This is a genomic window from Flavobacterium sp. (assembly GCF_046153165.1).
Lineage (GTDB): Bacteria > Bacteroidota > Bacteroidia > Flavobacteriales > Flavobacteriaceae > Flavobacterium.
In genome coordinates this window covers 1-46,827 of record NZ_JBJXEN010000104.1, presented here as the reverse complement: position 1 = coordinate 46,827, position 46,827 = coordinate 1, and the positions used below count along the sequence as shown (strand labels likewise).

Here is a 46,827-nt window from a genome sequence, read left to right as displayed (position 1 = left end):
ATTATTCTATTTCTACTAAAACGGGACAATGGTCAGAATGTTTTGCGTCGGGCAAAATAATTGCTCGTTTCATTCTTTCTTTTAGTGATTCGCTAACTAAATTGTAATCTATACGCCAACCTTTGTTATTGCCGCGAGCTCCTGCTCTGTAACTCCACCATGAATAATGGTGTGGTTCTTTGTTAAAATGACGAAAGCTATCTACAAAACCAGACTTCATAAAACCGTCCAGCCAAGCACGTTCTTCTGGTAAGAATCCAGAGATTTTAGCATTGCGAATAGGATCATGAATATCTATTGCTTCATGACAAATATTATAATCACCACAAATAACAAGATTCGGAATTTCTATTTTTAGTTTGTTAATATAATTCTGAAAATCATCCATAAACATAAATTTATGGTCTAATCTTTCGATATTTGTTCCAGATGGCAAATACAAACTCATTATCGAAATATCATCAAAATCGACACGAACATTTCTTCCCTCAAAATCCATGTGTTCTACTCCTGTTCCGAAAACAATATTTTTGGGTTCTATTTTTGATAAAATTGCTACACCACTATATCCTTTTTTTTGTGCAGAAAAATAATATTGGTACGGATAACCAGCTAATGCTATTTCCATAACAGGAATTTGATCTTCGGTGGCTTTTATTTCCTGAAGGCAAATAACATCAGGATTTGCAGCTTGCAACCATTCGAGAAAACCTTTAGTAATGGCAGCTCGAATTCCGTTTACATTGTATGAAATAATCTTCATTTTTAGACGATTCGTTTTTTCAAAAGTATAGAAAAAATAGTCAATTTAGAAAAGAAATTTAATTTACTTTTAAAGTCTTTATAATCAATGTTTTTTAGATAGTGATTTAAGAAACAATATAGATTAAGGCGAAAGTTTTTCTGAAAATTAAACAACTTTTGTTATCTTTGTTTTTCGCCAAAAATTCAGAGCTAAATGGGTTTAGTTACCGCTAAAGAAGTTGCAAAAGCAATAAATACCGACAAATATGGAGTTTTGGGAACTTTCTCAGGATGGTTGCTCATGAAAGCACTCCAAATATCGACACTTAATAAAATTTATGACAGAAATAAACATTTGTCTGAATTAGAATTCTTGAATGCTATATTAGATGAGTTTCAAATTAAGTTCGAAATTCCAGAAGAAGATCTAAAACGTTTGCCTAAAGATGGTGCTTACATTACAGTTTCTAATCATCCGCTTGGAGGAATTGATGGTATTTTACTCTTGAAACTGATGCTTGAAAGAGAGCCTAATTTTAAGATTATTGCTAATTTTTTGCTTCATAGGATAGAACCTATGAAACCTTATATCATGCCTGTAAATCCTTTTGAGGATCACAAAGATGCAAAATCGAGTGTGATAGGGATTAAGGAAACACTTCGTCATTTAAGAGACGGAAAACCTTTAGGGATGTTTCCTGCAGGAGAAGTTTCTACTTATAAAGATGGTAAAATAATGGTTGATAAACCATGGGAAGAAGGCGCTATAAAAGTAATTAGAAAAGCCCAAGTTCCTGTAGTTCCTATTTATTTTCATGCAAAAAACAGTCGATTCTTTTACTTTTTATCTAAAATAAGTGATACGCTTCGTACGGCAAAATTACCCTCAGAATTACTTACTCAGAAAGACCGAGTGATTAAGGTTCGTATTGGAAAACCTATTTCTGTAGCCGAACAAAACGAACATGAAACTATCGAGGCCTATTCGGAATTTTTACGTAAAAAAACTTATATGTTGGCTAATGCTTTCGAGAAAGAAAGCAAATTACTTACTGTACCAAGTTTAAAATTGCCTAAAAATCCGAAAGAAATTGTTACTGGTGCCAATCGAGAAAAAATGATTGTCGAAATTGACACTCTTCGTGAAAAAGGGGACCGATTATTAGAAAGTAAAAACTACGAGGTATTTTTTGCAGAAGCAAAAGATATTCCTAATGTTTTACATGAGATAGGTCGTTTGCGTGAAATTACTTTTAGAGAAGTGGGTGAAGGCACAAACGAATCGATAGATATAGATAAATTTGACAAACACTACCACCACTTGTTCTTGTGGGACTCTGAAGCTAAAGTAATTGCTGGAGCTTATAGAATGGGATTGGGATCGGAGATCTTTGCAAAATATGGAATAGACGGTTTTTATCTTCAAGATTTATTTCGTTTTGAGCCAGAACTGTATGATATGATGAGCAAATCTATCGAGATGGGTAGGGCTTTTATTATTAAAGATTATCAGCAAAAACCAATGCCTTTATTCTTACTTTGGAAAGGAATTGTGCATACTACTCTACGCAACCCTGAACACACTTTCTTGATAGGTGGTGTGAGTATAAGCAATCAGTTTTCAGATTTTTCGAAGTCGCTCATGATTGAGTTTATGAAATCTAATTATTATGATCCTTATGTTGCACAATATATTCATCCTAAAAAAGAGTATAAAGTAAAACTAAAAGACGCCGATAAGGATTTTATTTTTAATGAAGCCGAAGCCGATTTAGTTAAGTTTGATAAATTAATTGACGAACTAGAACCAGGTAGTTTGCGTTTGCCAGTTTTAATAAAAAAATACATTAAACAGAATGCAAAAGTTGTAGCGTTTAACGTAGATCCTTTGTTTAATAACGCTGTTGATGGATTAATGTATATAAGAATTTCTGACATTCCAGAAAGCACTATGAAACCTGTTATGGAAGAGTTTCAGGCGGAGTTAGAAAGAAAATTAGCTGAGAAGGGTGAATGCTAAGATTAAAATAAAAAAGGCGAGAAAATAATTTCTCGCCTTTTTTTATTCTTAGAACCATCCCTTTTTTCCTACTTGGTAGGTTTGGTAAAATTCCTCATCACTTTTAGTTAGATAGATTATTCCTTCTATAAAACCGACGATGCTAAATATCCCACATGTAACGATAGAAACTACAATTTGTATAATTCCTTCTTGAGTGTATCCTAAAACAAATTTATGAATACCCAAACCGCCAAACAAGATACCCATTATTCCGGCTAAAACTTTTTTGTTTTCTTGTCTTGTTTGTGGTGCATTGTTCCAGTCTTCTGTTGGTTTTGTTGTTTCCATAAAAGGCTTTATTTTTAATTATTTATTCGTGACCTATTTGGTCTAATTCGTTATTTCCTTTAGGGTCTTCACCATATTGGTTTGCTGCTTTATCTCCTTCGGTGCAAAATAACACTAATAACCAAATGGCTCCAATTAATGGAATTAATACAATTAAATAAAACCAACCACTTTTATTAACGTCATGCAATCTCCTAACAGAAACTGCTAATCCGGGAACAAAAACCGCTAAAGCATAGGCAAAATAAATGTATCCATAAGGTAGTGGATCGAAATTTATTCCTAATAAATTATCTAAAACCGCAGCAACAATTAATACTATAATGTTTACTAAAGCAAAATACCAATACTCGCTTCTTCTTGCTCTTCCGTTAAAATTTGCGTAATTTTCTAGAACTACTTTTTTGTACCAATTAATCATGTTTAGTTTGTTTTTTAGTTAATTTATTTTTCTTGAATTTTCTTAAACTTTTAAAAAAATTCATTGCTAATATATAAAAATTTTAGAAAACTTTAACATTAGGTATTTAAAGTTGGTTTTTTTTAGCTCTTTTAGTTAAAACTTTCTGAGTCTCTCCCTATTTCGTCTATTTCGTCAAATACTCTTTTGGGGTCTTTTCCGTATCTATTAACTCCTTTTTCACCTTCTGTACATAATAGTATTAGCAACCATATTGGTCCTACTATTGGTATAAATCTTACGAAATAATATGTTCCGCTTTTCCCTATATCGTGTAGTCTCCTAACAATTACTGCTAGACTAGGAATAATAATTGCTAAAAAACAAATAACTAGTAAGCCTATAAAAATGTCTTCTAAGTCATTTGAAATAGATGAAGATACCCCAAATAAAACCATTAAGGCTATAAAGATTATAATATTCATTAAGATGTAATACCAGTATTCGCTTCGTCTTGCTCTTCCGCTAAAATTTGCATAATTATATATTAGGACTTTTTTATACCAATCTATCATGTTTTTTGTTTTTGGATTTTTTATGTACCCGAATGTATGCTTTTCTTATTTAGGTTCCCAAAGTTCGATTTTGTTTCCTTCTGGGTCTAGAATCCAGCCAAACTTGCCATAATCATGAGACTCCATTTCGCCTACTATTGTTACCCCTTCGTCTTTTAGGGTTTTTAATAATACTTCTAGATTGTCTACTCTAAAGTTAATCATGAATTGTTTTTCGCTGGGCTCGAAATATTTTGTGTCTTTTGCAAATGGCGACCATTGTGTTGCACAATCGTTGCCATCGCTGTCTTTCCCGCGAAATGTACAACCATAGTCATTTACAGGAAGACCTAAATGATTCTTGTACCATTCTTTAGTCGCATTTGGGTTTTCGCTTTTGAAGAAGATTCCTCCTATTCCTGTTACTCTTTTAAAATCTTTATTGCTCATTTGTGTGTGTGTTATTAATTACAAATTTGTTTTTCTTAATGTGTGTGTGAACCAAAAATAGTATTTTTTTAAGCTCCTTTTTGAAATTTGATGGTTTTATAATACCCATATAGATGATCATATATGATATCCTTGTAATTTCTTTGGCTAGAAGTATATTCTTGTATTAATCCTTGCTCTCTAATGACCCTTTCTCAATAAATTATTCATTAGAATTAAAAATAAACTTTTTTAAACAGTAACTAATAAATTCGTTTAATCTTATCGACGATTACCTGTGCTAGTTTCTTTTTGCTTTCTATAGTCCAACCTGCAATGTGGGGTGATAGCAAAACGTTTTCTGCTTGTAGCAAATACTCGAAAGAGGCTGGTTTTTGCTCTTCAAATAAGTTTTCGAATGAGAGTTTCTCGTATTCTAAAACATCAAGTCCTGCTCCCATTATTTTTTTAGATTGTAAGGCAATAACCAAATCGTTTGTTACTACATTCTTGCCACGAGAGGTATTTATAAGCCAGAAAGGTTTTGCAAATGCATTAATAAAATGAGTGTTTACCATTTTATCGGTTTCAGGAGTCCAAGGAATATGCAGGCTTAAAACATCTACTTTTTGTTGTAGTTCTTGTAGCGAGACTTGTTTTGCATTATTATCACCTACATTTTCGAGTATGTCATAACATAAAACTTGTACATCGAAACCACGTAGTTTTTTGGCAAATGATTTTCCCATATTTCCGTAACCTATAATACCAACTGTTTTTCCGTCGAGTTCGTGACCGCGATTTGCTTCGCGATTCCAGTGTCCGGAACGAATTTCTTTATCGGCTTTGTTGAGGTTATTCATTAGCGAAAGTAACATACCTAATGCGTGTTCTCCCACCGCATTGCTATTGCCTTCGGGCGCTGCAATGAGATGAACTCCTTTGCTGGTGGCATAATCGCAATCGATACTTTCCAGTCCTGCTCCTACACGTGCTATAAATTGTAAACTGGTAGCTTTGTCTAGAAATGTTTTATCGATTTTGAATCGGCTGCGAATCACGATACCTTGATATTCATGAATTTTTGCTTCGACTTCTTGTTTTGAAGAGGTGAAATCTTCGTGGTTTATAAATCCTGCTTCTTGCAATTGCGCCATAAGTAATGGATGATTGCTATCGATATGAAGGATTTTTATGTTTTGTGGGTTCATCTTTATATAAAAAAATAAAGGTAATTATTTTTGGTACATAAACGAAGTAGATTTTGGAATGTAATGTTGATTTTTTAGCCCTGATAGTAGTGAAAATCCTTTTCCTTTTTAAAGGAAAAAGGAAAAGATTGTAACGTATAGCAGGAATAGCTTCAAATAAAATTACTCTTTTATTTTCTGCAATGAGGTTTTTATTCCTTTTATTAATGACGAACTAAAGCCTTGGTGTTCCATTTCGTTAAGTCCTACAATGGTGCAACCTTGTGGTGTGGTTACTCTGTCTATGAGTTGTTCTGGATGCACTTTTTCTTCCAGAAGCATTTTTGCAGCGCCTTTTGCCGTTTGAGCTGCTATGGCGAGTGCCGTTTGGGCATCGAAACCTATTTCTATTCCTGCTTGCATCGAAGCACGAATGTAACGTAAAGCATAAGCGGTGCCGCAAGCGCCAAGCACTGTAGCGGCATCCATTAGTTTTTCTTCTATTACTGGTGCTGTTCCTAGTTGTTGAAATAGTGAAATTACTTTTTGGGCTTCGATTTTGTCTTTTTCTTCAAACGAAATGCAGGTAGCAGATTCGCCAAACTGTATTGCAATATTTGGCATAATTCGTATTACAGCATGGTTATTTCCAACTATATTCTGAATAGTACTTATTGATACACCACTTACTGCCGAAATGATGGTTTTGTTCTGAATTTTATCAGAAATTTCGTTTAAAACAGTCTCTATCTGATATGGTTTTACGGTTAAAACAATAATGTCAGATTGTTGAATATTGTGTGCATTATTGTTAGAAATCTCGATTCCTTTTTCTTGTAAATAAGAAATGGTTTCTATGTTTCTTTTGGTAACTGTAACTTGATTGTCTGTAGTATATTTTGTTATTCCTAAAGCGATCGCTACACCTAAGTTTCCACCACCTATAATATTTATTTTCATAATGTTAAGTCTAAAAACCTAGTATTAGTTTTGCAATGGAAAAATAAAGGATAATCCCAAAAACATCGTTAGTTGTGGTAACGAAAGGTCCTGTAGCTATTGCTGGATCTATTTTGTTTTTGTGCAAGAAAAAAGGTACTAATGTTCCGAGTGTTGCTGCAAAAAGGATAACTACAATTATGGATATTGATATAGCAAAACCAACTAAATATTGTTGATACATTATCGAATGATATGCTAATAAAAGCATAGAAATTATAGTTCCTGAAATAAGCGCTACAGTAAGTTCTTTTGAGAAATAATTTCTAGAAAATTGCTTAAGTGTTCCGTTTGCTAATCCTTGTACTACTATTGCCGATGCTTGTACACCAACGTTTCCTGCTGTTGCAGATAGTAATGGAACAAAAATCATTAATGTAAAATAGGTTCGCATGGTCATCTCGTTACTTTTTAGGACATACGATGCAACTATTTCTATGCACATTCCGATAAGTAACCAAGGTAATCTTGCTTTTGTTAGTTCACGAACACTATCGTTTGCCTCGACATCTTGTGTGATACCTGCTGCTAATTGGTAATCTTTATCGGCTTCTTCTTTTATTACATCAAGAATATCATCGATAGTTATTCGACCTACTAATCGACCTAATTCGTCGGTAACAGGAATTGCTTCTAAGTCATATTTTTGCATGATTCGAGCTACTTCAATATCCTCTGTATCGACCATCACCGAGTTTAGTTTTTTGATATAAACTTCACTAATTGGTGTTTTTGAAGATGTTGTAAGTAAATCCTTAAGCGATAATCTCCCTAATAATTTATCTTGTTCATCTACAACATATATTGAGTGTACTCGAGAGATATTCTCAGCCTGAATACGCATTTCTTTTATACAAGTAAGTACGTTCCAGTTTTCGTAAACTTTTACGAGTTCTTTGTGCATGATTCCACCTGCTGTGTCTTCTTTGTAACGTAATAAATCGACAATATCCTTGGCGTGTTCTACGTCTTGAAGTTCTGATATTACTTCTTCTTTCTTGCTTTTAGAAAGTTCGGCGATAATATCGGCAGCATCATTTGTTTCTAATTCATCAAGTTCTTCGGCGATTTCTTTTGGGGATAAACGTCCCAATATATTTTCACGTAAGTCGTCCTCGAGTTCTAATAGAATCTCGGCTGTTTTTTCGGAATCTAAAACTTTAAAAATATAAGTTGCTTCGTCAAAATCTAGTTCATCTAGAATTTCGGCAATATCAGCATGGTGCAAGTCATTCAATAAAACTTCCAATTGCTGGTCGTCTTTATTCTGAATGAGTTGTTCTAATTCTTTTATTAGATCTTTGCTGATTTTAAATTCCATCGGCTTCTATTTTTTTTGTCAATTCTATAAATTGTTGAACATCTAATTGTTCTGGTCGAAGATTAAAAACTTCGTCTTCTCTTAAATTATCTGACAAATTTAGTGTTTTTAAACTGTTTCGCAATGTTTTTCTTCGTTGTTGAAAGGCTGTTTTTACCACAGTAAAAAACAATTTTTCTCCACACGGCAAACTATAATCTTTTTTTCTTCGCAAACGCAGTACACCCGATTTCACTTTTGGTGGCGGAATAAATACAGTTTCATCGACTGTAAATAAATATTCGGCATCATAAAACGCTTGTACTAAAACTGATAGAATTCCGTAGGCTTTTGTTCCTTTTTTTTCGCAAATTCTTTGAGCTACTTCTTTTTGAAACATACCTGCAAATTCTGGAATTTGGTTGCGATATTCTAAAGCGCGAAACACAATTTGAGTCGAAATATTGTATGGGAAATTTCCAATAATAGCAAATTGTTTCTCATCGAAAATTTCATTAATATTATATTTTAAAAAATCCTTAGAAATGATTTTATCTTTTAGTTTCGGATAATTTTCATCTAAATATGTCACCGATTCTGTATCGATTTCAATCACATAAGTAGTTACTTCTTTTTCTAATAAATACTTTGTAAGAACTCCCATTCCTGGTCCTATTTCTAGTACATTGTTATAACCTTCTAGGTTTAAAGTGTCGGCAATTGCTTTTGCAATACTTTCATCTTTTAGAAAATGTTGTCCGAGGTGTTTTTTTGCTTTTACTGCTTCCATAATTCTAATAGATTATTTTATTGTGGATTTTTAAGTTGATTAGATTTAGGTAATCTAATTCTTTAATAATCTATTTAATGCTCACTAATTACTTCCAATTCTGTTCTAAAAGCCAACATTTTATCACCAAAAAGACGTAAACCTTCTTCACGCATTTTCGGTGCATCTTCTTGGTAATATTTATCTAATGTTTCTTTACTATCTGTTGTAAATTGAATGGAATAAGTAACTCCACCCATTTCTTCTTCTATTAAAACTTTGACCATTCTAGCTGAAGTAAATTTACCTGTTGCTAAAACATCGGTAATATGTTTTTCTTGCATCCAAGAAAACCATTGATCGTGCACACTTTCGTGAATATTTACTGTTACGTTGTATATTATCATCTTTTAGATTGTTAGACTTTTAGATTACTAGACTTTTCGAAAAATCTAATTGTCTGTTTATAAATTGGTATCACCTCTCAATTTCCTGTAATTATTTCTAGCTTCGACAAAATAAATACTGTCTTCATGACCAAATAATATTTTCTCGTAATACGTTTTTGCTTTTGCAATATCGGGCAATTGTTTTCTGTAAATTTCGGCAGAAAAAAACAAAGCTTCATCGATATAAATTCCGTCAGCATGTTTGTCTATTATTTGTTGGTAATAGTTAAGTGCTTGTTGAAAATTATTTTGTTTCTCATACAATTTTCCAATTCTGAGCAAAGTTACATCTTCTATCTTTTCTCCTTTATGTTGAAGTAAAATAGTTTCAAATGCTTGTAATGCTTCTGCATTTTTGTTTTGATAAGCTAAAAAATCGGCTTTCGAGAATTTTTTTAAAGCCACTTGCGTCGAATCTTCGACAGTGTTGTCGCTAATGAGTAAGAATAATTCCATCGAATCATTAGCAATAAGTTGTGATGTCGACGATTTTAAAACTGTAAATTGTTTTTGTGCCCAATCGAAATCTCCTTTATAATAGCTGGCTTTTGCCATTTTTAAGCTGGCTTCATGAGCTATTTGATCGCTTTCTAAATCGTCTTCTATTTGAGCATAATAAATGATGGCTTGATTGAATTTTTCATCAAGTAATAAAACATCGGCCAATTCCATTTTTACATCCGCTTTTTGGTAATTATTTATAGGTAAATCTAAAGCTTTGGTCAAAACTGTTTTAGCTGATTCAAATTGTTTCAAATAAAAAGCATCAAAATGTGCATTCAAAATTTGTAATCTTATAGAATAAGGAGAAATTCCATATTTCTTTAATAACAAATCTAGTTTTTCTTTTATAATTGGATATTCCTTTGTCGTTGCTTTATCAATATCAATCGATATTAATCGATAATGAGCTTCCATTTGTAATTCTAAATCTTGTGTATTTAGCAAAATAAAATTTAGGATTTCGGTTGCGGTTTCAATTTCATTATCATCGATAGTTAACTTTGCCAAGTTAATAATGTTGCCTAAATTATCTGGACTTCTTTTGAAAATAGCTTTTTCTTGAATAAATGCTTTTGCATATTCTTTTTGTTGTACAAAAAACCAGCTCATGTATTGATTCCAGAAAATATCTTGTGTTTTTTGAGTGCGAATGAGCAATGCTTTTTTTAAACTATCAGAAAAAGTTTTTTGAGAATCCTCAGACATAAATCGAGTTAATTGGTTCTGAACCAATGGTAAATTTATTGGAAATTTAAATGAATAATCAAGTAAAGTATCAATCATTAAATCTATTTTTCCCAACTGACCTTGTAATAATGATACTTGATAATCGAAATTTGCGTCAGGATTTCCTAAAGTTCCTAAACGATAAGCTTCGATAGCTTGTTCGACCAATACTTTTTGCTCGAAATCTCTTGCAACAGTATATACATTATTTGGGTTTTCCTTTATTTTTTCGAGGGCAATTTTATAATTTTTATCGGCTTTATCGGTGTTTTTTTGCAACTGATAATTATACCCTAATTCGATATATAGATTGGGTTGTTTGGTTTTCTCTATTCTATTTTTGATAATCGTTTCGGCTTTATCAAACTGATTTAGTTGCTGGTAACAAGCAACTTGTTTCTGAAAATAATTGTAATTATTGGGCTGACCTTTTACTAAATTTTCATATATAAGTATTGCTTTATCGAACTCACCTCTGTCAAAATAATTTTGCGCCAATTGTTCATTTTGCGAGAAAACAAACATTGGAAATAACAAAACGATATATAGAAATAAATTTTTCATTAATTATCTAAAAAAACAATGTACTAATGTAACAATTTTTATGCTTCATTAGTACATCTAAAAAATTCTGTAGTTTTTAATTAATTATATCAAAACCTGTATATTTTCTAAGTACTTCTGGAATTACAATTCCTTCTGGTGTTTGATAATTTTCTAAAATTCCTGCTAAAACCCTTGGCAAAGCCAATGAACTTCCGTTTAAGGTGTGTGTCAATTGGTTTTTACCATCTTTATCTTTGAAACGTAATTTTAATCTATTAGACTGAAACGTTTCAAAATTAGATACTGATGAAATCTCTAACCAACGATCTTGCGCTGTACTAAAAACTTCAAAATCATAGGTTAATGCCGATGCAAAACCCATGTCTCCACCACAAAGACGAAGAATTCGATATGGTAATTTTAGTTCTTGCAAAATGCTTTTCACATGTTCTACCATTCCTTCTAGGGCTTCATAAGATTTATCCGGATGCTCTATACGAACAATCTCTACTTTGTCAAATTGGTGCAAACGATTTAGTCCACGAACGTGAGCACCCCAAGAACCTGCTTCACGACGGAAACATGGCGTATAACCTGTGCATAAAATGGGTAATTCATTTTCGTTAAGAATAACATCTCTAAAAATGTTTGTTACTGGAACTTCTGCTGTTGGAATAAGATATAAATTGTCTTTTGCATCGTGATACATTTGTCCTTCTTTGTCTGGTAACTGTCCCGTTCCGTATGCAGAAGCTTCGTTTACCATGTGTGGTACTTGGTATTCTTGGTATCCCGCATCGGTGTTTTTGTCTAGAAAATAAGAAATAAGCGCACGTTGCAATTTGGCTCCTTTTCCTTTATAAACAGGAAAACCTGGTGCTGTAATTTTTGTTCCTAATTCGAAATCGACAATATCATATTTTTTTATCAATTCCCAGTGAGGTTGCGCACCTTCATGCAAAACTGGAATATCACCTTCTTGAAAAATATTTAGATTTTCTTCTGGTGTTTTTCCTTCAGGAACGATGTCAGCCGGAAGATTAGGCAATGTATATAGTTTATCTAATAACTCTTTTGCTAAAGCTTCAGTTGTTTCAGACAGTTCTTTGGTTTTTTCTTTATTGGTAGCAATTTTTTCTTTTAGAGTAGCAGCTTTTTCTTTTTCGCCACTTTTCATCAAATCGCCAATTTCTTTGGATATATTATTAGATTCGGATAAAATATTGTCTAATTCTACTTGTGTAGCACGACGTTTTTCGTCTAATTGCACCACTTCTTGAACAATAGCAGTAGCATCAATACTTCTTTTTGCCAAAGCTTTGATTACTTTTTCCTGATTTTCTCTAATAAATGCGATTTGTAACATAACTTGATTTTTATTAAGAATGCAAATTTAGTAATATTTCTCGAAGGAATTTCAAATTGTTTTGTAATCCTTTTTATGTTTTAAATCGAAATGAATAACCGAGCGAAACAAAATATTTAGGGGAAGTGTTAGATAGACCGAATCCACTAGAAACATCAAGCTGATGGTTTGAATTTATTAAATAAGTTACTCCAGCATCAAATCGATGATCGGGCTTTTCTATTTGCGGAACAAAACCATATAATTCGAAGTAGATGCCTATTTTTTCAGTCAAAGAATAACCTGTAGTTAAAGTGTAAACAAATGTTGGCTCGGCGGTTTCTCCATTCCATTCGGCACCAAGATTATAAGACAAAGATTGTTTTTCGCTAATAGTGTGTTGCATGCTAAATCGAAAATCTGGAGCAAAATAAGTTGCTTTATAGTTTGGAGAAGCCAATTTTGGAATGCCAATGTGTCCAATAAATGAAGTTAACGGAATGACACCTTTTTCTTCAAAAAGTCTTGTTTTGAAACCAATTAAAACTGGATTAACACCTGAAATTTTTTCTGAATAATTTTTATTGATAATATATTCCGTTACTAATCGTATTTCAAAATGATCATTAATCCCGAAACGAGTTAAAATCGTTGGCATCACAATTTCATTTATATTGTCGTTCTTTTTTTCAAAAGAAAAACCATTTTCAAATTGAAAATAATTTATTGGAGTTATAAACGGACATTCGGTTTGATCAGGCCTATCTGTTTGAATAGATGGTAATTCCTGTGCATTACATAAATTAAACACCATCAAAAAGATGATAATTGTAGATAGCTTACATTTCATTTAGTTTTGTATTTAATTTATTTTTAGACAAAACTAAAAAAATAATTTTAGTAACAAAATTTTATTTATATTTGTTGCAAATAATTTAAATAAATTATGGAAAAATCTCTTGAGGAAGTAAACCAATCGGTTTCAACACAAAATAAAACTACTGTTTTTAGAAAAATATTAGCCTTTTTTGGCCCAGCCTATCTTGTTAGTGTAGGTTATATGGATCCTGGAAATTGGGCGACAGACATTGCCGGCGGTAGCCAATTTGGTTATACCTTACTTTGGGTTTTACTTATGAGTAACATGATGGCGTTGCTTTTGCAGAGTTTGAGCGCACGATTAGGAATTGTAACGCAACGCGATTTAGCACAAGCATCACGTGAAACATATTCTCCATTTATAAATTACATTCTTTATTTTCTTGCTGAAATTGCTATTGCAGCCTGTGACTTGGCAGAGGTTTTGGGAATGGCAATAGGTATTAATTTATTGTTTGGTATTCCACTTATTCAAGGTGTAATGATTACCGTTTTAGATACTTTTTTATTGCTTTTTTTGATTAACAAAGGAATTAAAAAAATGGAAGCCTTTATAATTGCATTAGTCATGATCATAGGTGTTTCGTTTGTCTTTGAAATGATTTTTGCTCAACCAGAAGTAGGAAGTGTTCTAAAAGGACTAATTCCATCTATCCCAAATGAAAACGCGCTTTATATTGCTATCGGAATTATTGGAGCAACGGTCATGCCGCATAACTTATACTTGCATTCGTCATTGGTACAAACCCGAAAATTCGATAGAAGTGCTGCGGGAATTAAGCAAGCATTAAAATATAATTTTATCGATTCGACGATAGCTTTAAACCTAGCATTTTTTGTAAATGCAGCCATTTTAATTTTGGCAGCAGCCACATTTTACAAAAACGGAATGTTCGAAGTTGCCGAAATTCAAGATGCACATCAACTTTTAGCTCCTATGTTAGGTACTAGTTGGGCGCCTATATTATTTGCCATAGCACTTATTGCGGCTGGACAAAGTTCGACTATTACAGGAACATTGGCTGGACAAATTATTATGGAAGGTTATTTGAATTTACGTATTCAGCCATGGGTTCGTCGTATCATCACTAGATTAATTGCCATTGTACCAGCAGTCATTGTGATTTCGGTTTTTGGCGAAAGCGTAACGGGAAAAATGCTTATTTTAAGTCAAGTAATTTTAAGTTTACAATTGGGATTTGCGATTATTCCACTTATACATTTTGTTTCAGATAAGGAGAGAATGAAAGGTTTTGCTATTTCTAAAACCACTCAAATTGCTTCTTGGATTGTCGCTCTTATTATTGTTTCTCTGAATGCTAAATTGGTTTTCAACGAGATTCAAGATTGGTTAGAAACGTCCGAAAACCCGATTATATTATGGTTTACAGTTGTTCCATTGGCTATTGGTTTTTTAATTTTGTTATTATATATTGTTTTCAAACCATTTATAACAAAATCTAAATTAGAGATTCAAAACCATTTGCCACACAATATGGTGCTTAAATTTTCGCCATCAGAAACGTACAGTAAAAAGAATATTGCTGTTTCGGTCGATTTTTCTTCAGCAGATGAAATGGCAATAAATGCAGCATTTGAGTTGGGTGGAATTGAAGCAAAATATACCTTAATTCATGTAGTAGAAACCATAGGCGCAATGCTTTTTGGCGAAAATGCTGATGATCACGAAACATCGATAGACGAAAAATTATTGAAAGAATATGAAGATATGCTTACGCAAAAGGGATTTAAAGTCTCGACTAAATTAGGTTTTGGTAAGCCAAACAAAGCCATTCCAAAAATTATAAACGAGGGCGATTATGATGTTTTAGTTATGGGAACGCATGGCCATACTGGATTTAAAGATTTGATTTTCGGTACAACCGTCAATAAATTACGTCACGAAATTTCTATTCCATTATTTATAGTAAAAAATTAAAAAAATGACTTTTTCAGAAGAAAATTATCTAAAAACGATTTACCATCTTACAACAATTTCAGATTCGGAAGTAAGTACTAATGCCATTGCCGAAAAAATGGAAACAAAAGCATCATCAGTTACCGATATGCTTAAGAAATTAGCGGAGAAAGACCTCATCAATTACAAAAAATACCAAGGCGTTTCACTTACAGAAAAAGGTTCGCTTTCGGCAAAAATGATTGTGAGAAAACACCGTTTGTGGGAAGTATTTCTGGTCGAAAAACTAGATTTTTCTTGGGACGAAGTACATGATATTGCGGAACAATTAGAACATATAAAGTCCGAAAAGTTAATAAACAAATTAGATGATTTTCTTGATAATCCAACCGAAGATCCTCATGGCGATCCTATCCCGAATGCCAATGGACAAATTATTTCGGTTGAAAAACAATTGTTATCAGAGCTAAACGAAAATCAAACGGGAATCTGTGTTGGCGTAAAAGATACTTCATCGGAATTTTTGAAATATTTGAACAAACAAGAAATAGCTTTGGGTTCTAAAATCGAAATCCTGTCTAAAGAAACATTTGATATGTCATTAAAAATAAAAGTTGAAGCTAGAGAGTTAACGATTTCGAATAAAATTGCGAGTAATTTATTTGTGAAAATAGTGTGAGAAAAAGGCATTATATTTGATTGAACTTTAAGAAAACTCAAATGAAAAATATTTTCTTCTTCTTTTTACTAATTTTTAGTATTTCTGTTTTTGCACAAGAATCGAAACAAAAACCTATAAAAATTACTCAGAAAAATTGTCTTGCTAAAAAAGGATATTCTTTCCGATTGAAAGAAGTAACCTCAGATTCTCGCTGCCCACAAGGTGTGCAATGTATTTGGGCTGGCGAAGTACAAATAGTTATTTTAGTTTATAAAGACAAAAAAATAGTCGAAGAAACGAAACTTACAGTTTCACCAAATAATAATGAAGAAGCAATTAACTTTTTTGCAAAATACTATACTAAAAATAAAATAAAATCGATTTATGTTTTCCCGTTTCCTGTAAAAGATAAAGTTTTAGACAAAAAAACGTATCATTTGGAGATTAGTTTTGAGTAGATAAATCATTTACAACCACAATCTCCACCGCAATTCTTATCATTTTTCTTTTTGCCAAAAAATTTCTTGTACAGAAAATATACTGCAACAACTAATAAAGAAAATGCAATTATTTCTTGTATCATTATTTCAAGATTTGATAAGCAATTAACGCCACAGTATAAGCAAATCCGCTCATGAAAACCAACTGAATTGCTGGCCATTTCCAAGAATTTGTTTCTTTTTTAGTTACTGCAAGTGTACTCATGCATTGCATAGCAAAAGCATAAAAAAGCAGTAACGAAACTCCTGAAGCAAAATTAAATAATTTCTTCCCTGTTTTTGGATTTATTTCGGTAGACAATTTGTTTTTTATGGTTGCTTCTTGATTTCCATTGTCTTCAATACTGTATATTGTAGCCAGTGTTCCTACAAAAACTTCTCGTGCCGCAAAAGAGGAAACAATTGCAATCCCTATTTTCCAATCATAACCTAAGGGAGCAATGGCTGGTTCTATCGATTTTCCTATAATCCCTATATAAGAATTTTCTAATTTGTAAGAAGCAATATTGTTTTCTAAATTTTCTGTTGAAATAGATTGTTTTGAAACTATTTCTCTAGCATTTCTGAAATTTTCACCTGGTCCGTAGGAAGCTAAAAACCACAATATCACCGAAAGCGCTAAAATCATTTTTCCTGCACCAGAAACGAAAGATTTTGTTTTTTCAATAACATTTATTGCTACGTTTTTAAACATAGGCAGTTTGTAATTGGGCATCTCGACAACAAAATAAGATTTTGATTGAATTTTTAAAATTTTATTTAATATCCAAGCAGAAAAGAATGCCATACTAAAACCTAATAAATACAATAGCATTAGTGTAAGCCCTTGTAAATTAAACAAACCGAAAAGTCTTGTGTTTGGAATAACTAATGAGATTATAATCGAATAAACAGGTAGTCTTGCAGAACAAGTAGTAAACGGTGTGACCAAAATTGTGATAAGTCGTTCTTTCCAGTTTTCGATATTTCTAGTAGCCATGATAGCAGGAATTGCACAGGCAGTTCCTGAAATTAGAGGCACCACACTTTTCCCAGATAAACCAAATTTTCGCATCGATTTATCCATCAAGAAAACAACACGGCTCATATAACCACTTTCTTCAAGAATAGAAATAAATAAAAATAAAAAAGCTATTTGTGGAATAAAAATAGCTATTCCGCCCAAACCTGGAATAATTCCTTGTACGATTAGATTAGTTAAAACTCCTGCTGGCAATTTAGATTGTGTCCATGAACTTAAAGAAGTAAACGAACTGTCTATAAAATCCATTGGCAAACTAGACCAATCGAAAATTGACTGAAAAATGATCATCAGAATCAAGAAAAAAATCACATACCCAAATACTTTGTGCATTAGTATTCTGTCAAGTTTGCTTCGTAAATCTTTGGCGGAAGCCAAGTCTATTTTTTGACCAACTTTCAAAACATCATTAATAAACTGATATCGCTTTATAGTTTCTTTTTGTTGCAGTCTTTTTAGCTCTTCTTTCGATTTTGCAAACGAAGGATTTGGTAATTCATTCCTATTTAAATTAGCAAAATTTACGTCTTGAGTAATAACCAACCACAGTTTATATAAGGATTGATTAGGGAAGGCGCGACGCAAATTTTCAAAATAAGTCACATCAATATTTGAAGCATTTAAACACGGTTCGGTTGTGATGCTTCTGTAATTGATGATTAAGTTTTTCAAATCATCAATACCTTCACCTTTACGAGAACTTACAAGTGCAATTTTAGTTTTTAATTGATTTTCTAAATATGGAATATCTAACGAAATTCCTTTATATGACATTCTATCAGACATATTAATGACAAGAATAGTCGGAATCTCTAAATCTTTTATTTGGGTAAAAAGTAATAAGTTTCGTTTTAAATTTTCGACTTCGGTAACTACAATAGCCACATCTGGATAATCTTTGTCGTTTTTATTTAAAAGCAATTCGATAACAACATTTTCGTCGAGCGAACTAGCATTTAAGCTATAAGTTCCTGGTAAATCGAGAATAGTTGCTTTAAGATTTGAAGATAATTTGCAAACACCTTGTTTTTTTTCGACAGTAATTCCTGGATAGTTTCCTACTTGCTGATTCAAGCCAGTAAGCTGGTTAAATACTGAGGTTTTACCCGTATTTGGATTACCTATTAAAGCAATGTTAATGTTACCGACTTTCATTATAGTTGGTTTTCTTTAGAGATTTCTACCTCTATAATAGAAGCGGTTTCTAATCTAATAGCAAGATGGCAATCATTTATAGTCAAATACAAAGGGTCTCCAAAAGGAGCTGTTTGAAGTAGTTGTACTTCATTACCAGGCAAACAACCCATTTCTAATAACTTTAATGGAATTAAATCGATGTTAAAATCTTGGATTATACCTTTTTGGCCTCGTTGTAATTGAGCTAAACTTACTTTCACTTATTTAGATTGAATTAAGATTACAAAAATAACAATAATAATTCTACTAAATATGATAAAAATCATCTTTATAGCATTTTGGATAAAATCTACTGTTTTTGATCTTCGATAAGCCAATTAATATCTACCAAAAGTTTCTTGACTTCTTCTCTTTTTGTACCATCATAAAAACCTCGAACCCTTCTTTTATCATCAACTAAAACAAAATTTTCGGTATGTACCATATCATATAATTCAGAAGGCTTTCCTGTTTTTACGGCCAAATAAGATTTTCTGGCGATATAATAAATGTCTTTTTTATTTCCTGTGACAAGATTCCATTTTGCATCAATAACCCCTTTTCTTTTGGCATAATCTTTTAGCACAGAAACACTATCTATATCTGGCGTTACCGAATGAGAAAGAAGCATAACTTTAGGATTGTCTTTTATCTGATCTTGTAACCAAACCATATTATCGGTCATCATTGGGCAAATTGTTCCACAAGTGGTAAAAAAGAAATCTGCTACATAAATTTTACCCGCATAATCTTTTTGGGTAATTGTTTTCCCGTTTTGATTGGTAAAAGCAAAATCAGCAATGGTGTGTTTATTAGCAACATATTGAATTGTCGAATCGACCAACTCAGGATTTACCATCGATGGTGTAAAAACAGGAAGTGTTTTACGATTTAATACATTATAAAATAACCAGATTATAATTACTGATAAAATCGACAGAACAATAAATAAGGTTTTAAATTTTCGCAAAAAATTAAGCATACAATAATTTTTTCTTGCAAAAATACAAAATATCATGTCTATCAAAGTCAAAAACAATTTTAAAATCAATGTTAAAAAAGCAGAAAAATGAAAAAAACTTGCTATTTTTGACAAAACACATAACAAAATGAAAAAAATATACTTACTTGTTGCATTATCTTTTTTTATTGATGTAAATGCGCAGTTTAGTCCAAGCTTTCCTTGGATGCAAGAAAAGACTTTACAAGACGGACAAGAAATTACTTTTGATGCTATTGTTAATTCATTTAATGAGTATTGGAAAGATAAAGATCATTCAGAAAAAGGGTGTGGTTATAAACCATTTAAGCGGTGGGAAAATTATTGGAAAAACCTTGTGAAAGAGGACGGAAAAATAATTTCTCCCGAGGAATTTATGGCCGTTTGGCAACAAAAAAAAGGATTAAAAAACAATAAATTAGCTGTAAGTTTACCTGTAAGTAACTGGATCCCAATTGGACCACTTACACACACAAACACTGGTTCCTGGTCATCTGGACAAGGACGAGTTCAAGCTATTTGTGTTGACCCATCAAATGCAAATACAATATATGTTGGCTCGCCAGCGGGAGGAATTTGGAAATCGACAAATCTCGGTATTTCGTGGATACCACTTACAGATAATTTGCCACAAATAGGCATTTCGGGAATTGCAATAGATTATTCTAACTCAAACACTATATACATTGCAACTGGCGATAAAGATGGTGGGGATACTGCTTTTGTTGGCATTTACAAATCTACAGACGGAGGAGTAACTTGGACTGTTACAGGTGCAATGACCGGAGCAACTATAGCAGGGGATATTCTAATACACCCAACGAATAATCAAATTTTGTGGTGTGCTACAAATTCTGGAATTTGGAAGACAATTAATGGTGGTACTACTTGGACAAATGTTCAAGTAGGAAATTTTTCTAAAGGATCGATAAGGCTTAAGCCAAGTGATCCAACTAATATGTATGCGGTAAGTGATTTTGAATTTTATAAATCTACCAATACAGGATCTAGTTTTACAAACATAGCCACTGGTTTACCCGCTAGTTCTAATAGATTATTATTAGATGTTACACCCGCAAATGCAAATTATATTTACATTTTAAGCGCAGACTCTCCTAATACAGCAGCAACTCCTCCATATTATGGATTTCAAGGGGTATATTTATCAACGAATGGAGGAACTAGTTTTAATAGAAAATCTGTTGGCACCCCTGCTTCAGATGTCTTTGAATCCCAACAATCAGGATATGATTTGGCATTGGCAGCATCTGCTACAAATGCTGATGAAATTTATACTGGTTGTTTAAATATTTGGAAATCTGTCGATGGCGGAACAACAATGACTAAAGTAAATAACTGGAGCTCTCCTTCGTCTTCAACTTATACTCACGCTGATATTCATTTTTTAGGTTGTTTTGGAACTAAATTATATGTAGGATCAGATGGAGGTGTTTATATGTCTTCTAATAATGCTACTTCTTTTAGTAGTTTAACAGCTGGTTTACAAATTAGTCAATTTTATAAAATAGCAGTATCTAAGCAATCTGCAGGAAAAATGGTAGGTGGACTTCAAGATAATGGAGGACATGCTTACAGTAGTAATACTTGGAAAAATTATTATGGTGCTGATGGAATGGATACTGGTGTAGACCCTACAAACAGTAATAAATTTTATGGTTTTATCCAATTTGGAAGTAGCATGTACATAAGTGCTGATGCGGGTAACTCAAATGCCGCAGGTGTTGGGGCACCAGCTGCAGAAACAGGTACTAATGACGATGGTGGAAATTGGGTAACTCCAATGGCTATAAATGCCGCAGGAGAAGTGTTTGCAGGATATTCTCGCTTATATAAATTAAACGGATCTGTCTGGGCGCAACAATCTACAGGAACAATTGGAACTGGAGATGTCGAATTAATTGCTATTGACCCAAGTAACGATAATAATATGTTTGTATCGAATGGAACTCGTTTATACAAAAGTACCGACAAAGGGATAACATTTACAAACACTTATACTGCATCTTCAAGTATTACTTCAATTTGTGTTAACAGTTCTAATAGCAGCATTATTTATCTTACTACTTCAGGAACAGGAGGACTTGCTTTAAAATCAACTAATGGAGGAACAGCTTTTACTTCTTTCTCAACAAATCTACCTGCAATAGCTAAAAATGTAATTAGACATCAAGGAAGACATACACTTAACCCACTTTACATTGGGACATCATTAGGGGTTTATTACAGAGATGATTCTATGACGCAATGGGAACCATTTGAAGCTAACTTACCAAATGTTTCTGTTTCAGATTTAGAAATCAATTTAGAAGATAATATTATCACTGCTGCAACATATGGAAGAGGTATTTGGCAATCTCCAATACCTGTTGAAGTTCCTACAAATGATGTTAAGTTAGTATCAGTTAATGCGCCGACCCTAAATATAAACTGTGGCACTTCAGTTTCTCCGGAAATAACGGTAAAAAACAACGGAACAAATTCTATATCATCAGTAAATATAACTTATGGTTATAATGCATCTCCACAAAATTATATTTGGACTGGGACAATTATCTCTGGGGCTTCACAAAATATTATTTTACCTAGTTTAACTGTTAGTGCTAAAGGTGTATATAATTTAACCGTAACATCTACTATAACAAGTGATGCCTATTCAGATAATAATACAGGTGTTACTCCTTTTTATGTAAATGACTCAGGGACAATAGGTGTTTTAAATACTTTTGAAACAGCTGGCAACAATTTACTTACATTTAATGATGGTTCAGCAACAAGCCAATGGCAACGAGGTATAAACACAAACGGTGTCCTTGCCACTCCTGGAAACAATGTTTATACTACAAATTTTACAGGGAATTATCCAGATGTAACTAAATCGTATTTATATTCTCAATGTTACGATCTTACAAGTGCTGTTAATCCTTTTATAAAATTTAAATTAGCTTTCGATTTAGAAAATAATTGGGATGTTGTTTATGTACAATATTCTACAAATCTAGGTCAGACATGGAGTTTATTGGGTACACAAGGGCCAACTTGGTATAATAGTAATAGAACCCCAGCAACTTCAGGAACAGATTGTAATAACTGTCCTGGAGGGCAATGGACAGGAACAGATACCACTTTAAAATTATATTCATACCCACTAACCAGTTTAGTAGGCCAATCGAATGTTATTTTTAGAATAGTTTTTCATTCAGATGATTCTGCCAACCAACTAGGTGTCGTGGTAGATGATTTTATTATTGAAGGAACTCTTGCATCACAAAATTTTGAATTAAAAAATATTGCCATTTATCCAAATCCATCAACAGGATTATTTACAGTCTCTACAGGAAACAGAGCTATTGATAAAGTAGAAGTTTATGATGTTATGGGAAAAATTATATTATCACTCAATAATTTTTCAAATGCAAATTCACAATCTATTTTAGATATGAAAAATGTCTCAAGTGGGATTTATTTTGTAAAAATATCATCAGAAAATCAGAACATAGTAAAAAGAATAATAAAAAATTAATCATGAAAAAAACTTTTATAACCGCTGGTTCATTAGCGGTTTTTTCACTAATTAGCTTGACTAGTAAAGCACAAGAAAGCAAGCCCAAAAATCCGGGAATCAATCTAGATTTGATGGATAAAAATGTAAAACCAGGAAATGATTTTTTCCGTTTTGTAAATGGGACTTGGTATGACAAAACAGAAATCCCAGCTGACAAAACACGTTGGGGAAGTTTTGATGAATTGCGTCAGAATACCGACAAAGATGCTTTAGCGATTTTGAAAGAAGCTGCAGCTGACAAAAAACTAAATCCAAAATCAGATCAAGCAAAATCAGTAAGTGTTTATCAAACTTACATGGATACTATTTCAAGAAATAAACTTGGAATAAAACCAATAAAACCTTATTTAGCAAAGATTGATGCAATAAAAACAGTTCAAGATGTAAATAATTTACTTATCGAAATGGAGCCTGTTGGCGGAATTGGATTTTACGGAATTGGTGTTGGAGCTGATGCGAAAGATAGTAATAAAAATGTGGTATACCTTGGACTTGGTAGCTTAGGTTTGCCAGACAGAGAATATTATGTTTCTGACGACAAAGATTCTAAAGAAAAACGTGAAAAATATGTTCAGCACGTTACAAGAATGCTACAATTCTTAGGTACTAATCCAGCTCAAGCTAAATTAGATGCAGATAAAATATTAGCCTTAGAGATAGCTATGTCAAAACCAAGATTTGATAGAGTTGAACTTCGTGATGATAGAAAAACTTACAACCCAATGACTGTTGTAGAATTACAAAAACTAACACCTTCTATAAATTGGAAAAAATATTTAGATGGAGTTGGTTTAACTAATTTAGAATCGATTGTTGTATCTCAACCAAAATACATTACTGCATTAGAAACTATTTTTAAAGATTCCAATATAGAAGATCTAAAAGCTTATATGCGTTGGACTTTATTAAGAAAATCGACAGGACTTTTATCTGATGAAATAGAAAAAGCAAATTGGGAATTTTATAGCAAAACATTGCAAGGTGCAAAAAAACAACGCCCTAGAAACGAAAGAGCGTTACAAGTTGTAAACGGGACTGTTGGTGAAGCATTAGGTAAATTATATGTAGAGAAAAAATTTCCAGCAGAAGCTAAAGCTAAGGCTAAAGCAATGATTGACAATGTTATTTTAGCTTACGAAAATAGAATAAACAATTTGACTTGGATGTCTGCCGAAACCAAAATTAAAGCTGTCGAAAAACTCCACAAAGTAACCATCAAAATTGGTTATCCAGACAAATGGAAGGATTATTCTAAATTAAATGTAAAACCAATATCAGAAGGCGGAACTTATTATGAAAATATAAAAAATGTTTCTCGTTGGAATTTTGATGAAAACATTGCAGACTTAAAAAAACCTGTTGATAAAACAACATGGGGAATGTCGCCACAAACAGTAAATGCATATTACAATCCTGCCTATAATGAGATTGTTTTCCCAGCAGCTATTTTACAACCACCTTTTTATGATTATAAAGCTGATGAAGCTGTAAATTATGGTGGAATAGGAGCTGTAATAGGACACGAGATCTCTCACGGATTTGATGATTCTGGTGCAAGATATAATGCAGACGGAAACTTAGTTGACTGGTGGACAGAAGACGATTTAAAACAATTTACAGGACTTGGTGGTGCATTAGCAGACGAATATAGCGCCTTAGAACCTTTACCAGGAACACATGTAGATGGTAAATTTACACTTGGTGAAAATATTGGAGATTTAGGCGGAATAAATGCGGCTTATGATGGTCTTCAATTGTATCTAAAACAAAATGGAAATCCAGGGCTTATAGATGGTTATACCCCAGAACAAAGATTGTTCATCTCTTGGGCAACCATTTGGAGATCGAAAATGAGAGATGAGGCAATTAAAAATCAAGTGAAAACCGATCCACATTCTCCAGGAATGTACAGAGCTTATGTACCACTTACAAATCTTGATACTTTTTATAAAGCATTCGATATTAAAGAAGGAGATAAACTATATGTTAAACCAGAGAATCGTGTGAAGATCTGGTAATAGTAATTCCAAAATAAAAAATCCCATCTCGACTGAGATGGGATTTTTTATTATTACAAATTACCAATGATTTTATCTTTAGGATATTTAACTAAATAACTAATCCTTATCTTCTTGGTTTCATTCGGTTTTAACTCTAAATCCCAAGTTAAAATTCCAGTTTCAAGATTGGTTTTGGCGCCATCTTTTTGAAGTAATTCGATTTCTATTTCTTTGTCAGAACTTAACGGGTATTGGTCTTTTAGCAACATCACGATAGCTTCTTTTTTGTTGTTTCTTACTGTGATATCGTAAGTAAAAGTTTGTTCTTTTTTAGAAGACAAAAATTTAGTTCCAGATTTATCGACTACTTTTTCACGTTTGATAGCTACTTTTTTATCTCGTCCCATACTCAAATTTAAAGTATCGGAAGTTTGACTCGGATTTATCATTGTTTTCCCCACATACATCCCTTCAAAAATAATATTGGCTTCTCCAGGCAATAAATTATATTTCGAATAATCGGCAATTTCAGCTAGTAAAAAAGCTTCTTTTTCTACTCTTGGTGCTGCATAATATTTATATGAAGCAGGAAGTTTTATTTCTTTTAGTGCCACACTATGTGCTTTTCCGTTAGATAAAATATCGTAAGGAATGTCTATATCAAAAGAAACGTTCAATTGATTTTCGTTGATGGTTGTATAATCTGAAATTGATGAAGCATTATCTTTTTTTCTTTTAATTCCAGCTGAGCCAGTTATCACAACTTCTTGTAATTCGTTACTTTTATAATCATTCATTGCAGCAACTGGATATGGTTGATTGTACTGTAAAAACCATGAACTTAAAATTGGCGCTTGATTGTTCTGGTTTGGATTTCCGGAAGACAATGTTAGTTTTACTTTTTTCCAATCGATTCCTGTGTTTTGAACCACTTGAGCTTTGTACATCATATTTATTGGAGAAGTAACATTGTCAGCTCTCAAATCATAAAATGGCGACCACGAAGCATTATTTGTTACATACGAAATTTCTAAAGGAACATTTCCAGCAGTCGTATTCATAACCTGTAAGACTAATTTTCCCGATGAGTTTTTTTCTTCTTTAGTCGTATCGATTTCGAGTTTGTTATTCAGTTTTGTGATTAACTCGTTTAGCTTTTTTTCTTTTTCTTCAAGCGTGTTTATAGTATTGCTAATTTCAGTTCGTTTCGATTTGTAATAATCGACCATTTTAGTCAATTCAATTACGCTCAACCCAGAATTTTGACCAAAAACTTGTTGGTTTTTATCTAATAACTCTATCGTTTTACTTTCGGAATTGCGGGAATTGATAACCCGATTTAGTTCTTTTTGAACCAAAACAATACTGTCTTTTACTTTCTTAATCGCTGGTGAATTTTCATCAATATCGTATTCTGATATATAATCGTTTGTAAATTGTACCGAAAGCACGGTTAACGATGATGGCGCACCAATTTGAACTGAGTTTTCATTCAAATAATTAGCAACATTTTTTACCACAATTTCGCTCGTTCCAGAAGGTAACAGGACGTTTGCGCTTTGTGAAATTTCGGCCGCATTAAAATATACGGTTGCCGACTTTACTTTGGCAGAAGTAAAAATAGGTTTCTGCGCAAATGATATTGCCGAAACCAAAAGAGTAAAAATTAGAATTATTTTTTTACTCATGTCGATTTTAATTGTTTTTTTTCGGAATTCGTGAATCTTTGATTTCATAACAGAATATATTTATACTTGTATAGAGTTCTTTTTTATACAAAAGGTTGGGAAGGCAATGAAATTAATTAAAATCAAAATCGGTAAAAAGAGAATCTACTGCAATAGAATCTTGCACTTTAAACTTCATGTGCATTCTTGCACGACCCGAAATAGAAATAGGAATTTGTTGTCCAATGGTGTCTTCTGCCGTTAATAATCCTCGACGCAACATGAGTTTGCTCATAAATTCTTCGTGTTTGTCTGCAAAGGATTTTAGTTTTCCTTCATCATCAAACTGGTACATAAATTTTTTAGGTTTAGGCACAATCGATGCTAGAAACAAACATTCTTTTAAATTTAAATCTATTGGTTTTTTCTGAAAATAAAAAGCGGATGCTTCTCCAATTCCATATACATTTGGTCCCCATTCTATCACGTTAAAATAAACTTCGAGCATGCGTTCTTTGCTTGCAATTCGATTATTTTCTAATAAGTAAACTAATAAAATTTCTTCCAATTTTCGGGATAATGTTTTCTCACGAGTCAAAAAAACATTTTTCACCAATTGCATACTAATAGTGCTGGCACCACGAGAGAATTTTTTTGTTCTAATATTTTTAGTTATCGATTGTTTGAAAGCCTCATTAATAAATCCGTGATGAGAAAAAAATGAAGGATCTTCAGACGTGAGTACACATTTTTGAAGGTAAGGCGAAATTTGTTCTAAAGACGTAAAATTAGGATTAGAATCACCAACTAAAATAGGGCGTTGAAGCACATTATTTTCGATAGCGCGATATACAAATTCTCCGTTTAGTTTGTTTAAATTGGCTTCGCCATATTTTACAATTTTAAGATTTTCTTTGTTTAGTTTACTCTCAAAAACTAAGGCGTTTGGTTTGTTTTTATTGTATTTGAAATTGAGTTTATAATCAAAATTTCCTTCTGTTTCCATTCCTGTAAAATGGGTAAATAATCCATCAGGAAGTGAAGAAATAAAATCTTGAGCTTTCATTTTTGGAATCAAAACTTTAAGTTTATAAATGGTGTCTTCCTCAGTGTTATATTCCGCAAAAGGCTGTAATTTGATGTTGTTTATTTGTGCCGACGAAGTGCTATCTATTGATACAAAATTGCTTCCTAGTAAAAAATGATAATCGAAACTAGCTGTTTTTAAGAGTACATCTTTTTTCGAAATTTTAGGATGATTAATAGTAAAATCTTCTACCGAAACCAATCCGTCAAGATGAAGCTCGTTGCTTTCTAAATCGAATTTGTCCAATTTTAGATTAACGTTTTTGAAACTAGATTTAAACCCAAAACGTTTATAAATATAGGGCAATTCTATTTTTGAGGTATCATTATTATAAATTCTTACATCCGCTTTTTTGGCTCTAGGATCTACAAATCCAGAAATATTCCATGTTTGAGAAAATTCGTTTTCTGTAACATTAATATTGGTTTGTAATTGGTGGTTTTTTAATTGTAATTTAGGTAATTGTATGTTTACTTTAATTCCCAAATCATTCATTCGTAATGATACATTTTCGAGTTGCATTTCGGTTGGAACTAAGTTTAGCGCTTTGGATAATAATCGATAAGCTAATTTTGCATAGTTCTTTTTTTCATTAACATCGTTATTTTTTTCTTTTTTAAGAAAAGCATCGAAATTGCGACCTTTTTCGTTTTTTACCAGTTGAATAAACCCATTTTTTACTTCAAGATTTTGCAACTGAATATCACCAGTAATGAGTTGAAATAAGTTGATTTTTGTTTTTACTTTTTCAATAGAAAAAAGTGTGTCTGCTTCTTTAGGTACTAAAATAATATTGTTAAGTTCAATACTCGAAATACCATCGAAGCGGGCTTTTTGTACAAAAAAATTACAATTATAATTGGTTTCAAATTTCGAAGTCGCTTTTGCAATTACTTTTTGTAACAAAACATCACGAAAAAAGTAAATTCCAGCTATAGAAAATAGTAAGAATATAATTAGAATTTTAAGGAACAGAAAAAACTTTTGTTTTTTACTTCTCATAAATGTTATACAAAAAAATTATTACGATAATGAAGTTACAAAGGTATCTACTTCTTTTTTTTGTACAGCATATTTTACTTGTAAATCAGAGTTTTCTCCCATTTTCGCGTAATAACTTAATGCTTTGCCCGCAAAAAATAATTGTTGGTGTTTGGGAACATCTGGAATTTGTGGATATTTTTTATGAAAAAGCATTTCGTAATAAGCTTGCCATTCTCTTTCGTTTCTATCATCAACAAAACTTCCAGGTACTTTCTGGCCCACATGAACCATTTCGTGAGCAATGAGGTTAAGCATTAGTATAAATTCAAATTCAAATGTATTTTCTGGAATTCTAATAATTTGTGGTAAGCCAAAAGTACCTTCGGTAGTCATTAGAATATAATCGGCTTTTGCTTTTTCTCGCAATTCAAAACCTTCAAAGTTTGGATGTTTTATTCCATATTCTTCCACTACAAAATTAGCCGCTTGGATTGTTTCACCAAGTTCGTGGTAAGAATTTACAAGTTGTAATATTTCTGAATAAGGTTTCATATTTTAAAAAAATGTAATATATATCTTTATATTGAAAGATAAACAAAAGTAATTTATTGATTATAAATTCTTAAAGGATTAATTATCTTTTTGTGTAATTTTACTAAACTAATTTTAAGATACATTGCAAACTAAAGAACTCACATCAATTCAGGAAATGCTTTCTCAATTTGAGACCATGCAATTTTTGTATCCAAAACTTACTATCGAGAAATATGAATCGTATCTTCAGGAAATGATTCCTCATAATTATACTCAAATTGCCGTTTTTGATAATGAAAAGTGTATTGGTATAACAGGCTGTTGGTTTGGTATAAAACTTTGGTCTGGAAAATATTTAGAAATCGATAATTTTATTGTTCATCCAGATTATCGCTCAAAAGGAATTGGAAAAATGCTTACAGATTATGTAAACCAAAAAGCTTTAGATTTAGGTTGTACAAATATTGTTCTCGATGCATATACGCACAATTTTACAGCACATCGCTTCTTTTATAACCAAGGTTATGGACCAAAAGGTTTTCATTTTGTAAAAATTCTAGATGAAGAAGGATTAACCTAAAACAACTTTCGGTATATTTTTTGTTATACCTTTATCTAAGTATCTTCAAATTCTATTAAAATGAAAAAAAATGTAATCATACTACTATTCTTTTTAAGCGGCATCACATCATGTTTCTCACAAATAGTAATTTCAAAATATTTTGACACTAAAATACAGAAAGCATATTATCAAAATTGGGTGGCTGGAGTACAAGGTGGAGGCGGTGGAACAAATTTTACTATCGAATTTACAGAAAAATTATCTAAAGACTTTGTTTTAAACCAATTGTATTTTAGAAATAATAAAGGGAAAATAACTAAATTAACTGATAATGTTTTTTTTGCAAATCTGACCAGAAATATAAACCGAAGAATACAAAATGAGATTACTGATGATGCAAATATTTCTCAAAAAGAAGAAATAATAAAAACACCATTTCCAATTTCTGAAAATGAAGCGATTTTAGAATACACCTATAAAAACAAAAAAAGGTATTATAAAATTTCGAAAATTGAAGAAAAAGAAATGCTCATGTATCCATCGGCAAGACCAAGAAATTAGTTATTTTTGTTCCTTAAATTAACTATTTACTTTGAGTTTATATAAAAATCTTTTTAAGCAAACTGCCATTTACGGTCTAGCCATGGTGCTTCCGAGAATGTTAAGTTTTTTTTTAGTACGACTTTACACTAATCCAAGTGTAATGTCAAACCCAGCAGAATATGGTGTTTTAACCATCGTAATGGCCTATATGGTTTTCCTAAACGTAATTCTTTCTTACGGTTTTGAAACTGCTTTTTTTAGATTTTATAATTCAGAAACCGATAAGAAAAAAGTAATTGCAACTTCTACAATTTCTATTTTTTGGAGTTCGATAGCCTTTCTTTTCTTAGCTTTATTATTTAGAGATTCTATTGCGTATTTTACAAAAGTAGATGTGCAATATATTACTTACTCGGTTTGGATTTTAGTTTTGGATGCGCTAGTTGTAATTCCTTTTTCAAAACTTAGGGCCAACCAAAGACCTATTAAATATGCCATAATAAAAATTGGAAACGTAGTAGTAAACCTAGCATTAAACTTTTTCTTTTTACTGTATTTACCAAAAATGGCTCAATCTAATCCGGATGGATTTTTTGCGACTATTTACAGAGAAAATTTCCAAATAGGATATGTTTTTATAGCAAACATCATAGCAAGTTTACTCACATTTATAATTCTCTCCCAAGATTACATTAATATAAATTGGAAAATAGATAAGGCGCTTTGGAAACGAATGATGAACTATGGCCTACCCATTCTCATCGCCGGAATTGCTTTTGCTATCAATGAACATTTAGATAAAATATTACTAGGAAAACTGCTGCCATCTAACATTGCCGAATCAGAAGTTGGTACTTATGCCGCATGTTACAAACTCGGATTATTTATGGTTTTATTCCGAACGGCATACACTATGGGAATCGAGCCGTTTTTCTTTAGTCATGCAAGCAATGAGAATGCGCCCCAAACCTATGCCACGATAACTAAATATTTTGTGATTTTTGGCTCTTTTATCTCATTAGTAGTAATCGTTTTTGCAGATTTATTAAAAATATTTCTTATCCCAAACCCAAATTATTGGCAAGCAATGAGTGTTGTTCCCCTAATTGTTTTTGCCAACTTTTTTCTAGGCATTTACACTAATTTATCAGTTTGGTACAAATTAATCGATAAGACAAAAATCGGCGCTTACATTTCGGTAGTTGGTGCAGGAGTAACATTATTACTAAACTTCTTGCTTATCCCAACAATGAGTTATTACGGCTCCGCAATTGCAACCATTGCAGCTTACGGAAGTATGATGCTTATTTCCTATTCACTGGGGAAAAACCAATATCCAATCCCGTATGATATGAAACGAATCTTCGGATATTTAATCTTAAGTGTTGTATTTTCTGCAATTTCTTTTTATATTCCATATATTCGAGAGAATTATTTTATAAAAATAGGAATCATATTAATATTCTTGTATTTTATTTATTTTAGCGAAAAAGAAACCTTAATAAGAATATTAAAAAGAAAATAAAAATTAGAAGCTATTCCCGCTATCCGTTACAATCTTTTTGTTTTCTAAAGAAAAAAATGAAAAGGATTTTCACTACTATCGGGGCTAGGGCATTTTAGTATTAACAAAAACCTCAGTACCTTAGAGCCTCAAAACCTTAGAAATTTTAGACAAATGCAAATAAAAATAATCAACAAATCCCAACACGAATTACCTAATTATGAAACCATCGCTTCGGCAGGAATGGATTTACGTGCCAACATTCAAGAACCTATAACCTTACAGCCACTCGAAAGAACACTTGTAAAAACAGGCCTTTTTATCGAGTTACCTATAGGTTTCGAAGCACAAGTACGACCACGCAGCGGATTGGCATTCAAAAAAGGAATTACAGTTCTCAATTCACCCGGAACAGTCGATGCAGATTATCGTGGTGAAATTGGAGTAATTTTAGTAAATTTATCCAATGAAGCCTTTGTAATCGAAAACGGTGAACGAATCGCGCAACTCATTATCGCCAAACACGAACGTGCAGAGTGGATCGAAGTTCAAGATTTATCAGAAACATCTCGCGGAGAAGGTGGTTTCGGTAGTACAGGAGTAAAATAAAATTTAATAATTCAAAGATTAAAAAATTTAAAGATTATAATTATTAATTTTTAAATCTTTCAATCCTTAAATCTTTCAATATAAACATGAAAATAATAGTACCAATGGCTGGTCGTGGTTCACGCCTTCGCCCACATACACTTACAATCCCAAAACCATTAATCCCTATTGCAGGAAAACCAATCGTACATCGTTTGGTCGAAGATATTGCAGGTGTTATCAATCAAAAAATAGATGAAATAGCATTTATTATTCACGAAGATTTTGGCAAACAAGTAGAACAAGATTTAATAGCAATTGCCGAAAAATTAGGATCAAAAGGTACCATCTATTACCAAAATGAAGCTTTAGGGACTGCTCATGCTATTATGTGTGCTAAGGATTCTATGACTGGACCTATCGTTGTGGCTTATGCCGATACTCTTTTTAGAGCAGATTTTACCCTAGACACTTCTGCAGATTCTGTAATTTGGGTAAAACAAGTGGAAGATCCGAGTGCTTTTGGCGTAGTACAACTTAATGAAAACAATCAGATTGTCGATTTTGTTGAAAAACCAAAAGAATTTATTTCCGATCTGGCGATTATCGGAATTTATTATTTTAAATCTGGTGAAGCATTGCGTTCGGAATTACAATATTTACTGGATAATAACGTTGTAAAAGGTGGTGAATACCAACTAACAGACGGATTAGAGAACATGAAACAAAAAGGCATGAAATTTGTACCTGGTAAAGTGGACGAATGGATGGATTGTGGAAATAAAAACGTAACGGTAGAAACCAACTCTAGAATGCTTCATTTTTTAGATATTGATGGTGAAAATCTTATTGCTCCAGATATTCGTATAGAAAATTCAACAATTATTCCACCATGTTTTATAGGAGATGATGTGGTCTTAATAGATTCTATTGTTGGACCATATGTATCTATAGGAAAAGGAACTCATTTACATAACACAAAAATTAAAAACAGTTTAGTACAAACTCATGTACATATAAAAAATGCCAAATTAGACAATGCCATGATAGGAAATCATGCTACTTTTGATGGTAATTTTACAAGTATAAGTATTGGAGATTATTCGATTTTAGAATAAAAATATGAATAAAAAAGTGTCAAATATAAAATGGTTTATTTTCGGAATGTGTATCATTTCTGCAAACGTATTGGCACAAACCCAACCAGAAGACGTAGCATTAGAAAAAGATGATTTTCAAGAATCTTATTACGAGTCACTTATTCAAAAAGGGATAGAAAATTATGATAAAGCAATTGTTTCTCTCGAAAAATGTATTAAAATTCAACCAGATAATGCCGTAATTTATCATGAATTAGGTAAAAATTATTTTTTTCAGAAAGACTATCAAAATGCCGAGCAAGCTTTTGCAAAAGCAACACAACTCGACACAAAAAATAAATGGTATTTGATCGATTTGTATGAAATATATTATCAAACTAAAAATTATAATCAAGCATTAAGTATTGTACAAAAAATAATTCCGTTAGACAAAAAATATAAAGAAGACCTAGTATCTCTTTATATGTACACGCAACAGTTTGATAAAGCTTTAGTACTAATTAATGAGTTAGACGAAAACGTAGGCAACACGGAACTTAGAGATAGATATCGTTTACAAATCACTTCCCAAACTAAAATAAATTCGTCGGATAAAAACACATTAGAGAAAGCTATAGAGCAATCACCTGATAATGAAGAAAATTACCTTTCTCTAATTTATATGTATACTGATAATAATCAGGAAGAAAAAGCGTTTCAAGTTGCTCAAAAATTAGAAAAAAATATTCCAAATTCGACTTGGGCACAGGTTTTTTTATACAAATATCACATTAATAATAATGACGGGAATAGCGCTGTAAAATCTTTAGAAATGGTTTTAAATAGCTCTAAAATAGATAAAAAAGTTAAATACAGAATGTATAATGAGTTTCTCATTTTTGCATTAAAAAATCCAACTTTCGAGACTGAACTAAACAAGGCAACAGCCTATTTTGAAAATGATTCAGAATTTAATGTTTATAAAGAAATTGGCAAGTTTTATTATAAAAAGAGAAATTGGGATTTGGCTATAAAAAACCTAGAAAAAGCATCAAATACCGATTTAGAAACAAATTTATTCTTGTTAGCTTCATATGAAGAAAACAGTAAATTTGAAATTTTAGAAACCAAAGCTTCAGAACTAATAGACACTTTTCCCAACCAGCCAGAATATTATTTTTTTGCTGGGAAAGTATCAAATCAATTAAAAAAGTATAAAAAAGCAAATGCTTTTCTAGAATCTGGACTTGATTATATAATAGATAATGTAGATCTGGAAATTGATTTTCTTAATCAATTGGCCGAAGCTTCAAAAGGGCTTGGAAATAACCAAAAAAGTGATCAATATTTGGCTAGAGCCAGCAATCTAAAAACAAAACAAAAATAATGCGTAGAATAATCCCTTTTTTATTAGTTTTAGCTTTATTGTCTTGCAAGTCGAAGCAAAAAATAATTGCGCCACAGCCTGTAACATCAGGAACTACGGCGACAGTTTCGAATATTATAAAAAACCATTATGCTATAAAACGTGATTTTAAAACAGCATATATCAAGGCAAATATCGATTATGCAGATGAAAAACAATCATTAAGTTTTTCTGCAGATATAAGAATAAAAAAGGACGAAATTATTCTTGTTAGTATAAAAATGATAGGGATTACCATGGCAAAAGCCATAATTACACCTACTCAAGTTCGCTATTACGAAAAAATAGGTGGTAAATTTTTTGAAGGAGATTATAATACATTAAGCAACTTGTTAGGAACAGATTTAGATTTTCAGAAAGCTCAAAATATGTTACTAGGTCAAGCTATCGACGATTTATCTAAAGGAAATTATTCGCTTTCTATGGAAGAAGGATCTCCTAAATTAGAAGAAACATCAGAAGAAAATTTCAATAAAGGTTACGTTTTTGATATAAATTCTTTTTGGTTAAAGCGTCAAGAGATTATTCAAAAAACACCGGAAAGAAAAATGATGGTTAATTATTCTAATTATAATTTGTATCCAGAATGTGTTTTACCAGGAGAACTTCTTATTTTTGCAAATCAAGATAATAAAACCACTAATATTACTATCGAATATAAAAACGCTACATTCAACGAAGATTTAACATTTCCGTATAGCGTTCCAGGTGGCTACGATCAAATCAAATTATAATAATTAGATACAATTTTAGGATGTTAAAATATATTATTTGTTTTCTGCTAATCCTCTCAACTTCTCTCTCTTGGGGACAGGAAGAAGAAAGACAACGAAAACTCGAAGAGCAGAAAGAACGATTGCAAGAAGAAATTAGAGCACAGGAAAGGTTGTTGCAAAGTCAGAAAACGAAAGAAAAATCGGTGGTAAAAGTTGTGGTGCAACAAACTGCAAAAATTAATTTGCAACAAAAACTGATTAACACAACAGCAAAACAAGCCAAGGTTTTAGGAAATAGTATGTACATTAATCAAATTAATGTAAATAAGCTAAATAAAGATTTAAAAATTCTAAAAGAAGATTATGCAAAAATGATTGTCAAGTCATACAAAAGCAGATCTGAGCAAAGCAAAGCGATGTTTTTACTTTCATCCGAAAATTTCTTACAAGCCTACAAAAGAGCACAATACATGAAGCAGTATTCTAGTTTTAGAAAATTGCAAGGTGAAGAAATAAAAGCAAAAACCATCGAATTAGAACGCTATAACAACAAACTTTCTACTCAAAAACAAGAAAAAGTAAAATTAATTGTTGAAGGTGAGAAAGAAAAACAACAACTAGAAAAAGATAAGCAAGAACAAGAGCGACTTTTAAATTCTATTAAGAAAGATAAAAGTAAAATTATTGCAGAAATCAGGAAAAAACAAAAGGAATCTAAAGCAATAGAAAAACAAATTGATAGATTAATTAGAGAATCTATTGCTGCAGCCAATAAAAAAGCAGGTAACACAACAAATACAACAACGTTTGTATTAACTCCTGAAGCTAAAGAATTAGCAAACGATTTTAAGAGCAATCGTGGACGCTTGCCATGGCCAGTAGAAAAAGGATTACTGACTAAGAAATTTGGAAGACAACCAAGCCTCTTAGAACCATCGATCATGATAGAAAGTAGTGGTATTGAAATTTCTTCAGAACGAGGTGCAAAAGCACGTTCTGTGTTTGCAGGAGAAGTTAGTAATGTGCAAATGGCTCCAAACGGAAGTGCCACTATTGTAGTGCGTCACGGAGATTATATCACAACTTATTCTAACATAGGAAAAGTATATGTTCACATAGGTGATAAAGTTTCGACAAAACAAGTTTTGGGTGAAGTATTTTTTAATGCATTTACTAACAAAGCAATTTTAAAATTCTTGATTTTCCAGAATACTACAAAACTAAATCCGCAAAGTTGGATTATGAATATGTAGATTAGATCAAAAAAAATAGGGTTTAAAACCCTATTTTTTTTATATATTTTGATAATCTAGTAAACTTCAAATCCTAATTTCAATCTAACTCTATTCAAAACCCCAGTAGCAACAACAGTCGCTTTTTCGGATCCAGATTTCAAAATATTTTCAAGCTCAGATAAATTATTCATATAATAATTATACTTTTCTCTTTCTGTCGAAAATTTTTCGATAATCAATTCGTAGAAAGCCTGTTTAGCGTGACCATAACCAAAATCACGATTAACATTTTTATAATTTTCCTGCATTTGAACAATTTGCGCTTCGTTTGCTAATAATTTATACAAAGCAAAAATCTTACATGTTTCTGTGTTTTTAGGTTCTTCAAGTGGTGTGCTATCGGTTTCAATACTCATAACTTGTTTGCGAAGGGCTTTGTCATCAAGGAAAATATTGATAATATTATTTCTTGATTTACTCATTTTCTGACCATCTGTCCCAGGAATAAGCATCGTATCTTCTTGAACTTTTCCTTCAGGTAAAACAAATATTTCTCCCATCTGATGGTTAAAACGTGAAGCTACATCACGTGTGATTTCAATATGCTGTAATTGATCTTTTCCTACAGGAACAATATTTGCATCATAAAGTAAAATATCTGCCGCCATAAGCATTGGATAGGTAAATAATCCTGCATTTACATCTTCTAATCTATCAGCTTTATCCTTAAATGAGTGCGCTAATGTTAGCCTTTGAAATGGAAAAAAACAACTCAAATACCAAGACAACTCAGCTGTTTGCGGTACATCACTCTGACGATAAAAAATAACTTTATTAATATCTAAACCGCAAGCAAGCCAAGCTGAAGCTGTACTGTAAGTATTTTCTCTTAATGTTTTTCCGTCTTTTATTTGCGTAATCGAATGCAAATCGGCAATAAAAAGAAATGATTCGTTTTCTGGTTTAGCAGACAATTGTATCGCTGGAATAATTGCGCCTAATAAGTTACCTAAATGTGGTGTTCCTGTGCTTTGTATACCTGTAAGTATTCTTGCCATTTTTTTTATTTTTTACCATAGTGATAAAAAGACTTTTCAGAAATTTTGAATAAATCCCATTTATACTGTGGCTAATTTTTAATTTTCATACAAAGTTAATTCTTTTATCAAATTTATAAAGCAATTCCTTATTTTTGATGCTATGAGATTATTTAAAATTATTTTTTGGGTTTTGTGGCGTGTTTGGTTTTATATTGTAATGGGGGTTCCTATTATAATAATGTTTCCATTACTTTTTATTTCGATACTAAAAGAAACTTGGTATCCTTACTTTTTTAAATTAGCAAGAATTTGGGCAAAAATCATTTTGTTTGGCATGGGATTTTATTACAAAATCGAGAAAGAACAAGATATTGAATCTGGGAAAAGCTATATGTTTATTGCTAATCACACATCGATGACAGACATTATGTTGATGCTTGTTGTAGTAAAAAATCCGTTTGTATTTGTTGGGAAAAAAGAATTAGTAAAAATACCTTTGTTCGGGTTTTTTTATAAACGTACTTGCATTTTAGTTGATAGAGACAATCCTAAAAGCAGAACCGAAGTTTTTGCTCGTGCCCAAAAACGAATTAATCAAGGCTTAAGTATTTGTATTTTCCCTGAAGGAAAAGTTCCAGACGATGAGTCGATTGTATTAGATGAGTTTAAAGATGGTGCTTTTAGATTGGCTATAGAGCATCATTTGCCTATTGTTCCTTTAGTTTTTCCTGATAACAAAAAAAGATATTCTTACACTTTTTTTAGTGGAAGTCCTGGTAAAATGAGAGCTAAAATGTTACATTTTATAGAAACAGCAAACAAGACTTTAGATGATAGAAAAACAATAAAAACTGAGGCTAGAAATGTTATTTACGATGAGCTTATAAATTTTGAAGCTGTAAAATAAAAAAGTGCCTTGGCAAGGCACTTTTCCACTTGTTACTACAAAGTATAGTAACGACAACTTAACTAAAATGTAAGCTAAAGCAACATAGCTTAAAACTTGAAACTTATTCCAGAATACAATCCCAATAAATAAGGTTTAAATCCACCAGAATTAGCATTGTATGTATTGAGTTGGTATTTGAACGTTGGTTCAAAATTAGCTTCAAATGATTTCCAAAAACTGTATTTGAAACCTAATCCTATATTAGTACTAAAATGTACTTTATTCAAGTTATTTGCTTCTCCAACAATTGTTGTAAGTCCAGATGAAATTACAGAAACTTCATTTTTATTTAATAAAAGAGAACTAAATCCTGTGATAACTTGAATTCCAAATTTCTTGTCTAATAATTTATAAGAAACCTCAACAGGGATTTCTAAATAACCCGTTTTTTGGTTTAGCAATCCTTCATCTTTTGCTTGAAATGCAATTTCTTTAGATTTTGAGATGTTTTTATCTTCAATAATCATATTTTTTGCATCGGATGCCACATTTATTGTTTTTAAATTACTCACGGAATTAGCATTTTTTGAAGCAAAATCAGCATAATAAACAATATCATTAGTGTTGTAACTGTAATCAAATTTATTTATTCCTGTTCTGATGGAAAGCTTTTTAGAAACCGCATAATCGACTCCTAAACCTACACTCAAAGTATTCTCATAACTTTTAGCATTGTCTGCAAATTGGTTGTCTATTGGAGATCCTTGTGTCGCACTCATAAACAATGGCGCAACATTGGGTTTTACTTTCCATTTTTGAGTGTTTTCAGCAATTTTTTTCTCTTCTTTTTCTTTAGTTTCTTTTTCCTTCAGAATTTTTTCTAGAGGATTTTCTTCAACAACAGCAACAATAATCGAATCTTTTGTAATTATTTCTGGAAGAGTTGTGCTTGCATTTGTTGTATTTGCAATCGAAGAATTAGAGTTTACATCGAGAGAATTTATATTTTCTTCTTTAGTGTTTTCCTCTAAATTAGTTCGAAAATTGGTGTTTTTAGTATTATTATTTTGAACTAAAGATTCAGAAGGTTGATTAAGAATAAAAGATTTATTTTTATTTGAAACTGATTGTTTTGAATGTTTATTTTTTGTGCTTCTGTTTTCAGAATTATTGGCAATTTCTATTTCACTAGAGCTGTCAAGAATATTTATATTATTTTTCTGATTTGATTTTCTCTTTTTAATAACGTAAGGAGATTTGTTTGAAGCTTCTTTATTATTGGTGTTAGATTCAGAAGAAACTAAAATTGTATTTGATGGTTTTTTTGTGCCAAAATTTGTATTCCTATTCGAGGAAGAAACTTTATTGTTGTTATTTTGATTGGCAATAATAAAATTATTTTGATGCGAATCATTTTTAATATCTTGATTACTACTTATAGAAATATCTTTGTTTTGGGCTTTGGTTGCAACCGAATTATGATTGTTTGAATTATCAACTATTGAATTATTTTTATCTGCCGAAATATTCTTGTTTTTAATTACAACTAAATTATTTCTGCTTGAAATTATATTTTTTTCTATATCTTTATTTGTCGTCGAATTTTCATTTTTTGGGCTTTCAACAATCTCATTGTTAATCTTTACATTTTGATTGTTTTGTAAAGTTTCTGTCTTATTTTTTTCTGTTAAAACTAGATTTTCTGTGTTTTTACTTTTGTTAAACTTAAATGTATTTGTGTAATTATTCGCCGTAAAAAATCCCACTACAAGCGCAGCAGCAATTCCTGCGGCTTTTAAATTAAACCAAAACGGAATTACTCTTTTTTTGTTTTCCTTTTTTTCAAGTTGAGTTGATATGTTCTCCCAAACCTGCGAAGAAGGCGTGGCTTCAAAATCCTTGAACTTTTCTTGGAACAAACGTTCTATATTTTTTCTTTCACTCATTTTGCTGATGGAAATGTTTTTTCTTGTGATTGATCTATCTTTTCTTTTAATGACATTTTGGCTCTTGCCAAATTAGATTTACTCGTTCCTATCGTGATTCCGAGCATTTCGGATATTTCTTTGTGTGAATAATCGTCCATGACATATAAATTAAACACTAATCTGTATCTGTCTGGTAATTCTTGAATGATTTTAAGCAAAAAGTCAAGACTCACATTGTTATCATCTATCTCTATCGGTGTATCATCTATAACATCGTTTACAAGTTCTAGAAACGGAGTCTTTCGGTATTGTTGCAAAACGTTATTTATCATTACTCGTTTTGCCCAACCATCAAACGAACCTACAAATTTATATTGCCCTATTTTATCAAAAATAATTAAAAAACCATCTTGTAAATTATCTTCAGCCTCAGCATAATTTCTCGAATACTTCAAGCATACAGAAAATAGTTTACCCGCGTATAGCTGATATAATTGTTCTTGTGACTTGGTATTTTTTTCTAGACATCCTTGTATGAGTGCTGATAAGCTCAAATTTAATTATTTATTATGGTACAACTGGAATTGTGATTTCTTGAAAAATATCAGCTCCATTTGCATCTGTTCCCTTCCAAAGCTTAAAAACATAACTTGTTTCTGTTGTTGGTTTAAATTTCAAAATTTCAGTGATTGGATTTACCGTTGCTGCCGTACAATTGCTTTGTTCTATAACGCTTGTTTGTATTGCAATTGTTCTAACATTTAAATTTTTTTCATAGTAAAACCCTTCAAAAATATGACACGTACTAGGTCGAATATAATTAAATGGCAACTCGTAAAGGCTATCCTTTTTAAATTCCACAGGTAGAACTGCGCTATCTATAGGCAATAATTCTAAATGAAATTTATCTCCTTGAACATCTGTATTACAACTAATAATACTAAAGATAACTATAATTAATAATCCTAATTTTTTCATAACAATTAAATTTATACTCGTAAGATACAAAAACGCAAAATAGGTTGCGTATGAAAATAAAAAAACCCAAAATTTCTTTTGGGTTTTTTTACTACTTATTAGATTCTTTGATAAAATCTTTTATTTTTATTTCAAGTTCATCTGCTAATTCAGGATTGTCTTTTATTAATCCTTTTACTGCATCACGCCCTTGTCCTAATTTTGTGTCTCCATAACTGAACCAAGAACCTGCTTTTTTAATAATTTCAAACTCTACTGCAAGGTCAAGAATTTCTCCTGTTTTAGAAACACCTTCCCCGTACATAATATCGAATTCGGCAGTTTTAAAAGGTGGTGCTACTTTGTTTTTTACCACTTTTACTTTCGTTCTATTTCCTAGTACATTTTCACCATCTTTTATTTGTGTCGAACGGCGAATATCTAAACGAACTGATGCATAAAATTTTAATGCATTTCCTCCCGTTGTTGTTTCTGGATTTCCAAACATAACACCAATTTTTTCACGCAACTGATTGATGAAAAATACTGTACAATTTGTTTTGCTTATTGTTCCTGTTAATTTTCTTAAAGCTTGTGACATAAGTCGTGCATGAAGACCCATTTTAGAATCTCCCATTTCTCCTTCAATTTCACTTTTTGGAGTAAGAGCTGCAACCGAGTCGATAACAACAATATCTATTGCGCCAGAACGAATTAGGTTCTCTGCAATTTCTAATGCTTGTTCTCCGTTATCTGGTTGAGAGATAATTAAATTTTCAATATCAACACCTAATTTTTCAGCATAATTTCTATCAAAAGCATGTTCTGCATCTATAAATGCAGCAATTCCTCCTGCTTTTTGAGCTTCAGCTATTGCGTGTAAAGTTAAGGTTGTTTTTCCAGAAGATTCTGGTCCGTAAATTTCAATTACACGTCCACGTGGATAACCACCAACTCCTAATGCTAAATCTAGTCCCAATGAACCTGAAGAAATAGTTTCTACTTCTTCAACGGCTTTGTCACCCATTTTCATTACAGTTCCCTTACCGTAAGTTTTATCTAATTTATCTAATGTAAGCTGTAATGCTTTTAATTTAGCTTCTTTTTCTGCACTCATTTTATATGTAATTATTTTTAGTAAAAATAGTTGTTTTCTTTGAGATGATAAATATAAGTTTTCAACAAAAACTGTAATCATAGATTCTCTATGAAAAACAAAAAAGCTGCCCTAATTAGACAGCTTTTTTGAAAACCTTGTTGTTATTGTGACTAAAAGTTTTAGAAAATTATTTTCTTAATTACAGTTTGATCATTTGTTAAAGTGACTTTTACAATTAATGCTTGGTTGCTTTTTTGAATAGAACTTACCACAGATTGATTTGTGTTTACATTATTTCTTTCTGACAGTGTTTGTCCTAAAACATTATAAACTGTATAATTTTTGATGTTTTCTGAACTAGAATTTATTTTGATTTCATTATTTGATGCAAAAACAGTAACTTCATTTTCACTTAAATTGAAATCAGTATTGCTTAATGTTTCATTAGTATAGCGCAATACAAAACGATCATTTGTTATTCCTTGTGTTGCTGAAAATTGATATGTAGAAGCAGTTAAATCATGAACTGTATTTAATAATTTATCTTCGATATAAATTTTTTGTCCGTTCCCTGTAAACAATCCATCAACTGCAGCAATCGCAATAGTATAAATTCCGTTTGTAGGAATTTGAATCCCCATAGTTACTATATCATTTACATTAAATGGCAGAGCTCTACCTTGTATAACCATTGGTTTGTTTTCAATCAAGGAATAAAAATTTTGACTAGCTTTATTATCTGTAAAAGCATCATATAAACGATCTTCATCCTGTGTTGCTCCAGCTACATAGCCCACAACAGTTCTGTTTACTGATCCTGTTGGAGTTACTAAATCTAACCAAATTCTATGTTGTTCCTGCGTAACTGCTGTTGATTTAATAACATTACTATTTCTGTAAAATTGATTGTTAGCAAATGTAGCACTTCGCATCTCATTGTTGAAAGTTACTGTGCTAGAACCTGCTAATCCTGGATTCATCAAAACCATAAATCCTTGTCCAGCACCTATATTGTAATCTCCAGGACCAATTGTGGCAGCGGTCAAATTTACAGATATATAATCATTGGGATAATAATTTGAAGTATAACTTTGATAAAAAGGACTTACTGAATTAAAAGGCAATTGACCATGAGTCCAGATTTTTACAAACCCTTGAATATTACTATTGGCTGGTAATGTTAAAAAACTACTTACCGCAATAGAGGATGGATAAGGATTTCCTATAAGATTCCAGTTGTCATCAGTAGCAGTTTTCAAAATTCCTTGAGCGCCAATTCCTGAGTAATCATTTCCTCTAAAAATAGTTGGGCTATACACTCCGTTATTGGGTATTCCAACAAAGTTAACATTCAGGACACTTGTTGTAGCATTAGTAAATCCGTTAGGAGCACGAAGAATATATCCTTTTGCAGGAACCATATTTTCGGTAGTGTTTACCCAAGTTCCTTCCCCTCCATTTGCGTTAGCGGCAGTTGTTCCCCATTTGAAAATGTATCCTGAAGGAGTAAGCGGAGATATACTTTGTACTGGGAATGTTCCCACGGCTGCATTTCCTACTGGTGCTGACCAATATGAGTAATCTTGCAGTCTAAGTTTAGCATCTCTTTTTATAGAAATTGCTCCTGTATTTATGCCTGTATTACTAATTTGAACTATAGATCCGTCATTTTCAACGATAACATTGGCTCCTGAATTTACAGTTAAACCATTTTGAATATTAACGTATTTATTACTATCTACTTTTAAAACAAACGGACTCTTAACCTGAACACTACAAGCATCAAAACTTGGCAAAGTAGTCATGTCATAATTGCCCTCAATTACTACAAACTTTGTTAAATCTGGCGTTCCACTTGACCATGCAGATCCATTCCAAGTTGTTCCTGTTGAAATTGTAACTGTATTTGAACTCAAACTAACTCCACAAGGGCTAACAGCTCTAATTCTAAGATATAACGGACTTATTACTGGCAATCCTGTTACTGAAAAACTGGTAATATTGCCCACATTTAAGCTATTATATCCTGGCAAAAATGTAGCAAAACTACTTTCTGTAGAAACATCTAACTCATAACTAGTTGCATTGGTTTGTGTTACCCAATTAGCAGTAAAAGAGGTACAAGAAACAGCCGAAGCAGTTGGATTTGCCGGTTTATTAACATTTAATGTGCCGTACGTAATCGTGTTCGAAAACTTCCCTACACCACAGGCAAGAATTGGTCTAATCCTATAATAATATGCCACATTAGCAGTTAATCCTGTAACTAAATAATTTGTAACATTACCTACGTTTAAAGCGTTATAACCTGGCAGAACTGTTAAAAAATTTGAAACAGTAGAGACATCTAACACGTAACTACTTGCTCCCGAAACTGCATTCCAATTGGCATAAAATTGTGAACAAGTTGCATTTGTTCCAGCAATTGCAACTGGTGTGATTGTTGTTCCAACAGCATTAGTTATAATTGCGATGGCGTTACTTGGAAAATGACAACTAGCTGCATTTGCAGAAGCTGAAACCACTCTTCGGTAATACAATGTCCCTGCGGTCGTTGTCGCTGGTGGCGAATAATCTTCTGCTGTAGCTCCAGCAATGTCTGAAAAAGTAATATTGTTGGTTGAAACTTGCCATTGGAAACCAATAGTTGGATTTATTGACCCTCCATTATACACATAAGTCGAACCATCAAATAATCCTGGTGCTACATTATTGCAAACGGGATTACTTCCTATCAATGAAATTGTATTAGACGCTGAATCAAAAGGTGCTAAGCTAAATTGTACTTCATTTTGTCCTCCATTTTCATAAAAATCATAAATTAAGTCTGCATCTCCATCAAGATAAATAAAAACATTGAAATAATTAGTTGGAGACTGTTCAACCCATCGATTAAAAACCAATTGATTATCTACATACAATCTAATACCATCATCTCCCTTAAAAGTGGCTATATAGCAACCCGCAGGTCTTGTAGACTTCATTTTATAACGAACTGCATAGGTTTCGGTATAGATAGATGTTCTTGCTAATCCAGCGCTTAACAAAGGAAAACAGTTGGCATTTCCTCCAAATAATTCTGAAAAAGGCTCTGATGGAACTGCATAATATCCAACATAATTCTCAGGATTGAATGGGAAAGTAGCGACTGGAGTTGTAGATGAAGTCCCCCCAGGAGGTGCGCTTCCTGTCCAATTGTAAACATGTCCAATCCAAGTATTTGTTCCAAATGCATTTTGATTATCAAAGGAATTCCCAACACTAATTAAACTTAACGTAATTGTTTTACCTACTGTACTCGAAGAGTTACAAACACCATAAGACAAAGTAATTTTTATTTGTCCAGAAAATGGAGCGACCCAATTTGAAATAGAAGTTCCTATTGCACCAGAGGCATATCCAATATTAACATTAGATGTGTCATAAATATTTAGATTTTCTGAGTCTGTTGAAAAAACATCTCCAACACTAAACGAATAAGTAAATCCTTTAACTACATTAACTAAAACATAATTATTCCCTTTTACATTAGTTACATCCTGACCCTGTGGAAGACTGTTTACACAAAAAGTTTGTGTAGTACCATTTTGAGTTGCTCCTGTTGGAAATATGCATTGTGAATTAACATTAAGAAATAAAAATAAAGAGGTGAAAAGTAATGTAAATTTCATGGTTTTTTTATTTTTTTATTTTTTTTGCAAAGGTATCTTTTTTCAAAAAAAAAGAACATAATATTAAGATTTCAAAATTATAATTACGAATATGGATGTAGTTTTATTCTAAAAAAACTGTAATAACAAAAAAAACCTCTAAAAAATATTCTTTAGACAGTTTTTATGTGAAAATACCAAATTATTATTTTTTAAATTTCTCTAGAAAACAATCTTCTTAACAACTGTTTGACCGTTTGTTAAAGTAACTTTTACAATTAATGCTTGGTTGCTTT

Annotated in this window: 41 protein-coding genes; 15 read left to right on the top strand and 26 right to left on the bottom strand. The window is 31.9% G+C overall.

Annotated elements, in window-relative coordinates:
- Window position 1 precedes the first annotated feature (1 nt).
- A complete protein-coding gene (locus tag ACKVOV_RS12725; protein WP_409207136.1) occupies window positions 2-763 on the bottom strand; it encodes an exodeoxyribonuclease III in 762 nt (253 codons plus the stop codon).
- Window positions 764-958: 195 nt separating this feature from the next.
- Between ACKVOV_RS12725 and ACKVOV_RS12720 the strand changes: the two genes are divergently transcribed.
- Window positions 959-2,764: a GNAT family N-acyltransferase gene (locus ACKVOV_RS12720; RefSeq protein WP_409207135.1), complete on the top strand. Its 1,806-nt coding sequence runs from the start codon at window positions 959-961 to the stop codon at window positions 2,762-2,764.
- Between the two features lie 48 nt (window positions 2,765-2,812).
- On the opposite strand, the gene ACKVOV_RS12715 is transcribed toward ACKVOV_RS12720, so the two are convergent.
- The 12 genes from ACKVOV_RS12715 to ACKVOV_RS12660 form a co-directional block, all read right to left on the bottom strand.
- Window positions 2,813-3,094: a TM2 domain-containing protein gene (locus ACKVOV_RS12715; protein ID WP_409207134.1), complete on the bottom strand. Its 282-nt coding sequence runs from the start codon at window positions 3,092-3,094 to the stop codon at window positions 2,813-2,815.
- A gap of 22 nt (window positions 3,095-3,116) precedes the next feature.
- A complete protein-coding gene (locus ACKVOV_RS12710) occupies window positions 3,117-3,515 on the bottom strand; it encodes a DUF805 domain-containing protein (protein ID WP_409207133.1) in 399 nt (132 codons plus the stop codon).
- Window positions 3,516-3,646: 131 nt separating this feature from the next.
- Window positions 3,647-4,069, bottom strand: coding sequence for a DUF805 domain-containing protein (locus ACKVOV_RS12705; protein WP_409207132.1), 423 nt, complete (start codon window positions 4,067-4,069; stop codon window positions 3,647-3,649).
- 45 nt (window positions 4,070-4,114) lie between these two features.
- Window positions 4,115-4,498 carry a VOC family protein gene (locus tag ACKVOV_RS12700; RefSeq protein ID WP_409207131.1) on the bottom strand — a complete coding sequence of 128 codons (384 nt, stop codon included), beginning with the start codon at window positions 4,496-4,498 and terminating at the stop codon, window positions 4,115-4,117.
- A 242-nt stretch (window positions 4,499-4,740) separates the two neighbouring features.
- On the bottom strand, window positions 4,741-5,688 hold the full coding sequence (locus tag ACKVOV_RS12695; RefSeq protein WP_409207130.1) for a 2-hydroxyacid dehydrogenase: 948 nt from the start codon (window positions 5,686-5,688) through the stop codon (window positions 4,741-4,743).
- Between the two features lie 162 nt (window positions 5,689-5,850).
- On the bottom strand, window positions 5,851-6,627 hold the full coding sequence (gene proC, locus ACKVOV_RS12690; RefSeq protein ID WP_409207129.1) for a pyrroline-5-carboxylate reductase: 777 nt from the start codon (window positions 6,625-6,627) through the stop codon (window positions 5,851-5,853).
- A gap of 10 nt (window positions 6,628-6,637) precedes the next feature.
- Window positions 6,638-7,987 carry a magnesium transporter gene (mgtE, locus tag ACKVOV_RS12685; protein WP_409207128.1) on the bottom strand — a complete coding sequence of 450 codons (1,350 nt, stop codon included), beginning with the start codon at window positions 7,985-7,987 and terminating at the stop codon, window positions 6,638-6,640.
- A complete protein-coding gene (gene rsmA / locus ACKVOV_RS12680; RefSeq protein WP_409207127.1) occupies window positions 7,977-8,756 on the bottom strand; it encodes a 16S rRNA (adenine(1518)-N(6)/adenine(1519)-N(6))-dimethyltransferase RsmA in 780 nt (259 codons plus the stop codon). Before rsmA ends, mgtE begins: the two co-directional genes overlap by 11 nt.
- Before the next feature lie 74 nt (window positions 8,757-8,830).
- On the bottom strand, window positions 8,831-9,142 hold the full coding sequence (locus tag ACKVOV_RS12675) for a DUF4286 family protein (protein ID WP_409207126.1): 312 nt from the start codon (window positions 9,140-9,142) through the stop codon (window positions 8,831-8,833).
- A 57-nt stretch (window positions 9,143-9,199) separates the two neighbouring features.
- Window positions 9,200-10,978 carry a tetratricopeptide repeat protein gene (locus tag ACKVOV_RS12670; protein WP_409207125.1) on the bottom strand — a complete coding sequence of 593 codons (1,779 nt, stop codon included), beginning with the start codon at window positions 10,976-10,978 and terminating at the stop codon, window positions 9,200-9,202.
- A gap of 76 nt (window positions 10,979-11,054) precedes the next feature.
- Window positions 11,055-12,326, bottom strand: a complete 1,272-nt coding sequence (gene serS / locus ACKVOV_RS12665; RefSeq protein ID WP_409207124.1) for a serine--tRNA ligase — start codon at window positions 12,324-12,326, stop codon at window positions 11,055-11,057.
- Between the two features lie 73 nt (window positions 12,327-12,399).
- Window positions 12,400-13,155 (bottom strand): transporter, encoded by a 756-nt coding sequence (locus ACKVOV_RS12660; protein WP_409207123.1) that lies wholly within the window; start codon window positions 13,153-13,155, stop codon window positions 12,400-12,402.
- Between the two features lie 96 nt (window positions 13,156-13,251).
- Between ACKVOV_RS12660 and ACKVOV_RS12655 the strand changes: the two genes are divergently transcribed.
- Genes ACKVOV_RS12655 through ACKVOV_RS12645 form a run of 3 tightly spaced genes read left to right on the top strand, consistent with a single transcriptional unit; the run spans window position 13,252 to window position 16,221 of the window.
- Entirely contained in the window at window positions 13,252-15,123 is a 1,872-nt protein-coding gene (locus tag ACKVOV_RS12655; protein ID WP_409207122.1) for an Nramp family divalent metal transporter, read from the top strand.
- A 4-nt stretch (window positions 15,124-15,127) separates the two neighbouring features.
- A complete protein-coding gene (locus tag ACKVOV_RS12650; RefSeq protein WP_409207121.1) occupies window positions 15,128-15,781 on the top strand; it encodes a metal-dependent transcriptional regulator in 654 nt (217 codons plus the stop codon).
- 41 nt (window positions 15,782-15,822) lie between these two features.
- Window positions 15,823-16,221 (top strand): hypothetical protein, encoded by a 399-nt coding sequence (locus ACKVOV_RS12645; protein ID WP_409207120.1) that lies wholly within the window; start codon window positions 15,823-15,825, stop codon window positions 16,219-16,221.
- Window positions 16,222-16,226: 5 nt separating this feature from the next.
- Here the strand turns inward: ACKVOV_RS12645 and ACKVOV_RS12640 are convergent, their stop codons facing one another.
- The 4 genes from ACKVOV_RS12640 to ACKVOV_RS12625 all read right to left on the bottom strand — a co-directional run bounded on the left by ACKVOV_RS12640 (window position 16,227) and on the right by ACKVOV_RS12625 (window position 19,442).
- Complete coding sequence (locus tag ACKVOV_RS12640; protein WP_348074512.1) at window positions 16,227-16,346, bottom strand: FeoB-associated Cys-rich membrane protein; 120 nt, start codon at window positions 16,344-16,346, stop codon at window positions 16,227-16,229.
- On the bottom strand, window positions 16,346-18,439 hold the full coding sequence (gene feoB, locus ACKVOV_RS12635; RefSeq protein WP_409207119.1) for a ferrous iron transport protein B: 2,094 nt from the start codon (window positions 18,437-18,439) through the stop codon (window positions 16,346-16,348). The genes ACKVOV_RS12640 and feoB overlap by 1 nt, the downstream gene beginning before the upstream one ends.
- Window positions 18,439-18,681 (bottom strand): ferrous iron transport protein A, encoded by a 243-nt coding sequence (locus ACKVOV_RS12630; protein ID WP_409207118.1) that lies wholly within the window; start codon window positions 18,679-18,681, stop codon window positions 18,439-18,441. Before ACKVOV_RS12630 ends, feoB begins: the two co-directional genes overlap by 1 nt.
- A gap of 89 nt (window positions 18,682-18,770) precedes the next feature.
- Complete coding sequence (locus ACKVOV_RS12625; protein ID WP_409207117.1) at window positions 18,771-19,442, bottom strand: SCO family protein; 672 nt, start codon at window positions 19,440-19,442, stop codon at window positions 18,771-18,773.
- Between the two features lie 127 nt (window positions 19,443-19,569).
- Here ACKVOV_RS12625 and ACKVOV_RS12620 point away from each other — a divergent pair, with 127 nt between their 5' ends.
- Together ACKVOV_RS12620 and ACKVOV_RS12615 are read left to right on the top strand one after the other, a co-directional pair.
- Window positions 19,570-23,001, top strand: coding sequence for a T9SS type A sorting domain-containing protein (locus ACKVOV_RS12620; RefSeq protein ID WP_409207116.1), 3,432 nt, complete (start codon window positions 19,570-19,572; stop codon window positions 22,999-23,001).
- 2 nt (window positions 23,002-23,003) lie between these two features.
- Complete coding sequence (locus tag ACKVOV_RS12615) at window positions 23,004-25,061, top strand: M13 family metallopeptidase (RefSeq protein WP_409207115.1); 2,058 nt, start codon at window positions 23,004-23,006, stop codon at window positions 25,059-25,061.
- 53 nt (window positions 25,062-25,114) lie between these two features.
- On the opposite strand, the gene ACKVOV_RS12610 is transcribed toward ACKVOV_RS12615, so the two are convergent.
- From ACKVOV_RS12610 to ACKVOV_RS12600, 3 genes are all read right to left on the bottom strand, one after another.
- A complete protein-coding gene (locus tag ACKVOV_RS12610; protein ID WP_409207114.1) occupies window positions 25,115-26,779 on the bottom strand; it encodes a DUF4139 domain-containing protein in 1,665 nt (554 codons plus the stop codon).
- Window positions 26,780-26,843: 64 nt separating this feature from the next.
- Complete coding sequence (locus tag ACKVOV_RS12605) at window positions 26,844-28,799, bottom strand: transglycosylase domain-containing protein (protein WP_409207113.1); 1,956 nt, start codon at window positions 28,797-28,799, stop codon at window positions 26,844-26,846.
- 21 nt (window positions 28,800-28,820) lie between these two features.
- On the bottom strand, window positions 28,821-29,333 hold the full coding sequence (locus ACKVOV_RS12600) for a hypothetical protein (RefSeq protein ID WP_409207112.1): 513 nt from the start codon (window positions 29,331-29,333) through the stop codon (window positions 28,821-28,823).
- 157 nt (window positions 29,334-29,490) lie between these two features.
- Between ACKVOV_RS12600 and ACKVOV_RS12595 the strand changes: the two genes are divergently transcribed.
- The 8 genes from ACKVOV_RS12595 to ACKVOV_RS12560 all read left to right on the top strand — a co-directional run bounded on the left by ACKVOV_RS12595 (window position 29,491) and on the right by ACKVOV_RS12560 (window position 36,986).
- Entirely contained in the window at window positions 29,491-29,895 is a 405-nt protein-coding gene (locus tag ACKVOV_RS12595; protein WP_409207137.1) for a GNAT family N-acetyltransferase, read from the top strand.
- A gap of 60 nt (window positions 29,896-29,955) precedes the next feature.
- Complete coding sequence (locus tag ACKVOV_RS12590; protein WP_409207111.1) at window positions 29,956-30,438, top strand: hypothetical protein; 483 nt, start codon at window positions 29,956-29,958, stop codon at window positions 30,436-30,438.
- Window positions 30,439-30,469: 31 nt separating this feature from the next.
- On the top strand, window positions 30,470-31,945 hold the full coding sequence (locus ACKVOV_RS12585) for a lipopolysaccharide biosynthesis protein (RefSeq protein ID WP_409207110.1): 1,476 nt from the start codon (window positions 30,470-30,472) through the stop codon (window positions 31,943-31,945).
- Window positions 31,946-32,098: 153 nt separating this feature from the next.
- Window positions 32,099-32,533 (top strand): dUTP diphosphatase, encoded by a 435-nt coding sequence (gene dut / locus ACKVOV_RS12580; protein WP_409207109.1) that lies wholly within the window; start codon window positions 32,099-32,101, stop codon window positions 32,531-32,533.
- A gap of 86 nt (window positions 32,534-32,619) precedes the next feature.
- The gene (locus ACKVOV_RS12575; protein ID WP_409207108.1) at window positions 32,620-33,630 is read left to right on the top strand and encodes a sugar nucleotidyltransferase; all 1,011 of its coding nucleotides are present in this window, start codon (window positions 32,620-32,622) and stop codon (window positions 33,628-33,630) included.
- A 4-nt stretch (window positions 33,631-33,634) separates the two neighbouring features.
- Window positions 33,635-34,978, top strand: a complete 1,344-nt coding sequence (locus ACKVOV_RS12570) for a tetratricopeptide repeat protein (protein ID WP_409207107.1) — start codon at window positions 33,635-33,637, stop codon at window positions 34,976-34,978.
- On the top strand, window positions 34,978-35,751 hold the full coding sequence (locus ACKVOV_RS12565; protein ID WP_409207106.1) for a DUF4292 domain-containing protein: 774 nt from the start codon (window positions 34,978-34,980) through the stop codon (window positions 35,749-35,751). The genes ACKVOV_RS12570 and ACKVOV_RS12565 overlap by 1 nt, the downstream gene beginning before the upstream one ends.
- 20 nt (window positions 35,752-35,771) lie before the next feature.
- On the top strand, window positions 35,772-36,986 hold the full coding sequence (locus ACKVOV_RS12560; protein WP_409207105.1) for a murein hydrolase activator EnvC family protein: 1,215 nt from the start codon (window positions 35,772-35,774) through the stop codon (window positions 36,984-36,986).
- A gap of 56 nt (window positions 36,987-37,042) precedes the next feature.
- Here ACKVOV_RS12560 and trpS read toward each other — a convergent pair whose 3' ends face one another.
- Window positions 37,043-38,026 (bottom strand): tryptophan--tRNA ligase, encoded by a 984-nt coding sequence (trpS, locus tag ACKVOV_RS12555; RefSeq protein ID WP_409207104.1) that lies wholly within the window; start codon window positions 38,024-38,026, stop codon window positions 37,043-37,045.
- Between the two features lie 142 nt (window positions 38,027-38,168).
- On the opposite strand from trpS, the gene ACKVOV_RS12550 reads away from it, so the two are divergent.
- Window positions 38,169-38,915, top strand: a complete 747-nt coding sequence (locus ACKVOV_RS12550) for a lysophospholipid acyltransferase family protein (RefSeq protein ID WP_409207103.1) — start codon at window positions 38,169-38,171, stop codon at window positions 38,913-38,915.
- A gap of 89 nt (window positions 38,916-39,004) precedes the next feature.
- On the opposite strand, the gene ACKVOV_RS12545 is transcribed toward ACKVOV_RS12550, so the two are convergent.
- The 5 genes from ACKVOV_RS12545 to ACKVOV_RS12525 form a co-directional block, all read right to left on the bottom strand.
- A complete protein-coding gene (locus ACKVOV_RS12545; RefSeq protein ID WP_409207102.1) occupies window positions 39,005-40,843 on the bottom strand; it encodes a hypothetical protein in 1,839 nt (612 codons plus the stop codon).
- Entirely contained in the window at window positions 40,840-41,379 is a 540-nt protein-coding gene (locus ACKVOV_RS12540; protein ID WP_409207101.1) for an RNA polymerase sigma factor, read from the bottom strand. The genes ACKVOV_RS12545 and ACKVOV_RS12540 overlap by 4 nt, the downstream gene beginning before the upstream one ends.
- A 13-nt stretch (window positions 41,380-41,392) precedes the next feature.
- Window positions 41,393-41,803, bottom strand: coding sequence for a hypothetical protein (locus ACKVOV_RS12535; protein WP_409207100.1), 411 nt, complete (start codon window positions 41,801-41,803; stop codon window positions 41,393-41,395).
- Between the two features lie 91 nt (window positions 41,804-41,894).
- Complete coding sequence (gene recA, locus ACKVOV_RS12530; protein ID WP_409207099.1) at window positions 41,895-42,899, bottom strand: recombinase RecA; 1,005 nt, start codon at window positions 42,897-42,899, stop codon at window positions 41,895-41,897.
- A 161-nt stretch (window positions 42,900-43,060) separates the two neighbouring features.
- Window positions 43,061-46,552 carry a T9SS sorting signal type C domain-containing protein gene (locus tag ACKVOV_RS12525; protein ID WP_409207098.1) on the bottom strand — a complete coding sequence of 1,164 codons (3,492 nt, stop codon included), beginning with the start codon at window positions 46,550-46,552 and terminating at the stop codon, window positions 43,061-43,063.
- Window positions 46,553-46,827 lie beyond the last annotated feature (275 nt).

Bases quoted from the DNA above. Each gene is read 5' to 3' on its own strand.
- ACKVOV_RS12660 (WP_409207123.1), bottom strand. From the start codon at position 13,155: ATGAAATGTAAGCTATCTACAATTATCATCTTTTTGATGGTGTTTAAT.
- ACKVOV_RS12725 (WP_409207136.1), bottom strand. From the start codon at position 763: ATGAAGATTATTTCATACAATGTAAACGGAATTCGAGCTGCCATTACT.
- ACKVOV_RS12695 (WP_409207130.1), bottom strand. From the start codon at position 5,688: ATGAACCCACAAAACATAAAAATCCTTCATATCGATAGCAATCATCCA.
- ACKVOV_RS12605 (WP_409207113.1), bottom strand. From the start codon at position 28,799: ATGAGAAGTAAAAAACAAAAGTTTTTTCTGTTCCTTAAAATTCTAATT.
- feoB (WP_409207119.1), bottom strand. From the start codon at position 18,439: ATGAAAGTCGGTAACATTAACATTGCTTTAATAGGTAATCCAAATACG.
- ACKVOV_RS12590 (WP_409207111.1), top strand. From the start codon at position 29,956: ATGAAAAAAAATGTAATCATACTACTATTCTTTTTAAGCGGCATCACA.
- ACKVOV_RS12525 (WP_409207098.1), bottom strand. From the start codon at position 46,552: ATGAAATTTACATTACTTTTCACCTCTTTATTTTTATTTCTTAATGTT.
- ACKVOV_RS12615 (WP_409207115.1), top strand. From the start codon at position 23,004: ATGAAAAAAACTTTTATAACCGCTGGTTCATTAGCGGTTTTTTCACTA.
- ACKVOV_RS12595 (WP_409207137.1), top strand. From the start codon at position 29,491: ATGCTTTCTCAATTTGAGACCATGCAATTTTTGTATCCAAAACTTACT.
- ACKVOV_RS12545 (WP_409207102.1), bottom strand. From the start codon at position 40,843: ATGAGTGAAAGAAAAAATATAGAACGTTTGTTCCAAGAAAAGTTCAAG.
- serS (WP_409207124.1), bottom strand. From the start codon at position 12,326: ATGTTACAAATCGCATTTATTAGAGAAAATCAGGAAAAAGTAATCAAA.
- ACKVOV_RS12600 (WP_409207112.1), bottom strand. From the start codon at position 29,333: ATGAAACCTTATTCAGAAATATTACAACTTGTAAATTCTTACCACGAA.
- mgtE (WP_409207128.1), bottom strand. From the start codon at position 7,987: ATGGAATTTAAAATCAGCAAAGATCTAATAAAAGAATTAGAACAACTC.
- dut (WP_409207109.1), top strand. From the start codon at position 32,099: ATGCAAATAAAAATAATCAACAAATCCCAACACGAATTACCTAATTAT.
- ACKVOV_RS12640 (WP_348074512.1), bottom strand. From the start codon at position 16,346: ATGATACAAGAAATAATTGCATTTTCTTTATTAGTTGTTGCAGTATAT.
- ACKVOV_RS12620 (WP_409207116.1), top strand. From the start codon at position 19,570: ATGAAAAAAATATACTTACTTGTTGCATTATCTTTTTTTATTGATGTA.
- ACKVOV_RS12570 (WP_409207107.1), top strand. From the start codon at position 33,635: ATGAATAAAAAAGTGTCAAATATAAAATGGTTTATTTTCGGAATGTGT.
- ACKVOV_RS12565 (WP_409207106.1), top strand. From the start codon at position 34,978: ATGCGTAGAATAATCCCTTTTTTATTAGTTTTAGCTTTATTGTCTTGC.
- ACKVOV_RS12625 (WP_409207117.1), bottom strand. From the start codon at position 19,442: ATGCTTAATTTTTTGCGAAAATTTAAAACCTTATTTATTGTTCTGTCG.
- ACKVOV_RS12715 (WP_409207134.1), bottom strand. From the start codon at position 3,094: ATGGAAACAACAAAACCAACAGAAGACTGGAACAATGCACCACAAACA.
- ACKVOV_RS12670 (WP_409207125.1), bottom strand. From the start codon at position 10,978: ATGAAAAATTTATTTCTATATATCGTTTTGTTATTTCCAATGTTTGTT.
- ACKVOV_RS12535 (WP_409207100.1), bottom strand. From the start codon at position 41,803: ATGAAAAAATTAGGATTATTAATTATAGTTATCTTTAGTATTATTAGT.
- ACKVOV_RS12610 (WP_409207114.1), bottom strand. From the start codon at position 26,779: ATGAAATCAAAGATTCACGAATTCCGAAAAAAAACAATTAAAATCGAC.
- recA (WP_409207099.1), bottom strand. From the start codon at position 42,899: ATGAGTGCAGAAAAAGAAGCTAAATTAAAAGCATTACAGCTTACATTA.
- ACKVOV_RS12560 (WP_409207105.1), top strand. From the start codon at position 35,772: ATGTTAAAATATATTATTTGTTTTCTGCTAATCCTCTCAACTTCTCTC.
- ACKVOV_RS12700 (WP_409207131.1), bottom strand. From the start codon at position 4,498: ATGAGCAATAAAGATTTTAAAAGAGTAACAGGAATAGGAGGAATCTTC.
- ACKVOV_RS12650 (WP_409207121.1), top strand. From the start codon at position 15,128: ATGACTTTTTCAGAAGAAAATTATCTAAAAACGATTTACCATCTTACA.
- ACKVOV_RS12550 (WP_409207103.1), top strand. From the start codon at position 38,169: ATGAGATTATTTAAAATTATTTTTTGGGTTTTGTGGCGTGTTTGGTTT.
- ACKVOV_RS12710 (WP_409207133.1), bottom strand. From the start codon at position 3,515: ATGATTAATTGGTACAAAAAAGTAGTTCTAGAAAATTACGCAAATTTT.
- trpS (WP_409207104.1), bottom strand. From the start codon at position 38,026: ATGGCAAGAATACTTACAGGTATACAAAGCACAGGAACACCACATTTA.
- ACKVOV_RS12720 (WP_409207135.1), top strand. From the start codon at position 959: ATGGGTTTAGTTACCGCTAAAGAAGTTGCAAAAGCAATAAATACCGAC.
- ACKVOV_RS12645 (WP_409207120.1), top strand. From the start codon at position 15,823: ATGAAAAATATTTTCTTCTTCTTTTTACTAATTTTTAGTATTTCTGTT.
- ACKVOV_RS12675 (WP_409207126.1), bottom strand. From the start codon at position 9,142: ATGATAATATACAACGTAACAGTAAATATTCACGAAAGTGTGCACGAT.
- ACKVOV_RS12655 (WP_409207122.1), top strand. From the start codon at position 13,252: ATGGAAAAATCTCTTGAGGAAGTAAACCAATCGGTTTCAACACAAAAT.
- proC (WP_409207129.1), bottom strand. From the start codon at position 6,627: ATGAAAATAAATATTATAGGTGGTGGAAACTTAGGTGTAGCGATCGCT.
- rsmA (WP_409207127.1), bottom strand. From the start codon at position 8,756: ATGGAAGCAGTAAAAGCAAAAAAACACCTCGGACAACATTTTCTAAAA.
- ACKVOV_RS12705 (WP_409207132.1), bottom strand. From the start codon at position 4,069: ATGATAGATTGGTATAAAAAAGTCCTAATATATAATTATGCAAATTTT.
- ACKVOV_RS12575 (WP_409207108.1), top strand. From the start codon at position 32,620: ATGAAAATAATAGTACCAATGGCTGGTCGTGGTTCACGCCTTCGCCCA.